Genomic DNA, 45,265 nt, shown 5'->3' with positions numbered 1-45,265 from the left:
AGGCCAATACATTCCCCCTCCCGCAGGCGGGAGGGGTTAGGGGTGGGCTGGCGCGACATCTGCGTCGTTTTGCAACCGCTAACCTGGAAGCTCGCTTCGCTCGCGCCCACCCCCTAGCCCCCTCCCGCCTGCGGGAGGGGGAATGAGGGGCTTCAGCCTCAATCCCGTTTCAATATGTGCATCGCCAGCACCGTCATGGCTTCGCTGGCGGTGGCGATCACCTGGTCGGCCTGGGGCGCCCAGAAGGGACTGTGCAGCGACGGCAGGCTGACCTCACCGGCCTTCGCCTTCGCCATCTGGTCTGCCGGCACGCCGCCGACCCAGAAGATGAAGCTTTCGATGCTCTTGTCGGCGCGGTAATAGCGGCCAAAATCCTCTCCCGCCATGGAGGGTCTGGTTTCGCTGACGGTGCCCTCGGGGAAATGGGCCTTCAGCACGTCCGCCATCCGGTTGGCGAAGGCGGGCGGATTGTAGGTGGAGGGCGTGAATTCGTCCTTTACGGAGATCACCGGCATCCTGTCGTCCGGCACGCCCGCCGCAATGGCTTCCCCGCGGGCGACGCGTTCTATGCCCCGGATCAGCTTTTCCCGGGTTTCATCGGAATAGCTGCGCACGGTGAGCAGCATCTTCGCGTCGTCGGGAATGACATTATGCTTGGCGCCGCCCATGAAGCTGCCGACGGTGACGACGGCCGGGTCGAACGGGTCCTGTTCCCGGCTGACCAGCGTTTGCAGCGAGGTCACGATCCGCGCGCCGATCACGATCGGGTCGCGCGTCGTCTGCGGATAGGCGCCATGGCCGCCCACGCCCCGCACCAAAAGGTCGACGCTGTCCACATTGGCGAGCGCGAAGCCCGGCGTATAGCCGATCTTCCCCGCCTCCAGATTGGCGGCGTCGTGGAAGGCGATGGCATGGGTCGGGCGCGGGAAGCGGGTGTAGAGCCCATCCTCCAGCATCAGCCGCGCGCCACGGCCCACTTCCTCGGCCGGCTGAAGGATCATCACCAGCGTGCCCTTCCATTCCTCCTTCATCGTGGAGAGGAGCCGCGCGGTTTCGATGAAGGCGGTCATGTGCGTGTCATGGCCGCAGGCGTGCATCACGCCGGTTTCGGCGCCGTCGGCGGTCTTGGCCTTCACCCTGGAGGCGAATTCCAGCCCCGTCTGCTCGGTCACGGGCAGTCCGTCCATGTCCGCGCGGATCAGCAGCACCGGGCCGGAGCCGTTCTTCAGTACCGCGACCACGCCCGTTCCACCGACCTTTTCGGTGACGGTGAATTTCATCGCCTTCAACCGCCGGGCGAGCTTGGCGGCGGTGGCGCTTTCCTGTTCGGACAGTTCGGGATTGGCATGCAGGTCGCGATAGAGGGTCATCAGCCCATCCATGTCCTTCGCGATGGTCGCTGCGATGGCATTGGCCGGCGTCGCGGGCGTCGCCCCATTCACAGGCGCGCCAGGGGACTGGGCATGGGCAATGGAGATAAGGCTGGCGGCGGCCATGACGGCCGTCAACGCATGACGCATCGATGGGTCTCCCTGATGGAAGAAGCAACCATAAGCGGATTTGCCGCGCCTTTTAAGGGGCTTCGGCATGTCCAGCCTGTTTCCCCCAAGCAAAAGCGCCCGCCGTTGCCGACGGGCGCTCCTGCCGATGCCATGGGAGGGATCAGAAGTGGAAGATCACGCCAGCCGTGGGCCGGAAGCTGTCGAAATCATAGGTTTCGGTCTGGAAGCGCAGGCGGATGCCGCTATTGCCCGTGACGCCGCCCAGACCGATGTCCTTCGGGCCGACCTCGACGCCCAGGCCGTACATCCAGTCCTTGCGGTCCGGCCAGCCGCCCTTGCCGTTGACCCACTGATAGCCGGCCGACGCGAAGATCATGCCGCTTTCACCGGCCCGCGCGCCGAAACGGCCCTTCACCCCATATTCCCAGTCAATGTCGCTGAAACCCTTGGTCGCATTGCCCTCGACGCCCACGAAGACGGGACCGAGCGGCACGTTGACGCCCGCGACGCCGCTGATGATCGCGCCGTTCATGATCGTCTCGCCGGGCACGCTGCCGAATTCGGTGCCACGGTCGAAGGTGTGATAGCCGCCCAATATGCCGACATAGGGTTCGACGCCGAAGGCCTGGGTGCCGTCGGGCGCCGTTTCCTCCTGCGCCGACGCGACGGAAGGCAGCGCCGCAACAAGTGCGGCCGCAACGAGATATTTCTTCATGAGGAGTCCCTTTTCCAATTTCGCCGCATGGCGTGTCGGAGGGGATAACCTGCGCTGGTCGCATCAGGTTTCCTCAATGAAAACAAATCCTTCCCGCTGTCCCCAATATGACACAATCCATGTTAAGGAATTGCGCGCAGACGACTGGGATGGATATGGCTATTGCGCGGTCCAGCCGCCGTCGATGCTCATATTGGCGCCGGTGATGTTCGCGGCGGCATCGCTGCACAGATAAAGCGCCATGGACGCCACCTGATCGACCGTGACGAACTGTTTGGTCGGCTGCCCCGCCAACAGGACGTCGTTCATCACCTGCTCCCGCGTCATGCCGCGCGCCTTCATCGTGTCGGGAATCTGGTTCTCCACCAGCGGCGTCCACACATAACCGGGCGAAATGCAGTTCGCCGTGATGCCGAAGGTCGCCAGCTCCAGCGCCAGCGTCTTGGTGAAACCCGCGAGGCCATGCTTGGCCGTCACATAGGCGCTCTTATAGGGAGAGGCCGTCAGCGAATGCGCCGAAGCCGTCTGGATGATCCGTCCCCATTTCTTCTCCTTCATGAAGGGAATGGCGAGACGGGACGTGTGGAAGGCGCTGTTGAGGTTGAGCGCGATGATGAGGTTCCATTTGTCGACCGGGAAATCCTCGACCGGCGCCACATGCTGCACCCCTGCATTGTTGATGAGGATGTCGACGCCGCCGAATGCGTCCGCCGCCTCCTTCATCATCGCCTCGATCTGCTCGGTTCTGGTGAGGTCATGGCCGCTATAGAGCGCCTTCGCCCCGCTCAACGCCTCCAGCCCGGCGCGTTCCTTCTCGATCGCGTCCGCATCTCCGAAGCCGTTGATGACGACATTCGCGCCTTCCCCGGCCAGCGCCTTGGCATAGGCAAGGCCGATGCCGGAGGTCGATCCGGTGATGAGGGCGGTCTTGCCGGACAGGAATTGGCTGCTCATGCCTGCTTCTCCTTGAGATGGTCGGGGGCGTCGAGGTCGAAGGTGGAGCTTTTCCCATTGACGATGTTGCGGGCGATGAGGTCGCCCTTGTGCATCACTTCCTCCACCGCGTCGCGGCCCTGCGCCCAGTGGTCGAGCATGGTGGAGCGGGAAAATTCGAAGTCGCGCGCTCCGCTTTCCCACGCGCGGCTGCGATAAATGAGGTGGACGATGTTGACCGAACCCACGTCCAGTAACTGGCGCAGCCGCTGCGCGTCCGCGTCCTCCTGCAATTCGGGCGGCAGTTTGTCGAGCAGGGCGCGGATCGCCTTATGCTCCTTGCGCAGCCGCAGATACTGGTCCGTCACCTGGCGGGTGCGGCTGGAATATTGAATGTCCTTGGTCCGGGAATAGACATCGGTCATCTGCCGGGGCATTGGCCCTTCGGCGGGGAACAGGTCGACCTGGAACACCAGCATATCCTCGCTCTGATGGTCCAGCACATGGGCGAGCGGGGTGTTGGACACGATGCCGCCGTCCCAATACCAGCGCCCGTCGATCTCGATGGGCGGCAGGCCCGGGGGCAGAGCGCCCGATGCCATGATGTGGCGCGCGTCGATCCGGGTGTTGCCGCCCCGGCCGCGCGTATCCCAATAGGCGAAATTGCCGCTTTCCACATCCACTGCGCCCACCGACAGCCGCACGGGCCCGTCATTCAGCAGGTCCCAGTCGATGCAGGCGTCCAGCGTGTCCTTCAGCGGCGCACTGTCGTAGAAGCTGATCGCGCCGGCCGTCCCTTCCGGCATCAGCGGCGCGGGCCAGAGGCGCGGGCGGAACATGCCCGGCACGCCGAAGGTCGCGACCGTGCCCGCCGCCATCAGATGGGCGGCCTCCCGGATATGGTCGATTTCCGGCAGGACGACATTGGGCATGCCGCCAGAGACGGTCAGCCAGAATTTCTTGAGCCGGCTGAGGCGCTTGTGCGGCGGATTGCCGGCGATGATGGCGGCGTTGACCGCGCCGATCGAAATGCCCGCGACCCAACTGACGTCGATTCCCAACTCGTCCAGCCGCTGATAGACGCCCGCCTGGAAGGAGCCGAGCGCTCCGCCGCCCTGCAGCAACAGGGCGACTTCGCGGGGGAGGGGAAGCGGCATATTGGCGCGCCTGCGCGGCTGGGATTCGGTGTCGGCCATGTCGCAGCGCAATATAGAATAGTCTTCCGGCATTCCAACTGAATGTCTCGTTACATTCTCTTCATGGGACGGTGCGCTCGCCGCAACCCGCATTGCATCGGGGACGTTTCCACCGGCGACGGAATGGAATAGGCAGGGCAAGGAAAGAGAGGGACGAGATGCGGCTCGACGACGAACGGGAAAGCACCAATTTCGAGATCCAGGAGGGTCGCGGCGGCTTCGGCGGCGGGATGGGCGGTGGTCTGGGCCTGCTGCTGCCGCTGATCGGCAGCCGTTTCGGCTGCGGCGGGATCGTCGTGGTGCTGATCATTCTGGCGGTCATGGGCGTCAATCCCCTGAGCCTGATGGGGGGTGGCGGCCAGATGCCGCAGGGGAGCGAGGTCAGCCGCGACACCTCCAAACTCAGCGATATACAGCATTGGTCCCTGAAGGTGCTGGGATCGACCGAGCGCGTCTGGGGGTCGCTCTTCCAGCAGGCCGGCCGGCAATATCAGCCGACGGTCCTTTACTTCTATTCCCAGAGCGGCGTGTCGGGCTGCGGCGCGGCGCAAAGCGCCATGGGCCCCTTTTATTGCCCCAATGACCGCAAAGTGTATCTCGACACCGACTTCTTCACCGAACTGCGCCAGCGCTTCGGCGCCCCTGGCGATTTCGCCCAAGCCTATGTGATCGCGCATGAAGTCGGCCATCATGTGCAGGATCTGGAGGGGACTTTGGGCGAGGTGAACCAGCGGCAGCGCGCTGTCAGCGAGGAACAGGGCAATGCGCTGCAGGTGCGGGTCGAATTGCAGGCGGACTGTTATGCGGGCGTCTGGGCCAAGCGCACCGGCCTCATGGAATCGGGCGATCTGGAGGAGGGGATGAAGGCGGCGCAAGCCATAGGCGACGATACGCTGCAAAAGGCGGCCGGCCGCCGTCCCGTGCCGGAAAGCTTCACCCACGGCACCAGCGAACAGCGGATGACCTGGCTGCGCAAGGGACTCGACAGCGGCGATCCCGCGCAATGCGACACCTTCAAGGAAATGTGAGGTCCGGCCCTATTCGGGCACCTCGTCGGACGGCTGCACGCCTTCGATCGGCGTCGGGTTCGGTACGGGCGCAGCGGGCAGCCCTGCGCCCGGGGCGAGGAAGGGTCTGCCGGCTTCGGGCATGGGCTGGCCCAAGTCCGCAGCGCCCGGATCTTGGGCGCCGGTGTCTTGGGGCGGCGTTGGGGACGGCGCGGCCTGGGCGGGCATCACCACGGGCGCTGAAGCCGGAACAGCTGAAGCCGGAACAATCGCCGCGGACGGCACGACATGACTGGATTGGGGCACGAAGCTTTCCACCGTCAGTACGATGATCGGAGCCGCGATTAGGGTCACGGCGGCAAAGGCCTTGTAGATCATGGGGCGCGTCCATTCATGATCACGTCATCATAGGCGCGGATCGTAAATAAAATGCTGTCGCCCCCTTTGGAGGTGGCTGGCCTGATTGCGGCGATCCCCCCGACGCCCCGCTCCTCCGCAGGAGCGCGGTGGGTCTGGCCGATCCGACGGAAACTAATGCCGGTCGAGTTTCTCCAGCAGGTCCAGCATGTCGTCCGGAACAGCGCCGCTACCCGCACGGAAGGTCGAACGCAACGCATTGCCGATGCCCTCATAGGGCTGCGGAACGCCGATATTCAGGACGCGGCGGATCGCGCCATCCTGAATCCGGGCCGACCGGCTGAGGGGTTTTCGTTGCATTTCCATGGTAAGATAACTGCCAAGCGGCGCAAAAGTTTCTGGTGTTCGTCGCAATGGCACGCAATATCGGCTCCATTATGGGAGATTCATGGTGACGGACCGTTTGGCGGTCGCGGCAAGGATCAGGGCGCATTCGCCTTTCCTGGCCCGGCAATTGGATCGCTTTCCGGATGTTGCCGATCTGGTGGAGAGCGGAGATTTCGAGGGGGCCTGGGCCGCCGCGCAGCAGGTGGCAGCGCCCGATGACGGCATTGCCCGGTCGCTGAGGCGCAGGCGTGGCGCGGTGGCCCTGGTGACCGCAGCCGCCGATCTGGCGGGCGTCTGGGGACTGGACCGGGTCACGCGCACCCTGTCGGACTTTGCCGACCAGGCGCTGGAGGAGGCGCTGGCCGCCGCCATGGCGGAGCGCTATCCGGACGCGGAGAAGCGGGGTTTCGTGGTGCTGGCGCTCGGCAAGCATGGCAGCCGGGAACTGAACTATTCGTCGGACATCGATCCGATCCTGCTCTACGACCCGAAGACGCTGCCCCATGGCGAGCGGGAAGACCCGGCGGACGCGGCCGTGCGCATTGGCCGGCGGGTCAGCGAACTATTGAATGCCCGGGACGGCGACGGCTATGTGTTCCGCGTCGACCTTCGCCTGCGCCCCTCTCCGGAGGCGACGCCCATCGCCCTGCCGGTGGAGGCGGCGATCGGCTATTATGAATCGACCGCGCTCGGCTGGGAGCAGGCGGCGTTCATCCGGGCCCGACCGGCGGCGGGCGACCTGCCGCTGGGCGATTATTTCATGCAGGCGATCCGCCCCTTCGTCTGGCGCCGCAGTCTGGATTTCGGGGCCATCGATGCGATCACGGACATCTCCCGCCGGATCCGCGACCATTATTCGCAGGGTCAGGCGTTCGGGCCGGGCTATGACCTCAAGCGCGGGCGCGGCGGCATAAGGGAAGTCGAATTCTTCGCGCAGGTGCACCAGCTCATCCATGGCGGGCGCGATCCTTCCCTGCGGTCGGGCAATACGCGTGAAGCCTTAGGTGCCTTGGCGGCCGCCGGCGTGTTCGAAGCGGAGGTCGCCGCCAGGCTGGACGAGGCCTATGTCCTCTTCCGCACCGTCGAGCACCGGTTGCAGATGGTGGAGGATCGCCAGACCCATGAATTGCCCAAGTCGGCCGAGGCGCTGGATAATGTCGCGCGCCTGCACGGGCTGGAGGATGGCGGAGCGCTGCTCGACCTGCTGCGCCCGCATGTGCAGTGGGTGGGCGGCAATTACGACCGGCTGACCCCAGCGACGCCTGATGAATCCCTGTCGCTGGACGAGGAGAGGCTGAAGGCGCAGCTTGCCGAACTGGGTTTTGCCGATCCGGAAACGCCGCTGGCGCGGATCGCGCGCTGGCGATCGGGCACGGTCCGCGCATTGCGCAGCGGCGCGTCGCGGGAGGCGCTGGAGCAATTGCTGCCGGGCCTGATGCGCACGCTGGCCGCGGCGCCCGATCCGGCGCGGGCGCTCAACCGGCTGGACGATCTGGTCGGCCGCCTGCCGAGCGCGATCAACTTCTTCAAGCTGCTGGCGGCGCGACCCGGCCTTGTGGAACTGCTGGCCGAACTGCTGAGCCATGCGCCGACGCTGGCCGACGCGCTGGGGCGGCGGGCGGAACTGCTCGACGGGCTGATCGACACCTCCGCCTTCGATCCGCCGCCCCCTGTGGAGATGCTGGCCGACCAGTTCGCCCGGCTGGAGGAGGGGGAGGATTATCAGGCGCTGCTCGACCGGGTGCGCCAACGGGTGAACGACCGCCGCTTCGCCCTGGGCGCGCAGATCATTCGCGGCGGCGATCCGCTGGAGGCGGGCCGGGGCTATTCCCGCGTGGCCGAAGCCGCCATCGAGGCGTTGGGCGCCGCCACCGTCGCGGAGTTCGAGCGCGCCCATGGAAAAGTGCCCGGCGGCGAGATGGTGATCCTGGCGCTGGGCCGGCTGGGCGGCGGAGTGCTGACCCATGCGTCCGACCTCGACCTCGTCTATCTCTTCACCGGCAGCTTCGAAACCGAATCCGACGGCGCGAAGCCGTTGGGCGCGACGCAATATTTCAACCGCCTTGGCCAGCGCATCACCAATGCCCTGTCGGTGCACACCGCGGCAGGCCCGTTATATGAGGTGGACACGCGCCTTCGCCCTTCCGGCGCGCAGGGGCTGCTGGCGGTCAGCCTGGACAGCTTCGCCCGCTATCAGCGGGAGGAGGCGTGGACCTGGGAGCATCTCGCGCTCACGCGCGCCCGCCCGGTCTTCGGCTCCGATGCCGCGCGCGCGGCGCTGGGCGCGATCCTGACGGAAACGCTTGAGCGGCAGCGCGATTTCGACGAACTGGCGCGCCACGCGGTGAAGATGCGGGGGGACATCGCGAGGCACAAACCGCCCGCGAGCGATCTGGACGTGAAGCTGGTGCCGGGCGGGCTGGTCGACCTGGAATTCCTGATCCACGTCACCCAGTTCCGCCACAATATGGCGTTCGACCCCGATCTGCGCGCCGCGCTGGAGCAGCTTGCGGCGGCCGGCCACCTGCCGGGCGAATTGATCCCAGCCCATGATCTCATCACCCGCTTTCTCGTCGTTTCCCGCCTCGTTTCGCCGAAATCGACCGAACCTCCGCAAGCCACCCGGCCTCTCGTCGCGCGGGCCTGCGGCGTCGAAAGCTGGGACGCGCTGCTTGAAAGCTACGGTAAGGCCCGGCAAAGGGTCGGTGACGCATGGGCGGCGCTGGCGGCGCCCTTCAAGGAGGAATGACGATGCTGGATGTGGGCGATGCCGTGCCTGAAGTGACGCTGAAGGATGCGGATGGGGTGGATTTCACCCTGGCGCGCTACAGGGGCAAGCCCCTGGTCGTCTATTTCTATCCCAAGGCGGACACGCCCGGCTGCACCAGCGAAGCCAAGGATTTCACCGCGCTAGCCGCCGATTTCGCGGCATTGGGCGTGCCGGTGGTCGGCATATCCAAGGACAAGCCCGCCAAGCTCAAGAAATTCGCCGAAAAATACGGGCTGACCGTCACGCTCGCCTCCGACGAGCCGGGCGAGATGTGCGAGGCTTTCGGCACCTGGGTCGAGAAGTCGCTTTACGGCCGCAAATATATGGGGATCGAGCGGGCGACCTTTTTGATCGGGGCTGACGGGAAGATCCTGCGCGTCTGGCCCAAGGTGAAGGTCAAGGGCCATGCCGCCGAGGTGCTGGAGGCCGGACAAGGCCTTTGACGCTTCCTGTTTCCATCGACAGCGTCGGCGCGGCCTGCGCCCATGTGCTGCTGACCCCCGATCCGTTGGCCAAGCTGATGGCGGCCCGGGCGGTCGCAAGGAACTGGCGGCTTGGGCGGCTGGCCCATCGCTTCGACGCCGCCATGCCGGATCGCCCGGCGCGCCCGGGAAAGCCCGAACTTTTGCCGCCCAACCAAATGCCCAAGCGCGGCAGGATCGGTTCGGAACGGGCGCGGATCGCGATGCTCCATGCGCTTGCCCATATCGAATTCGTGGCCATCGATCTCGCCTTCGACCTGATCGGGCGGTTCGGCGCGGAATTCCCGCCGGAATTCACCGGGGAATGGATGCGGGTGGGCGCCGACGAAGCCATGCATTTCGCGCTGCTTGACCGGCGTCTGCGGCAGTTGGGCAGCTTTTACGGCGCTTTGCCCGCGCATGACGGGCTATGGCAGGCCGCGAGCGAGACGGCGCACGATGCGCTCGCCCGCCTTGCCATCGTGCCGATGGTGCTGGAAGCGCGCGCCCTGGACATCACCCCTGCCACCATCGTCCGCTTCCGGGGAGCGGGCGATGAAATGTCGGCGCGCATGTTGCAGAGGATCATGACAGATGAGATTCGCCACGTCTCCGCCGGGACGACATGGTTCGGCCATGCGACGAAACGACTGGGCGTGAACCCCGCAAAACATTACCAAATCCTTGTGAAACGCCACTTTCGGGGTGCGTTGAAACCTCCGTTCAACGACTCGGCGCGCCGACAAGCCGGTTTAACGCGGGAATTTTACACGCCGCTTGCACAATAAGGCGGGACATGTCCTCTTTGTTCCAGCGGGTGGCGGCATCAGCCGCATTTTGGAAACGTGGGGATTAGGCCGAGAGGCGCAAAGCCTCCGGTCGAGAGTCGGGGTCGGCATGTTGGTTCTTCATTCTGATAATGCGCGCGCTGCGCGATGGTTCCGTTCTGCACTTAAAATCGCTGGAGCGATGGGTATGGCGGGAGCGCTCTGCGCCGCAGTCCCGGCTCAGGCCAAGGCAGATGAAGACGATCCCTATGGCGATGCGTCGGAAATCAACACCAGCACGCTCGGCCCGGCCGATGTCGGCTTCTCCAATCTCTTCTCCAGCCTTCAGCGGCTCGACGGGCAGGCCAAGTCGAGCAACTACATCCCCTCCGGGCGTCCGGTCGAGAAACTCTCCCTGACCTCCAATTTCGGTGTCCGCTCCGACCCGTTCAATGGCGGCGCCCGCATGCACAAGGGCATCGACATCCCCGGCCCGACCGGCACCAAGATCTACGCGACCGCCGACGGCATCGTCAGCCGCGCCGGCTGGGCCAGCGGTTACGGCAATCTGGTCCAGATTTCTCACGGTGGCGGCATGGAAACGCGCTACGGCCACATGTCGAAGCTGCTGGTCGCCGCCAACAGCTATGTCCATCGCGGCCAGTTGATCGGCCTGATGGGTTCGACCGGCCGTTCCACCGGCAGCCATCTGCATTATGAGGTGCGCGTCGACGGCCAGGCGATCAACCCGATCCCCTTCGTGGCCGGACCCGATTATCTGGTGGCGATGAACACCAAGCCGCCGATCGCCATGGGCGGCCCGACCAAGGCCCAGGAAAAGGCGGCGGACTGAGCCGAACTTTTTTCTCTTTCCAAGGCCCGGCACGCGAAAGCTTGTCGGGCCTTTTGCTTGATCCTATTTAAACGTCATGACCGACATCGATCTTACGCCCTCTGCCGCTGCCCGCGTGGCCGCCATTGCCGCCAAGCAGGGCAAGCCCGCCATCTTGCGTCTGGCAGTGGAGGGCGGGGGCTGTTCTGGCTTCCAATATCGCTTCGGTCTGGCCGAGGCGGTGGAGCCCGACGACATCATGGTCGAGCGCGACGGCGTGACGCTGGTGGTGGATGACGTCAGCATCGATCTGGTGCGCGGTTCGGCGGTCGATTTCGTGTCCGATCTGGGGGGCAAGGCCTTCAAGGTGACGAACCCCAACGCCACCGCCGGCTGCGGTTGCGGCACCAGCTTCTCGGTCTGATAGCGCTCTCTCCCCGTTCGGGCTGAGCTTGTCGAAGCCCTTCATTTCCTTAAAAGGGCACGCGCCGGTTTGATGCGATTCAGGCCGACCGAAAGAAAGACAGGCCCTTATGCGCATCGCCACCTTCAACATCAACGGAATCAAGGCGCGCCTGCCGCGCTTGCTGGAGTGGCTGGACGAGACCCGCCCCGACATCGCCTGCCTTCAGGAAATCAAGACCTCCGACGACACTTTCCCGGTCAAGGACATCGAAGATGTCGGCTATGGCGCGATATGGCACGGGCAGAAGGGGTTCAACGGCGTCGCCATCCTTGCGCGCGGCGAGACGCCGGTGGAGGTCCGCCGCGGCCTGGAAGGGGAGCCGGAGGACGAGCATAGCCGCTATCTGGAAGCCGATGTAAAGGGGCTGCGCGTCGCCAGCATCTACCTGCCCAACGGTAATCCGCAGCCGGGACCGAAATTCGATTACAAGCTGCGCTGGATGAAGCGTCTGCGCCTTCGCGCTGCGGAAATCTGGGCGGAGGAAGTGCCGGCGATCCTGGCGGGCGATTATAATGTCATTCCGCGTGACAGGGACGTCTATTCGGTCAAGGCGATGGCCGACGACGCGCTGATGCAGCCGGAAAGCCGCGCCGCCTATCGTCGCTTGCTGGGCGACGGCTGGACGGATGCCATCGCTTCCCGGCACCCGGCGGGCGGGATATGGACCTATTGGGATTATCAGATGAACGCTTGGCCACGCGACGCGGGGTTCCGGATCGATCATCTGCTGCTCAGTCCCGCCGCCGCCGACCGCCTGATCGAGGCGCAGGTCGACAGGGATTTTCGTGGGCGGGAAAAGGCCAGCGATCATGCCCCTGTCTGGGTGGAACTGACCGAATAATTTTACCCGGACGTTATTGACTCTATTTTACCCGGATAATAAATGTTGTGCCGAAGGAGATTTCGGCATGACGCGCACTTTGACCGCCTTTGCGGGCGACCTCTGGATTGCGACGGGTGATGAGGAAGAGCTGCGGGCAACGCTTCATGCCATGGGGACGGAGGCGCAGTCTCTGCTGCTGTTCGACGACAGCACCGGGCGGCAGGTGGATATCGATCTGGGCGGTCCAGTGCAGGAGATTTCCCGCGGCCGGGGGCGGCCCCGGCTGGGCGTTCAGGCGCGTGAAGTGACTCTGCTCCCCCGGCATTGGGACTGGCTGGCGGCGCAACCCGGCGGCGCGTCCGTGACGCTGCGGCGTTTGGTCGAGGCGGCGCGCAAGGACGCGGACACAAAGCCATCGCCTCGCGCGGCGATGGACGCGGCTTATCATTTCCTGACGGTGATGGCGGGCGACCGGCCCGGTTATGAGGACGCCATTCGCGCGCTTTATGCAAGGGACAAGGCGGGGTTCGACCTTGCTGCTGCCGACTGGCCCAGCGCCATCCGGGATCATGGCGCGGCCCTTGCCCAGGGAGCATTCGACCAGAGCGCGCCGCGTTGAATCGGACGCTGGGCGTGCGTTCTAACTTTGCGTTGTCGCATCCTTTTCAGCAGACATCGGTTCCCACATCCCCACACAGCCTGCCGGCCTCAGCTTCTCGCCTTTTCCGCTACCTGAATTCCCGGCAGGCCCGCCGGATCGGCCATGTCCTGCCCGATCCACGCGCCGCCCTGTTTGAAATAGCCGATATGGTGGCCCCGCTGGAAACTGGCGCCGTCCCATACCACCACCTGCACTTCTATCTCGTCATGGCGGTGAACGTGCAGCCAGTTGAAGCTTTGCGGCTCGGCATTGCGCAGGCGGGTGGAGGTCGCCGTTCCCGCCTGGATCACCAGCGCGCCGCCCGAATGCGCCACCATCTTCTCCGCCGCCTCCGCATAGGTGCGATGGAAATGGCCGGCCAGCGCGATATGGATGCCTGCTTCCGCCGCCGCGCGTACGGCATCCTCATGCCTTCCGACAGCTTCGCTCAACTCGCCGCCCTTGCCGATCGGCATGGCGAAGAGCGGGTGATGGGTGACGAGGATGCGCGTCTTCTCCGGCGCGACCCGCGCGAATCTTTCGCGAAGCATGTCCATCTGGTCATGGTTGATCCGCCCATCCTTGATCGTCAGCGATCGCGCGGTGTTGAGCCCCAGTATCGCGACCGCATCATCCTCGTAAAAAGGGCACAGATCATTGCTGATATAATGTTTGTAGCGGCGCAGCGGCGCCCCGAAGCGGCGCGCCAGATCGTAGAGTGGAATGTCATGATTGCCTGGTACCACCAGCAGCTTCATGCCCGCCGACCGCAGCCGGTTGAGCCAGGCGGCGGCCTGCCGGAACTGTTCGCGCCTCGCGCGCTGGGTGAAATCGCCGCTGATGACCACCAGGTCCGGCTGATGCTGTTGCAGCCAGGCCTCGGTGGCGGTGACGATGCGGGGATCATGGGCGCCGAAATGAATATCCGACAGATGAGCGATGCGGGCCATGAACCATGAACGGGCAAGGCCTTTTATGGTTTCGGACCTTGGAGCGCAGTTGCGTGTTGTCGAGGCATGGAAACGACATCCCCGCCCGTCAGGAACCTGCCGCATGAGGCGGCGCTGATCGTCAATGTGCATTCCCGCCGGGGAGAAGCCATGTTCAAGGATGCCAAGGCCAGGCTGGAGGAAGCGGGCCTGCGCCTGATCGCAGCCCATGCGGTGAAGGAGCCGGAGCGATTGCAGGAAACGGTGCGCAGGGCCATCGCGGACGGCGCGCCGATGGTGATCGTCGGCGGCGGCGATGGATCGCTGTCCGGCACTGTGGATGAGCTGGTGGGCAAGGACTGCGTCTTCGGCGTGCTGCCGCTGGGCACCGCGAACAGTTTTGCGCGGACGCTGGGCATTCCGCTCGATCTGGAAGGGGCGGTGGCGGTCATATCCGGCGGCCGGCGGCGGCGAATCGACCTGGGCATGATCGACCGGGACTATTTCGTGAATGCGGCCTCGCTGGGGTTGTCCCCCCGGATCGGGGAGACGGTGCCGCACAAGTTGAAGCGTTATCTGGGACGGATCGGCTATCTGCTCTGGGCGGTCAAATGCTCCATAGGCTTTCGCGCCTTCCGGTTGATGCTGGACGATGGGATCAGGCAGCGCAGCATGTGGGCGACGGAAGTTCGCATCCTCAACGGCCCCTATCATGGCGGGGTGGAACTGTCCGATCAGGCCGATGTGGACACCGGGGAGATCGTGATCCAGGCGGTAGTGGGGCGCAGCCACGCCCGGCTGGCCTGGGACTGGTACGCCAAATTCTTCAAGCTGCGCGACCGGGACGCGCAGACGGAGGAGTTTCGCGGCAAGGCGTTCCGGATCGAAACGGCGCCGCCGCAGAGCATTTCCATCGACGGCGAAGTGCTGGCGAAGACGCCGGCCATGGTGAAGATCGCGGCCGGCGTGGTGGATGTGGCGGTGCCTTAACCATTCTCCTTGGGCGGGCTTTCAGGCTGAATTCAGCATGGGCGCCAAAGCAGAAGCGTGCTTCTGCTTGCGTCCCTTCATCCCCTCCACGGGAAGCTATGGGATGCGGACAGCGCCTAAAGGGGTTTTTCATATACCTGATAGACCTTGTTCACCTTGCTCTCAATGGCGTCGGCAATGGCGTTCATGCCCTGATTGTCGTCCAGCACCCAGCCGATCTCGCCGCGCGTCGCGCCATAATGCGCGGTCGCGCTGCGGCGGATATATTCGATCATCATGAAGGCCAGCTGGCTCGCCATGCGGGAAGATTGCAACCGCTGCACCACGCCCATCAGCGGCACGCGCATGGTCCGCACCTTCGGCTTCCTCAGCCACCAGAGCAGTTTCGCCCAGCCGAAGGGAAAGAGCGAGCCGTTGAGCGGCGCTATCGCTTCGTTGAGATCGGGCAGCGTCATCATGAAGGCGACAGGCTCACCCTCCAGCTCCGCGATCATGATGAGGTCGTTGAACACAATGGGCTTCAACTGCTTGCCGAAATGGGCGACCTCCTCGTCGGTGATCGGCACAAAGCCCCAATTATTGCCCCAGGCGTCGTTCAGGATGCTGAGGATGATCGCCGCTTCGCTGTCAAATTTCGACTTGTCGACCTTGCGGATGCGGATGCGTTCGTTCTTCTCGCCCGACTGGACGATGCGCTGGATCAGCGGCGGGAATGGCCGGGTGATGTCCAGTTCATAGGTCTTGAGCTGCTTGACCGGCCGATAGCCCGCGTCCTCCACCATGGCGCGATATTCCGGCTTCGCATGGCCCATCATCACCGTCGGCCTGTGGTCGAAGCCTTCGATCAGCAGCCCCGGCTCCTCCCAGATCGACAGTGAGATCGGCCCCAGCACGCGGGTCATGCCCTTGGCCCGCAGCCACCCCTCCGCCGTCGCGATCAAGGCTGCGCCGGTTTCGGCATCCTCCGCCTCGAACAGACCGAAATTGCCGGTGCCCGGCCCCATGCCCTGCTCGGCGGGCTGGGCCAGCGCCAGATGATCGAGATGCGCCGACACCCGTCCCACGACCCTGTCGCCGCGGCGGGCCAGGAAATATTGCGCCTCGGCATGGCCGAAAAAGGGGTTCTTGCCCGGCGTGATCAGGCTGTAGACCTCATCCTTCAGCGGCGGCACCCAGTTGGGATCGCCGGCATAGAGCCGCCAGGGTAGATCGACGAAAGCCTTGCGGTCGGCCTTGGAAGTTACGGGGGTAATCACCAGTTCTTGATTGGCCACGGCGCAGGACGCTTTCGCTGGAGAGGTTTGGGCAGAGCAGTTCGGCGCTTGTTCCGGGAATGTCAATCGGGACATGAGCGGATGGGATCATCATGACCAAATCGTCATGTTGCTGCCCCAATTGCAGCGCATTTACCCTTTAGGAACCACGGCATGACTGTGCACGATCCCCTTATTGCAGCCGCGTCGCGGACGAAAAGCGCGATCCCCGACGATGCGGCGATGCTGCGCGCGGCGGCCGACCTGACCCGCGAACTGTCGACGGCCCGGCCCGCCATCTATTGGCCCGACATGCTGGCATCGGCTCTTGTCGGCTATGCCGCGCTGGCCGGGGCGATCCTGACCGGCGATGCCGCTCTCATGCTGGCGTTCGGCCTGGCGGCGATGCTGGCGCTTTATCGCGCGGCCAGTTTCATCCATGAGCTGACCCACATCCGCAAGGGCGCGTTGCCGGGTTTCCGCCTTGGCTGGAACCTGATCGTCGGCATCCCCCTGATGATCCCGTCATTCATGTATGAAGAGGTGCATACGCAGCATCATGCCCGCACCCGCTATGGCACGGCGAATGATCCGGAATATCTGCCGCTGGCGCTGATGAAGCCCTGGTCGCTGCCGCTGTTCATCCTGGTGGCGGCGCTGGCGCCGTTGGGTCTCATCCTGCGTTTCGCCGTGCTGACGCCGCTCAGCCTGATGGTCCCGCCGCTGCGGCGAAAGGTGGTGGCGGAATTTTCCGCGCTCTCGATCAACCCCGCCTATCGCCGCCGCGTGCCGGAGGGAGACTTTGCCCGCCAGTGGACGTGGCAGGAGGCGGGCGCGTGTCTTTTCGCGCTGGCGCTGGTCGGCAGCATCTTCGTCTTCGGATGGAAGCCGCTGCTCACCTATATGGCGGTGCATTCCGGCATGACCGTCATCAACCAGCTCCGCACGCTGGTCGCGCATCTGTGGGAAAATGAGGGCGAGGCGATGACCGTCACCGCGCAATATCTGGACTCGGTGAATGTGCCGCCGCCGTCGCCCTTGGCCGCGATCTGGGCGCCGGTGGGGTTGCGCTACCATGCGCTGCATCATCTGCTGCCGAGCGTGCCCTATCACGCGCTGGGGGAGGCCCATAAGCGGTTGGTGGCGACGCTGGCGAGCGATTCGCCCTATCACAAGGGCAACTATCCCGGCATGTGGCCGCTGGTGGGGAAGATCGCGCGCTCGACGATGGGGAAGCGTTAACTCCACCGCCCCCGCTGGTGCTCCCGAGAGGGCAGGAGCATGTCATCTCCGGAGGCGAGGATTATTCCTCCGTCCGGAACAGCACCGTCTCGCCCACCAGCAGGAACAGCAGAAACGGCGCCCAGGCCGCCAGAAAGGGCGGATAGGCCCCGAGGTTCCCCATGGCGAGCGAGAAATTGTCCGCCACGAAATAGGCGAAGCCGAGCGCCATCCCCATCACCGCGCGCACGAACAACTGTCCCGACCGAGCCAGCCCGAAAGCGGCCACCGACCCCAGAATCGGCATCAGCAGCGCCGACAAAGGTCCCGACAGCTTGTGCCACAGGCTGCCCTCCAGCTCCGCCGTCGGCCGCCCCGCATCATGCAGGTCGCTGATCGCCGCCTGCAACTGGCTGAAGGTCAGCGCATCCGGGTCGACCTTCGCCAAGGTGAACTGATCGGGCCGTATGTCGTGGCCAAAGCGCACCGTGCCGATCTGCCGCTCCGTCCCACGCGCGACGTCGAACTGCCGCGCGTCCTCCAGCACCCAGCTTCTGGCCGAAGCGTCATAATGGCCCCTGGGCGCCTGGACGATGGTGGTCAGCGTGTTGTTGATCCGGTTGAATATCTCCACCTTGCGGAGCTGGACCGCCGTGCCCCGTCCGGCGACGATGGCGGCCGTGACCAGATTGTTGCCGTCGCGCACCCATGGGCTGGTCTTGACCCCGCTGTCGGGGGGCAGGGGGCCATAGTCGACGGCCTGCCAGGCGGAAAGGCGGGCGGTGGACCGCGCCACGATCCGCTCGTTGAAGGCATAGCTGATGAGCGCCACGCCCAGCGCCGCGGCCAGCAGCGGCGCCAATATCTGGTGCGCCGACAGCCCCGCCGCCTTCATCGAGATGATCTCGCTGTTCTGGTTGAGGCTGGCGAGCATGATCAGCGTGCCGAGCAGCACCGAAAAGGGCAGGAAGCGGGCGACGATCTGCGGCGCCCGCAGCGCCACATAATGCCATAATTGCGCATCGCCATTGCCGGCATAGGCAAGGATGTCGCCTGATTCGCCCAGCAGGTCGAGGGTCTGGAGCACCGCGACCAGCATCGCCAGCACCGCGAAGGTCCGGGTCAGGAACAGCCGGGCCATGTACCAGCTAAGCTGGCGCGACGGAAAGAAGTTGAGCTGATGCATGGGTCAGGCGGCTCCTTCCGCCGGGGTTTCCGCCCTTGGCCGTCGCCGGACGAGGCCGATCAGCCGCAGGAACTGCTTGGCGATCTTGGCGAAGGCATATTCCAGCGCGGCGATCGGCTGGCCGCCGGGCCGGTGCGCGATCACATGGTACATCCACAGGATCAGGCCCGCGAACAGCAGGAACGGTCCCCATAGAGCGATGATCGGGTCGATCCTGCCCAGCGATCCCACGCCCTGCCCATATTCGTTGACCTTGTGATAGGTCACGATGAACACGATGGAGAGGAACACGCCGAGCGCCGATGTGGACCGTTTCGGCGGAATCGCGAAGGCGAGCGCGGCCAGCGGCAGCAGCAGCATCATCGCCACCTCCACCATGCGGAAATGGAAATTGGCGCGAATCTCGTTGCGCAGCTTGTCGGGCGTGCCGGGATCATGGCCGATCACCACCAGTTCGGGGATGGTCTTTTCCCGGTCGACGTCGCGGCCGCGGAACTTCTCGATCTGCGGCAGGTCGATGGGCAGGTCGTGGCTGGAGAAGGACAGGATTCGCGGCGACTTGTATTTGGGCGCGTCGTTCACCAGCACGCCATCGCGCAGGCGGAAGATGATGGTGTCGGGATCGTCGGTGGCGAGGAAACTGCCCTGCGCCGCCGTCACCGCCACGGTTTGGCCGTCCTTGCCGACGGCGCGCACGAAAATCCCTTGCAGGTTGCGGCCCTCGTCCAGGCTGCGTTCGATCCGCAGGGTCATGCGCTTGCCCAGATTGGTGAATTCGCCCACCTTGATCGACGCCCCCAGCGCGCCCGACCGCAATTCGAAGCGCAGCGCCTCATAGGCATGGCGGGACAGCGGCTGGACGAAGCCGACAATGCCGAAATTCAGCAGCGCCAGCGCGATCGCAAACAGATAGGGCACGCGCAGCAGCCGGCCATAGGACAGGCCGACGGCCCGCATCACGTCCAGTTCCGACGACAGGGCCAGCTTCCGGAAGGCGAGCAGGATGCCCAGCATCAGGCCGATGGGAATGCCCAGCGACAGATATTCGGGCATCATGTTCGCCAGCATCCGCCACACGACGCTGACCGGCCCGCCCTCCGCCGCGACGAAGTCGAACAGGCTCAGCATCTTGTCGAGCACCAGCAGCATGGCCGAGATCACCAGCGTCCCCAGCATGGGCAGGGCGATCAGGCGGGCGAGGTATCTGTCGGTGGCGGTCAGCATTTCTCTATGTGGTCGTCCCATCACCATGATTTGGCCGCAAACCCCCCCCATATGCGAGTCAGGTAAGTTGCGGGGCGAACAGGGGCTCGCCGTCCGGTGTCACTGGGCGGCTATAGCTTCACGGAGTTGGATGGTCATGTTCAAAGTTGCAGTGGGTCTGATGTCGGTAGGGGCATTGTTCGCCGCCGCCCCGGCCATCGCCCATGGTATGGAGATCGGCAACGACCTGGAACGCTGCTCCACGGACGCCAAGGGCCCGGCGGTTCTGGTCGACGTGCGCGGCTTCGCTGCCTCGACCGGCAAGGTGCGCGTGCAATCCTATCCCGCGACGAAGGCGGCCTGGCTCGCCAAGGGCGAATGGCTGGGCCGTATCGACGTTCCGGTGAAGGCCAGCAACGGCGCAATGCGTTTCTGCATGCCTGTGCCGCAACCCGGCAAATATGGCATCGCCGTGCGCCACGACCGCGACGGCAACGGCAAGACGGACATTTCGCGGGACGGCGGCGGATTTTCGAACAATCCGTCGATCAGCATCTTCAACCTGGGCAAGCCGGGGGTCGAAAAGGCCGCCTTCTATGCAGGGCCGGGCGTGACGAAGATCACCATCAACCTCAAATATATGTGATCCCCGACCATGGTCCGCGTCGCCCTTTTGTCCAACCCCAAATCCACGGGCAACCGGCAGACGCTTCCGCGCGTGCGCAGCTATTGCGCCAGCAATCCAGACATCTTCCATTATGAGGTGGAGCATGTCGACCAGATCGGCCGGGCGCTACAGACCATTGCCCGCGTCGATCCCGTCGTCATCGTCATCAACGGCGGGGACGGCACGGTGCAGGCGGCGTTGACGGAACTGTATCAGGGCGAGCATTTCAAAGGCCGCGTGCCGCCCATCGCGGTGCTGCCCAACGGCAAGACCAATCTGATTGCGCTGGACCTCGGCATCCATGGCGATCCGATCAAGGCGCTGGAGCGGATCGTCCAGATCGCCAAGGCGGGCGTCGACGACCATGTGGTGGCGCGCGAGCTGATCGCCCTGTCGGACGGGCAGGCGGAAAGCCGGCCGGTGCTGGGCATGTTCCTGGGCGGAGCGGGGCTGGCCGACTACATGCTCTATTGCCGCAACCAGATATATCCGCTGGGCCTGTCCAACGGCCTCAGCCATTTTCTGACCGTGATCGCGGTGCTGGTGTCGCTGATCTTCGGCATCCGCGCCCGATTCCTGCCGCAATCCAGCCGCCCGGTGCGGATTTCCCTGATCCGCGACGGGCAATTGGCGGGGCGTTTCGCCGTGCTGATCGTGACGACATTGGAACGATTGCTGCTTGGCGTGCAGCCGGGGGACAGCCGGCGCGGCAATATGAAGCTGATGGCGGTGGACCAGAGCCTGTCCGCCCTGCTGCGCCTGTTCTGGGCGAGCATCACCAGACGGGTCGGCAAATCGCAGATGCAGGGCATCCATCTGGAACAGGGCGATGTCATCCGCATCGAGGGCGACCATAGCAGCGTCATTCTGGACGGCGAACTGTTCGAGGCGTCGGAAGGCAAGCCCATCGTCCTGCGCTCGACAGAGCCGGTGCCTTTCTTGAGGTTGGCGGCCTAGAAGCGGCGTGAAGGCTGGTTGGCCGTCATGGCGCGTCGGGAAGGATTTCCCGCCGAAATTGAACGGCACGCCTCAAAGTTTTCCTTTTCTTCCCGAAAGCAGCGATTGCCAAACGCCTGTCGTCCGCCTATTGAGCGCACAGCATCAAGAGTTGGGACGACGCCCAACGCCAACCTGCCGATCCGGGCAAGGTGGCACTCCGTGAAGGAGGATGTGGCCGATCCGGCAACCAAGCGGACCCAAGCCACATCGTGAAGCGTCGCTCCGGAACAAGGAATGACGTGAAGTGCCGATCAAGATAGCCGACGACCTGCCCGCCCGCCGCACATTGGAGGCCGAGGGCGTGGTCGTCATGCGTGAAGCCGACGCCGTCCGGCAGGACATTCGCCCGCTTCGCATCGCGCTGCTCAACCTCATGCCCGACAAGATCAGCACGGAGACGCAGCTTGCCCGGCTGCTCGGCGCGACGCCGTTGCAGGTCGAACTGACGCTGGTGCGGATCAGCGACCATGTGTCGCGCAACACCTCCGCCGACCATATGGCATCCTTCTACCGCCCATGGAGCGACGTCCGGGACGAGCGGTTCGACGGCTTCATCATCACCGGAGCGCCCGTGGAGCAGCTCCCTTTCGAAGCGGTGAGCTATTGGGACGAACTGCGCGCCATATTCGACTGGACGCAGACCCATGTGCATCGCTCGCTCAGCATCTGCTGGGCGGCGCAGGCGGCGCTGCATCATTTCCATGGCGTGGAGAAACATGGGCTGGAGCGGAAGGCGTTCGGTGTGTTCCGCCATCATGTTCATGTGCCGTCATCGTCCTGGATGCGGGGTTTTTCGGACGATTTCCGCGTTCCCGTGTCGCGCTGGTCGGAGGTGCGGCGGGAGGATATTCCGGAGGGGCGGGGATTGCAGATATTGGCCGAGAGCGACGAATCGGGGCTTTGCCTGATCGGCGATCCGGGGCGCGGCTTCCTGCACATGTTCAACCATCTCGAATATGACACGATGACGCTGGCGGAGGAATATGCGCGCGATGGGGCAAGGCAGTTGCCCGCCCATTATTTCCCTGACGACGATCCCGCGCAGGCGCCGCAAAATCACTGGCGCAGCCACGCGCATCTGCTGTTCGGCAACTGGATCGACGAAATGTACCAGACCGTGCCCTTCGATCTGAATGCTGTCGGGCAGGCGCCGGTGTTGTCGGCGGCTTAAGGCGCTCTTCGGGCGAATGGAGCCCGGAGAGGGCGGACCGATACCGCGAGCAGGCTGAACGCTCCACATGCGAGAGCGCGCTGCGTTACATCGGGCGCGGGCCGCGCTTTCCAAGTTTCCGTAGGTTCAGGACAGGCTTTTCTGCACGCTACTCTAGCGGAGAACGCCCTTTGCAATCAGGTTTCGGGCATAGCGCCATTGGAAGAGGGCGATGATCAGGATTATGGCCGGAAAGATCGCGGCCGTGGGGCCCTTCACCGCCAGCAGGTCGGTGTGGATGAAGCTGTAGCCGAACTGCACGACCACGGCGAGGATCGAGAGCAGGAACAAGGGCGCGGCGGCGGCTTTGCGGAGCAGCAGCAGGGTCGCGCCAAGCGTGCCCGCGCCGACCGCGACTGCATAAGCGGTCCAGGCCCAGCCGGGCATGGAGGCGAAGATCCTGGCGCTATAGGAATCGGTCTTCGCTAGTTGGCCGAGGTCCGCGCCATATTGCATGATGAAGGCGGCTACCCCCATCAGGTTCCAGAGCAGCAACAGGATTCCGATGACTCGAAAGGATCGTGGCGCTGTCATGGCGGTTCCCCCTATATCGGCGGTCTCCCTGTCGGGACCGCCGGGATGGATCATAGCGGCTGACGGGATTTTGCGAAAGGAGATGCCGGATTTTGGCGGGTGAGTCCCTGGCGGCGCCGATCGTCGTGACGGCTTTGATGGGCGCGGCGGATTTCGCCTGGGCGGACGGTTTGCGCCGCGCGCATTTCCCGGCGGAACGCAATCTGGTGCCCGCGCATATCACGCTGTTCCATCATCTGCCGCCCTCCGCCCTGGCGGAAGTGGCGCTGCGGCTGAAGCGGCTCTGCGCGGGTCCGCCGCCGGGCGCGAGGCTGGCGGAGGTGATGCTGCTGGGGCGGGGGGTCGCCTATAGGGTGGAAAGTCCGGAGCTGATGGCGATGCGGGAGGAACTGGCGGAAGCCTTCGCAGGATTGTTGTCGTCGCAGGATCGGGGGCGGCCGCGCTTCCACGTCACGGTGCAGAACAAGGCCGAACCGGCCGAGGCAAAGGCGCTGGCCACCGAATTGCGGCGGGGCTTCCACCCAAGGCCGCTTGCCATCGTCGGCCTTGCTGCCTGGCATTATCGCGGCGGACCCTGGGAACTGGCGATGAAGGCCAGCTTTCGGGGCTGACCTTCATCCTTCCGGTCAGGCGAGGCCGACTTCCTTGAGCGGCACGTTGGCATCGGCAAGCTGCGCCTGGTCCAGCACCGCGCCCGAAATGACATGGGCGCGGCCTTGCACATAATCCTTGACCGCATTGACGCAGTCGAGCGCTATCAGCTTGCCGCCCTTCAGATACAGGACGGAGAAGCTGCGGGTCGCCGGATCGCCGCGCAGGATCGTCTGGTCGTGCCCGATCGACAGGCCCACGGTCTGAAGCTTCAGATCATATTGGTTCGACCAGAACCAGGGCACGGCGTGATAGGGTTCTTCCTTGCCCATGATGTGGCTGACCGCCGTCTTCGCCTGATCATTGGCGTTCTGAACCGATTCGAGCCGGATTTGCGCGCCGCGTGCAAAGCCGTTGGCATGGGCGGCGCAATCGCCCACCGCATAGATGTCGGGCAGGCTGGTGCGGCAATATTCGTCCACGTCCACGCCATTCCCCCCGACCGCGCCCGCCGCGATCAGCGGGCCCGTTTCGGGGACGATGCCGATGCCGACGATCACCATGTCGGTTTCGATCCGCTCGCCATCCTCCATCAGCACGGCGGTCGCCCGAGGACCATCCTCTCCGTCGGTGACTTCGATGCAGTCCATCCGCGCCCCGGTGCGCAGGTCGACGCCATGGGCGCGATGCTCCGCCTCGTAGAAGCGCGACAATTCCTCTCCCGCCACGCGCGCCAGCACGCGGTCCAGTGCTTCGAGCAGCACCACCTTCTTGCCGAACTTGCTGAGCACGGCCGCCGCTTCCAGCCCGATATAGCCGCCGCCGATCACGGTCACATGATCGATCCGGTCGAGCTTCGCCATCATCGCGTCGACATCGTCGCGGCGGCGCACGGCATGGACATTGGGCGCGTCGGCCCCGTTGCAGGTCAGCATGCGCGGGGAGCCGCCGGTGCACCAGATCAGCTTGCCATAGCCGATTTCGCGGTCGCCCGCCGTCACGAACTTGCCCGCCGGATCGACCGCCTTCACGCGCAGGCCGAGCAGCATGTCGATCTTGCGTTCTTCCCAGAAGCTGGCCGGGCGGATCAGGATGCGGTCGAAGCTCTTGTCGCCGGCGAAATATTCCTTGGAGAGGGGCGGACGCTCATAGGGCGGGTCCTTTTCATCGCCTATCATCGCGATGGACCCTTCGAAGCCGAGCTGGCGCAGCGAAATGCCCGCCTGCGCCCCGGCATGCCCGGCACCTACGATCAGAACGTCATAATAGCTCATCGACGCGCTATCCCCTCATTTTCCTGTTGCCGCGTGCTTGGCGCGCTTTCGCGGGGCTGGCAAGCGGATTGTCGTTCGATGCCGCCCCGATATGGGGGTGGCCGGGCGCGGTCCCGGCCACCCGTCATCCTATTCGATCGCGCCGCCGATCATGCGGGCGAGGCGGGCGGAAAAGGCGCGCGGGTCGGCCGGCAATTCGCCATCCGCGATCCGCGCCTCGTCAAGCAGCAGCCATGCGGCGTCCGCGCGCAGATCGCTGCCGTCGGGCAGCGTGCCGAGTTTGACGATGAGGTCATGGCGGGGATTGATCTCCAGCACCGGCCTGGCCGCATTGTCGATCCGTCCGGCCCCCGCCAGCAGCTTTTCAAGCTGGCGGTCCATCGCATTGTCCGGCGCGACCAGGCAGACGGCGCTTTCCGTCAGCCGTTCCGATGCGCGGACGTCGGAGACCGCCTCGCCCAGCACATCCCTGGCATAGGCGATGAAGCCGTCCACCTCCGCCGATGCCTCTGCAGCGGGCGTCTCGCCTTCTCCCAGCGGGATCAGGCTGAGGTCGGCCAGGCCCTGCGTCACGGACTTGAACGGCTTGCCCTGATAATCGACGCCGGCCGTGACCCAGAAGCTGTCGACCTGGTCGGTGAGCAGCAGCACTTCGATCCCGCGGGCGCGGAAGCCTTCGAGCTGGGGAGAGGAGGCGAGCCGGTCGAGATCGGCGCCGGTGGCATAGTAGATCGCCGTCTGATTGTCCTTGATCGCCTCGACATAGTCCTTGAGCGAGCGCCAGCCTTCCCCCGACGCCGTGCTTTTGAAACGGGCGAGGCCGAGCAGCGCCTCCCGCCGGGCGAAATCCTCGTACAGCCCTTCCTTCAGCACCGCGCCGAAATTGTCCCAGAATTTGAGATAGGCTTCACCATCCTTCTGGGCCAGCTTGTCCAGTTCGGAAAGGATGCGGTTCGCGACGCCCTTCTGGACCGCGGCGAGGACCGGGCTTTCCTGGATCATCTCGCGCGAGACGTTGAGCGGCAGGTCGTTGCTGTCGACCAGCCCGCGCACGAAGCGCAGGTAGCGCGGCAATATCTGCGCCTCGTCGGTGATGAAGACCCGGCGGACATAGAGCTTCATCCGCCCGGCGCGGTCCGGATCGAACAGGTCGAAGGGGCGCATGGAGGGGAGAAAGGCGAGAACCGAATATTCGTGCAGCCCCTCGGCGCGATAATGGAGCGTCAGCGCAGGCTCATCGAACTGTCCGGCGGTGCTGCGGTAGAAGTCGGTATATTCCTCCGCCGTGATGTCGGACCTGGGGCGGGTCCAGAGCGCCGCGCCGTCCGCGATCTGCTTTTCCTCCGCATCCGGCTTTTCCTTGAGGAAGATGGGGACGGGGACGTGGCCCGACTGCGCGGTGACGATGCGCTGGGTGGTGAATGGCTCGGTATAGCTGGCGGCGTCTTCCTTCAGATGGAGGACGATGCGGGTGCCGCGAGCGGGCGCGCCAGCGATGTCGACAAGCTGGATGGTGTAGCTGCCAAGGCCGTCCGACGCCCAATGCGCGGCGACATCGGCCCCGGCGCGGCGGGAAAAGACATCCACCCTGTCCGCGACCATGAAGGCGGAATAGAAGCCGACGCCGAACTGCCCGATCAGTTGCGCGCCTTCCCCTTCCTTGGCGCCTTCCCTGACCGCCGCGACGCGCTCCATGAAGGCGCGCGTGCCGGATCGGGCGATGGTGCCTAGCGCTTCGGCCAGCTCCACCTCGCTCATGCCGATGCCATTATCCTCGACGATGAGCTGCCGCGCTTCGGGATCGAGCGTGACGGTGATGCGCGGCTGGCCGTCGTCCCCGGCAAGCGCGGGATCGCTCAGCAGTTCGTAGCGCAGCTTTTCGCAGGCGTCGGCCGCGTTCGAGATCAGCTCGCGCAGGAAGACGTCCTTGTCCGAATAGACCGAGTGCACCATCATGTGCAGCAGGCGGGCGACGTCGGCCTCGAAGGAACGGGTTTCGGGTGCGGTGCCGGTCGTGGTGGTCATGGCAGTATCGAAATCTCTCCCCAGTGGAATCCGAACCGCCAGATGGCGGGACAGGGGACAGCTTTCAAGGCCTGCCGCCCTGCCTTCCCCTAAATGAGGGGAAAGCAGGATCGGGGAAATGGATCAGTGGCGTTGCAATTGCAGGGCCTTGGCCTGGTACCGCACGGCCAGTTCGGCATGGACGGCGATCATCACGCCCTTGTCGCCGCGCTGCTTGGCTTCGCTCGCCTTGCGGATTTCTTCCCTGGCCCGGGCTTCGAAATAGGACGCATCATCATGGCGGGACACGGGCTCTCTCCTTGTCATTGCCAGGCGATCATAGCTGGAGCGGGCGGGGCCGCCCATCACTCAGGTTAGTCGGAATCGGCGTTTCGAAGCTGGCATGCGCCGGGGACAGCCGCTGTCGGAAGCAGGCCTGCCGAAGGGGGGAGTCTTCGGCCGGCGGTCCGCAGCCGTCAGGCCGGCACGAGTTGGATGACGCGCGGCTTGGCCGGCGGAAGGCCGCCATTCCCCGCCTCCTTCAACAATTCTTCCTTGCGCGCCAGCATCGCGTCGCGGAGCCGGATCAGGTCCACATCGGTTTTCCGGCATTGGGCGAACATGCCCTCGCCACGCATTTCCTCCTCATGCACATGGTGCTTGATCTCTTCGGACAGCACCTTGACCTTGGCGTCAAAGAAATCGTCGGAAGGATCGCCTTCCTCTATGTCGTTGACGAGCAGCTTGGCTCCGTCATGCTCGACATAGGCCTCGTCCAGCGTATCGTCCTCTATCTTGCCGCGGAAGGCGGGGTAGAAGATTTCCTCCTCGATCAGCGTGTGGATCTTGAGTTCCAGGCAGATCTGCCGCGCCAGCGTCTTCTTGCGCGCGGGCGATCCGGCCTTTTCGAACTGTTCGAACAGATCCTCCACCTTGCGGTGGTCGGCTTTCAGAAGGGCGATCGCGTCGGTGAACTGCTGATTGGCCATGGTCTTCCTCCTCCGTGGGCGTTGCTTCCGGTGGAAGTCGCCAGCCATGCGTCGGTTCCAAGCGAACCGTTCGCAAGAGCGGAATCTGCCCGCCCGGATCGCGAAAAGGGTCAGTCGGAACGTCTGCCGGCCAGTGATCCGCTGTCTTCCTCCGGCCGGCTTTTTGCGCCGGCGTTCTCCCGCCCGGCGCGGCTGTCCTCTTCCTCGCCCCGCCGCGTCATGGTGCGCGGGTCATAATTGGATGGGATGGCGCCGCCGCTCAGCGGATCGCGATCCGGCTCCCGGTCCAACGTGTCGCTGGGCCGGCGGGCTGCGCCTTCGGGCTGGTTCTCCGTAGAGATGTTCGGATCGCGCGTATGTTCGGTGGGCAGGGAACGCGTCTTTCGGGGCTCGTCCATGATGCTCTCCTTTTCAGGCCAGTTTCCTCAGGCCAGTTTCAGCCCCTCCTGGTTCATCCGCCGGGTCAGGCGGCTCACGGCTTGCGGATCGAGCGCCTGTTTCAGCCGGGGGAAAAGCTCATCCTCCTCCTTGCGCATATGGTCCTGTATGTCGGCGCGGAACGCCGCCAGCTTGCTCCGGAACCCCGCGTCATCCTGTATGAGATCGCTCAGGTCGTAGAGATATTGCTTCACATAGCCATGGTCGCCGTTCAGCGCGTCGGCCTCTTCCTTAAGGCCCGCCGCGCGCATGGCGGGATAGACGGCGTTCTCCTCCTCCAGCGCATGCTTGCCGAGCGCATGCTTGAGCTGCATCAACAGCATCCTGCGCTTGCCGCCCGGCTGTGTCTCGCCCAGCTTGTCGAACAGGACGAGCGTCATGGCATGTTCCGCCGCCAGCGCCCGGTCCCAATCGCCGGCAAGCGCTGTCGGAGCCTGAACCGCCAGCTTTCGTCCGACCATGCCGAGCAGCGCCAGGCTGGCGCCGATGCCGGCCCCGATCAATGTCCCGCCGCTTCTGAAATGCGCCTGCTTCATGATCTTCTCCTCCGGGTTCCTGCCCGTGACAACGAGGGGCCGTCAGCCCCTGTTCCCCGGCTTGCGGCAGGACTTACCCATGTTAGCAAACCGGCGTTTTGCCGCTTTTCGGCTGGGTCGGGCGGAACGGCGGAGCGGATGAACTGGTTGCTGTCTGACCTTTCAAGGAGGGTCAGCATGAGTGATGACGCACCGCTCACCACAGCGAAACAGGATGATGCGGCGGCGCAGGCCGCCGACAGCCTGGTGGAAGCGAAGGGCGACGATCTGATCGGCAAGACGGTGACGATCGACCGGCCGCGGGAGGAGCTATATGCCTTCTGGCGCGACGTCGGCAATCTTCCGCTGTTTCTGGAAAATGTCGTCGCTGTCGAACCTCTGGACGATCGCCGTTCCCGCTGGGTGGTGAAGGCGCCCGCCGGAAGCACCGTCGAATGGGTATCCGCCATTACGGAGGATCGCCCGGGCGAAACCATCGCCTGGGCTTCCGAGGAGGGCGCGGACGTGCCCAATAGCGGCCGCGTGGATTTTCGCGACGCGCCGGGCGGCCGGGGATGCTGGGTGACGGCGACGATCCTCTATGATCCGCCCGGCGGCTTCATCGGCAAGGCCATCGCCAAGATGTTCCAGCGCGAACCGGCCATACAGGCGCGCCGCGACCTGCGGCGCTTCAAGCAACTGATGGAAACCGGCGAGATCGCGACCAGCGCGCGCAACCGCCGTGAATATGAAGAGGAAGGCACCTGATGCGCGCGCTCACATGGCATGGCAAGCATGACGTCCGGGTCGAAACCGTGGACGATCCCGAAATCGTCAATCCCCGCGACGCGATCATCCGCATCACTTCCACCGCGATCTGCGGATCGGACCTGCATCTCTATGACGGCTATATCCCGACGATGAAGGCGGGGGACATATTGGGCCACGAATTCATGGGCGAAGTGGTGGAGACAGGGCCGGGTTCGACGCTGAAGAAGGGGCAGCGGGTGGTCGTGCCCTTCACCATATCCTGTGGAAGCTGCTTCCATTGCGGCAAGCATCAATATTCGGCCTGCGACAACGGCCTGCCCGCCGACAATCAGGACATCGCCCAGGCGATCTACGGACAGCCCATGGCGGGCCTGTTCGGATACAGCCACATGACGGGCGGCTATGCGGGGGGACAGGCGGAATATGTTCGCGTCCCCTTTTCCGATGTCGGTCCCATCGTCGTCCCGGATGGGGTGGACGACGACAAGGTCCTGTTCCTGTCCGACATCCTGCCGACCGGCTGGATGGCCGCCGAAAATGCGCAGATCGAGCCGGGTGACACCGTCGCCGTCTGGGGCTGCGGCCCCGTCGGCCTGTTCGCGGTGCAGTCCGCCTTCCTCATGGGGGCGGAGCGGGTGATCGCCATCGACCATTTCCCCCACCGGCTGGAACTCGCCCGCCGCTTCGGCGCGGAGACGATCAATTATGAGGAAAGCAAGACCTATGAAGCGCTGATGGAGATGACCGGCGGCATCGGCCCCGACGCCTGCATCGATGCCGTCGGGCTGGAGGCGCATGGCTTCTTCGCGGACAATGTCTGGGACCAGATCAAGGTGGCGACCTTCATGGGAACCGACCGCGCCCATTCGATCCGGCAGGCGATCCTCGCCTGCCGCAAGGGCGGGCGGGTTTCCATGCCGGCGGTCTATGGCGGCTTCGTCGACAAATTTCCGCTGGGCGCCTTCATGGAGAAGGGGCTGACGCTGAAGACCGGCCAGACCCATGTGCAGCATTATATGCCCGGCCTGCTGAACGCGATCATGGAGGACAAGATCGATACGACCTTCCTGATCAGCCACCGCCTGCCGCTGGAGCAGGCGGCGGAGGGCTATCGCATGTTCCACGACAGGCAGAACGAAGTGACCAAGATCGTCCTGAAGCCGGGCATGCAGCCCGCCCGGGACGCCTGAAAGGAGAAGCATATGGCTTCGCAGAAATTCGCGATCGTGACCGGTGCGTCGACCGGCATCGGCTTCGAACTTGCGCATCTCGCCGCGCAGGACGGCTATGATCTGCTGGTGGTGGCCGACGAACCGCTGATCCATGCGGCGGCGGACGACTTTCGGCGTCACGGCGTCGACGTGCAGGCGGTGGAGTCCGACCTTTCCACCATGGAAGGGGTGGACCGCCTGATCACCTGTACCGGCGGGCGGCGGGTCGACCTGCTTTGCGCCAATGCGGGGCGGGGTTTGGGCCATGCCTTTCTGGAGCAGGATGCGGCCGACTGGCGCCGGGTGATCGACACCAACATCACGGGCACCGTTTACCTGCTCCAGCAGATATTGCGGCCGATGGTCGCCCGGAATGCGGGCAAGGTGCTGGTCACCGGATCGATCGCCGGCTTCATGCCCGGCTCCTTCCAGGCGGTCTATAATGGCACAAAGGCCTTCATCGACAGTTTCGCCGATGCGGTCCGGAACGAGATCAAGGATGCCGATGGCGTCACCATCACCAACCTGATGCCCGGCCCGACGGAGACCGAGTTCTTCGACCGCGCCGAGATGCTGGACACCAAGGTCGGCGCGGACGAGAAGGACGATCCGGCCAAGGTCGCCAGGGACGGCTGGGACGCGCTGATGGACGGGAAGGCGCATATCGTGTCCGGCTGGAAGAACAAGCTGCAGGCCGCCGCCGCGCATGTCACGCCGGCGGGCGTACTGGCGGAGCGGCATCGCAAGATGGCCGAGCCGGGCACTGCCGAAAAAGTGGAGGCGAGCGATGGATCGGAATGACCGCGATCATGCGCCCGAAAAGGCGCGGACGCCCAAAGGACCGCTGGGCGACGCCCTGCCCGGGCGCGAAGAGGAAGACCCCCGGACGACCGGTGGGCAGGATCAGGAACGGGTAGAGGATCGTCCGGTGGTCGGGCAGGTGAAGCCGGAGGATTATCCGGAAAAGGACAGGCGCGATTCCACGCCCTGATCGTGCATCAGGGCAGGGCAGCCGCCATTGGCTGCTCCATCAAGACCGCTGTTTCCTCATGCGCCCGATAGATGGCGGCGTAACGTCCGCCGCTTTCCAGCAGCGAGCGGTGCGATCCGATTTCCCGGACCCCGCCATTTTCGATGACGGCGATGCGGTGGGCAGACCGGATGGTTTCCAGGCGATGGGCTATGACGATGGAGGTTCGCCCCTCGCACAGCACCCGCAAGGCCCGCTGGATGCGCCTTTCGGTGCTGACGTCGATGGCGGAGGTCGCCTCATCCAGGATCAGCACTGATGGATCGGCGAGATAGGCGCGTACAAGGCAAACCAGTTGCCGCTGTCCCTGACTGAGCTGGCTGCCGAGCGGACCGACATGGGTCGCATAGCCGTGGGGCAAAGCATCGAGCACTTCGTCCGCGCCTATGCGCTTCGATGCCGCGATCAGCTCTTCGTCGCTGGCCTCGGGCCTCGCGAGACGGAGATTTTCCAGCACCGTTCCGCCGAAAAGGACATTGTCCTGAAGTACGACGCCGATATGGCGGCGCAGGCTGCGTTCGGAAACGGCGCGAATATCCTGCCCGTCCAGGAGGATCGACCCTTCGTCCACATCGTAGAAACGGGTCAGTAACTGGACCAGCGTGCTTTTGCCATGGCCGGTCGGACCGACGATCGCCAATAGCTCGCCCGCTTCTATATCGAGGCTGAGGTCGCGAATGACCGGCTGGCCGGGACGATAGCCGAAACGGACATTGCGGAACTCGATCCGGCCCTCCACCGCGTCGAGGACGGCGGCATCGGTCCGGTCCACGATGTCGGGTTGCGTATCGAGCAGCAGGAAGACGCGCTGGGCGCAGGCGGTGCCGTTGGCGAAACGTTCGAAAAGGTCGCTGAATTCCTGCAGGGGCGCAAGGAAGAGGAAAACGTAGAACAGGCTTTGGGTCAGTTCGCCCAGTGTGAGCGTGCCGAGCGCGATGCCGCGTCCGCCAACGACCAGCGTCAGCGCCAGGCCCGCCGTAGTGAGCAGGCCCGTAAAGGGCGCGAACCATCCCGAGCGGACGGAGCCGTAGATCAGGGAGGAATTGAAGTCCTCCAGCAGCCTTTGATATTTGGCCAGATTTTCCTGCTCGCGGCCCGATTGCTTGATCAGACGGACGGCAGCCACGGTCTCGACCAGATGGGCGGTGAAGCGGCTGCGGTTTTCGGCCACCTTGGCCCAACTGCGCTGCGCCACGCGCTTGAAGAGGAAGGTGGCGGCGATCAGGACAGGCACCACCGCCACCAGCCCCGCGAGCAGCACCGGCGCGATCAGCCACAGCAGGAAGCCGGACAGGCACAGCCGCAACAGGGCGGAGAGGAATTCCGGCGGCCCCTGGATCAGCAGCGGTTCCAGCGTGTCGACGTCGCGGTCTGCGCGGGCGATGATGCGGCCCGCCTTGGTGCGGTCGAAATAGCCGACGCTGAGCGTCTGGACATGGGCGAAGACGCGGGTGCGCAGGTCGTTGAGCAGGCGGATCGCCGCGATCCCGGCGCAATATTGCGACAGGCCGCCCAGCGCGAAACGCACGGCCCAGCTTGCCGCCAGCCCGGCGCAGGCCCAGGCGATCAGCGGGGTATCGACGCCGCCTCCGGCCTTGGTCTCGGCATGGCGCAGCCCCTGGTCGATGACGAGGCCGATCAGCAGCGGCCGGGCGAAGATCGCCAGCACCTGCACCATCTCTATCCCGATGACGGCCGCGATGGGCCGCCAGATCGGCGCGAGCAGCGGGATCAGCCGTTCGACCACGCTCTGGTTCAGGCTGCGCTGGGAGAATTTCTCCTCCAGCTCGATGTCGGACAGGGCGCTGTCGCCTCTGAATGCGTTCATCTGTCTTACAGTCCCATCAGGTCGCGATAGGCGGCGCTGTCCTGCGACAATTGCTCATGCGTGCCCTCTGCGATGATCCGGCCGCCGCTCAGCACCGCCACCCGGTCGGCGGCGAGCGCGGTCGACAGGCGGCTGGCGACGATCAGCAGAGTGACCGGGCGCTCGGCGCGGAGCTTGCGGATATTGTCGATGGCCCGCCTTTCGGTCTGGGCGTCGAGGGCGCTGGTGGCGTCGTCCAGGACCAATATGTCCGCGTCCGCCAACAATGCGCGGGCCAAGCACACACGCTGGCGCTGGCCGCCCGAAAGGGTCGCGCCCCGGTCGCCCACCCGCGTTTCCAGCCCGTCCTCAAGGCGGGCCAGCAATTCGCCCGCCGCCGCCTTGTCCAGCGCCGCGCGCAGTTCGTCATCGGTCGCGTCGGGCGCGCAGAGGCGCAGATTGGCGGCCAGCGTGTCGGAAAAGAGGAAGCTTTCCTGCGGCAGCACATGGACGCGGCGGCGCAACGCATGCAGGTCGCTCGTCCGCACGTCCCGCCAGCCGGTTTCCGCCGACCCCAGTTCGACGCGGCCCTCGTCCACCTCCACCAGCCGGGGGAGCAGGGCGGTGAGGATGCTCTTGCCCGATCCTGTCGCGCCGACCAGCGCCACCACCTCGCCCGGCCGCACGGCAAGGCTGAGGTCGCGCAGCACGGTCGCCCCATCGCCCAAGGGCGAGGCGGCGACATGCGAGAGGCGGAAACCGATCGGGCCTTCGGGCAGCGGCGCACTGCCCGAATTGATGACCGGCTCCGCGTCCAGCACTTCCCAGATGCGCGCCGCCGAAGCGCGGGCGTCCGCGATCACCTGCAGCAGGCGGCCGATGCTCTCGATCCGCAGGACCAGCGTGTTGACGACCAGCATCGCCGCCACCAGCGCGCCCAGGCCAAGCGCGCCATGCGCCACCATCCAGGCGCCCAGGCCCAGCACCCAGGCATGGGACAGGGCGATGATCGTCTGGGGCAGGGGAATGCGGCGGCAGGCGTGGCGGATCGCCGCCCGCGCCTCCACCCGGAACAGGTCGACATGGCGGCGGAAGCGCTCGGCCCGCGCTTCGCCCAGCGAAAAGGCCTTGATGACGCGGACGCCGTTGACGCCTTCCGACAGGTCCTGCGTCACCGCGTCATAGGCATCCCCGATCCGCCGGTCGAGCGCCACCAGCGTGTCGGCTTCCGACCAGAGCAGGCCGATGCCGATCGCCAGCAGGACCAGCGGACCCAGAGCGAGCCAGGGCGAATAGAGCGCCAGCAGGCCAAGCGAGATGGCGACGATCAGCCCGGTTTCGAATATCTGCCGCCAGAAATTGATCAGCGCGTCGCGCACCTTGTCCGCGTCGCGGGTCATGCGCGTCACCATCTCGCCCACGCCATGGCGCCAGTGATAGGCAAGGTCGAGGCGCTGTATCTGCGTCAATATCCGCCCGCGCAGGATGGTCAGCAGCCGCTGGCCGATGGAGAGGGAGAGGAGGCCCGCGCCATATTGCACCGCCGCCCGCGCCAGCGAGAGGCCGATCAGCAGCGCGACCCAGAACCAGGCGCGGTCATAATGCAGCACCCCGTCCGGACCGGCAGCGACCAGCCTGCCATGCTGCGCTTCCTGCACGGCATGGCCGACCATCACCTGCTGACCGACCAGCGCGACGTTGACGGCGGCCAGCAGCACCGCGGTCAGCGCAAACCGGCCCGGCATCTCGCCATAGATGGCAAGGCAGCGCAGCAACGGGCTGCGTTGCGGAAATCCTCTCTCCCCCATGGTTCCGTTCAGCTTGCGAGCGCGAGCGACTGCGCTGCTTCCAGCGGACGGGCGTCGATCCAGTCGCGCACGTCGAAGCTTTGCGGAATGAAGTTCCAGCGGTGCAGGAAGTTGGTGAAGTCCTGGATTGCCGTGACCGACTGTTCGGCAAGGTCGGTCTTCAGCTTCGTCTGCGCGTCCTCGCCATAGGCGATGCTGACCCAATATTCGCTGCTGTTGGTTTCGCGGGCGAGATAACGGCGGACGTCGGACGGGTGGGACTGCGCCCAACGCTCGGCGCGCAGCACCTGCTCGACGATGGTGACGGCGGCGTCGAAATGATGGTCGATCAGATGCCCGTCCACCGCCAGCGTGCGCGGCGTGCCGTTGTTGGAGCGCACCAGCGGATCGGGATGGATGCCGGTATCGATCACCGTCTTGAGCCCGAATTGATGCGCGATCTGGGCGCCGCTCGCGCCCTTCAGGAAGATCGCGTCGACCTCGCCGCGCAGCAGGGCGATGAGTTCGAGATTATTGGCTCGCGCCCGGCTGGTGCTGCGCCCGTTCCAGGCAAGCGTGCCGCCGACCGTCTGCGCCTGCCCGTCGCTATAATGAGTCTCGATGTCCTGATCGACGATCTCGACGTCAGAGACTTCCAGTCCCTCCAGCCGCAGCGCATTTTCAAGGCCGCGAATGGCCTGGGCGCGGGTAAAGTCGATCTCGACATTCTTCCAGTTGGGCAGGCCGAAGCGGCGGCCCTTCAGGTCGCGCACCGTCTCTATGCCGGACTCCGGGCTGGCCAGGATCAACTGCGTCTCGTCCGCCCAGGACAGGCCGATGACTCGCGTGTCGCGGCCCCGCGCCTTCGCGCTGATCGCCGGGATATTGCCGCCATGGCGCACGCTGTTCTGGACGGTGTGCGAGAAATGCGACTCCCGCTTGGAAAAGTCGCTGGATTCGAGCAGCGAGGACAGGCTGGTGCCCTGTGCGCGGAAGGCTTCCTCCAGCCAGCCCTGCTGGATGGCGATGCCAAGGCCGGTCGGCACCGGGCAGCGCGTATACCAGAGCGTGTCGAGTGTGTTGCTCATTCGGCAATCCTTTCGATGTTGGTAGGATATGCTCCTGCGCCGGCAGGAGCAGGACAGTCCTAGGCGGCGGACTCCAGAACGGCTTCGGCGGGAGCGTGCCGCTCATTCGGATTCTCCGGACGCAGCAGGTTCAGATGCTCGCGCAGCGTCGTGCCCTCATAGTCAGTCCGGAACAGCCCGCGCCGCTGGAGTTCCGGCACCACAAGGTCCACGAAATCCTCCAGCGAACTCGGCAGCAGCGGCGGGATCAGGTTGAAGCCGTCGGCGGCATCGTGCTCGAACCAGTCCTGTATCTGGTCGGCAATGTCGACCGGCGTGCCCAGCACCACCCGATGCCCGCGCACCGCGTTGAAGCGCAGGAAAAGCTGGCGGATGGTGAGATTCTCGCGCCGTGCCAGCGCGGTGAGCTGCCGCCAGCGGCCCTTGCCGTTCTCCGGCTCCGGCAGGTCGGGTAGCGGCCCGTCGAGCGGATAGGCACTGACATCATGCCCCATCAAATTGAGGTCGCCGGAAAAATCGACCTTCTCCTCCAGCGCGCCGAACTTGTCCTGCGCCTCCTGAAGACTGGAGCCGATGGTGAAGGACAGGCCTGGCATCACCTTCAGCGTATCGGGATCGCGCCCGTAACCGGCGACCCGCGTCTTCACATCCTTGTAGAAGGCCTGCGCATCCTCGATGAACTGGGCGGCGGCATAGATCATCTCGGCATGGCGGGCGGCGAAATCGCGGCCGACCTCCGAATTGCCGGCCTGCGCGAAGACCGGATAGCCCTGGATCGGGCGCGGCATGTCGAGCACGCTGTCGATGCCATAATAAGGCCCGCGATAATGGACCGGGTGCACGGCGTCGGCATTGAGGTAGATGCCGCTGTCCTTGTCCGCGCCCTCGAAGGCGTCGTCTTCCCAACTGTCCCACAGCGCCTTGGCCAGCTCCACGAAGTCATGGGCGCGGGCATAGCGTTCGGCATGGCTGGCGGGCTGGTCGATGCCGAAGCTTTTCGCCGCGCCGTCCGCCAGCGAGGACACGATGTTCCAGCCGATCCGCCCGCCGCTGATATGGTCGAGCGAGGCGAAGCGCCGCGCCAGCGCATAGGGCTGTTCGAAATTGGTGTTCACCGTCGCGACCAGCCCGATATGGCTGGTGATGCTGGCCAGCGCCGCCGTTGCGGTCAGCGGTTCGAAATCGAGGAAAGCGTGCCGCCGGGCGATCCCCTTGGTGCTGTCGCCGCTCTGCCCCACGAAATCCGCGAAGAAGGCGGCGTCCAGCTTGCCGCGCTCGGCGGTGCGGACGAGGCCGGCCCAATAGCGGAAATCGGGCTTGCCGGTGTCGGCGGTGCCCGGTTGGCGCCAGGCGCCGGGATGATGGCCGTGGCGGGTCAGGAAAACGGCGAGCGCAAGCTGGCGCTTCTTCTGGGACATGGGATCGCTCCGGAAAGCGACGCCGCTGCTGGAGCATGGCGCGGTTGACCGGAACCAGCCCCGCCTCCGTTCGGGCTGCACTTGTCGAAGCCCCTTACTTCTTCAGGAGAAGGAGGGCCCTTCGACAGGCTCCGGGCGAACGGGAGGGGTGCTGGTCCGATTAACCGCGCAAATGCGTCAGCAACGGCGCCGGACTTCAAACATCATTCGGCGGCTTGCGCGGTTTCAGGCAGATGGATCGTGCCGTCATCATCGACGCGGGCGTCGGGCGGCACCAGCTTGCCCATCTTCCACTGCTGCTCCAGCACGCCGGGGCCGAAGGGCTTTGACCCGCCGAGCGCCTGCCCCAATATCTGGAACTGCGCGCCTTCCTCCAGCAGCACGATGGTGTTGGTGAGGTCGCGGAGGCTCTTCCAGCTCCAGATGGTCGCGCCGCCATTGGCCTCCACGATGCCGGGGACTTCGCGATCCTGCTCGATCGCCTCCAGGATGAAGTCGGGCTCAGGCTGGCGGCGATTGATATAGACCGGAAGCTGCGCGGTGAAGCGGAAGCGGCGGTTGGGTACATAGAGCAGCGGCAGTTCCGAATGCGCCTGCGAATAGGCGCCCAGATGCGGCGTGTGGACGTGGCTGATCGCCTGGAAGTCCGGATATTTCTTGAAGATCTTGAGGTAGCGCGCCGCCCCGCCCGGCGCATTGCCCCAATGGAGTGTGCCGTCGAAGCCGATGACGCTGGTGACGGCCTGATCGGGATCGTCTTCCCACAGACCGGCATAGTTCAGCGTGATGATCTTGTCTTCGCCGGGGATGCGGACCGCGAAGAACAGGGTGCCGCTGGCCGAGATGGTATGGGTCTCGCGCAGGACGCGGAAGGCGCGGCGGGCGTCCTTCTCCGTCTGCAGCACGAAGCCGATCGTTTCCCTTGAAAGTCCGTTGGTGTCAGACATGCTTATTTCCTTTCAGGCTGGAATGGCGACAGGTTGGGGACGCTGGGCGTTGAGGGCGCGGGCGGCCTCCAGCGGCCGGGGATCGACCCAATCGGACAGGGCGAAATCCGCATCGAGGAAGCCGTGGGTGAACAGGAACTTCTTCTGAAGGTCGAACAGGGTGAGCCGTTCGTCGTCCAATGTCGGGTGCAGCCCTTCGTGCAGCCGGGCATAGGCCTGGTCGACGGCCTGCGCGCTGCCCTCCGTTTCATATTCGAGGATGTCGCGCAGCCGGTCGGGCTGCTCCGCGACCCAATCGGCTGCGCGCAGGGTGACGGCCAGGAAGCGGACCAGCAGGTCGAAATGATCGTCGATCAGGCTCTGATGGACCGTGATCGGACGGGGCGTGCCGTTGTTCACGCGAAAGCGCGGGTCGGGCAGGGCGTCGAGATCGATGGCGACGACCAGACCGTTCTCCCGCGCCTGATCCAGCGCGGCGGCGCCCTTCACATAGATGGCGTCGACCTTGCCCTCGACCAGCGCCTCGATCGGCCAGAGCCGCCCGACGCCGCTCCGCTGGCCCGACTCGCGTGGTTGCAGGTCGCGCCCGCTGCCGCCGATATTGCGCAGCCGGTCGGGCGTCTCGATCAGGTCGACATCGTCGAAGCTCAGCCCCGCCGACGCCAGGGCGCCCTTATAGCCCGCGAGCGACATGCCGCGCGCGATGCTGGTGCCGCGCACATGGCTGGGGATGTCGTTGTGGCTCCAGCCGGGCAGGGCCAGCCGCTTGCCCTTGAGATCGGCGGCGGAGCGGATGCCGGAATCCGGCCGCGCCAGGATGAGCTGGCTCTCCTCGATCCAGGTGAGGCCGATCAGCTTCGTCGGCTCGCCCTGGGCGCGGGCGGCGATGGCCAGCATGTTGCCGCCCTCGCGGATCAGCGTGGGCAGGCGGTGGTCATAATGATGGCGGCCGAGTTCCGATCCCGACTCCTGCAAGGTGCGCAGCGCAATGCCGTCGCCCTCGAAGCTCTCGGTCAGCCAGCACAGCTTGTAGGCAATGCCCGTGGCAGTCGGAACGGGGCAGCGGGTGAACCAGATCTCATCGGGCTGCTTGGCCTTTATGGGGGCGCTGTCGGATAGGGTCGGCACGGCTGGCAAGTCTCCGGTTGTTGCCCGGGGAAAATCGCAAGACGTGTGCCAATCGGTAAAATGGCGGAATTATGGGGGATTTCGGAAAGGGAAGCGGGCATGGGTGCGGCATATTGAACAGTCCCCTTGCTGCATTTTCACCGCCGTCAATGCTTCGGCTTCAGCGCCTCCGCCAGGGAAACGGTCGCGCTGCCCCGTCGCGCGGGCTGCGCCTGGCTGGGATCGGCCTTCCATCCGCTAAGATAGATGACGGCCATCTGCTCCGCCGTCCGCTCATCGATGTCGGCCGCCGCCGCGAAATGCTCCGTGGCCCCGATCAGAACGTCCCGCCGCAACGCGGGCGGCCGCGAAGCCAGCACATTGCCGGCCCCCATGCCCCGCAAGTCGCGCATCAGCCGCAATATATCGCCGTAGCGCACCGTCAGCACTTCGCCGTCCGCGACCGGCATGGTAAAGCCTGCCCGCGCCAGCAGATCACCCGCCGAGCGAACGTCGACCTGCGGATGGATATGCTGCCCCGCCCGGTCCCCTTCGCCCGTCATCAGCGCGGCGCGGAGTAGCGGCAGCGAGCCTGCGCCCGCGAAAGCAGCCAGCATCAGCCCGTCGGGGCGCAATATCCGCCGCATCAGGATCAGCGCGCCGGGCAGGTCGTTGACGCTGTCCAGCGTGCCGCAGGCGATCACCAGGTCGAAACTTTCATCGGCAAAGGGCAGGGCGTCTTCATCGGCCTGCACGCCGCCCTGCGCCTTCGCCGCCGCAAAGCCGGGGTCGGCGCAGACGACGCTCTTGCCCAGCGCCTCCAGCGCGGCCCTCGCGCTGCCATCGGGGCAGCCGATCACCAGCACTTCCTTCAGCTCGCGCTGCACGTCGCCCAGCCGGTCCAGCAGTTCGTCCAGCATCATGCGATAGAGGAAGTCATGCTCGGCAAAGCGCGCCATCATCCGGTCGCGCCTTTTGGCGCGCAGGGCTCGGTCGAAGATGTCGGGATTGGTCATCGGGGCCTTGTGCATGGGCGAAGGAGCGGGAACAAGGGAGATGATGTCCCTTGCCCTGCTTCACAAGAGCGTCCCGCTCCTCAAAACGGCGCTCGGCCCGCTGGTCGATTATGCCCTGCCGCCACGCTGCCCCGGCTGCGGCGAGATCGTGGCTGCGGATGATGCCTTCTGCCTCGCCTGCTGGAGCGGGATGCGGTTCCTGGGCGCGCCCTGCTGCGCCCGTTGCGGGCTTCCTTTCGACTATGACCGCGGGGATGGCGCGGAATGCGGAGCCTGTCTGGCCGATCCGCCGCCCTATGACAGCGCGCGGGCGGTGCTGGCCTATGGCGATGTCGCCCGCACCGTGGCGCTGCGGCTGAAATATGGACGGCGCATCGGTCTTGCGCGGCTGATTGCGAGGCAGATGGCGCGGCAGGTTCCGGCGGCGCGCGATGCCGTCATCGTGCCGGTGCCGCTGCACCGCTGGCGCTTGTGGTGGCGGGGCTTCAACCAGTCGGCGCTGATCGCCCGCCATCTGGCGCGGCTGACCGGCTTGCCGGTCGACAATCATGCGCTGCTCCGCACCCGCCGGACCCGGCCCCTGCGCGGCATGAGTCCGAAGACGCGCGCGAAGGCGGTTCGCGGCGCCTTCGCCCTGGCCCCGGGTCATATGCTCAAGGGACGCGCCGTTCTGCTGATCGACGACGTGCAGACCAGCGGCGCAACGGCGGCCGCCTGCGCCCGGGCGCTGAAACGCGGCGGCGCGGCAAGCGTTCATCTGCTGTGCTGGGCGCGGGTGCTGCCGGACGGCACCGATTGACAAACAGCCGCCGAACCACAATTTCGACGATCAAGGAGTAAGACATGGCGAAGGTCGAAATCTATACCAAGGCCTGGTGCGGCTATTGCGCCCGGGCGAAGGCGCTGCTGAACGGAAAGGGCGTGGCGTTCGAGGAATATGACATCACCATGGGCGGGCCCAGGCAGCAGGAAATGCTGGACCGCGCCAATGGCGGGACGACCGTGCCCCAGATTTTCATCGACGGCCGGCATATCGGCGGCAGCGACGACATGGCGATGCTTGAGCGGCAGGGCAAGCTCGACGCCCTGCTGGGGGCTTAGGCCGGATGCGCGCCGCCATCTTCCAGATGACCAGCGGGATCGATCCCGCCGCCAATGCCACCGCCATCGCGGACATGGCTGCGCGTGCCAAGGGGGAGGGGGCGGATATTCTCTTCACACCCGAAATGGCGGGCTATCTGGACCGCGACCGGCAAAGGGCGGCGGCGACCCTGCATTCGGAGGCGGACGACCCTGTCCTCGCCGCGGTGCGCAATGCGGCGGCGAAGCAGGGGCTGTGGGTGCATCTGGGCTCGACCCCGCTGAAGGATGAGCGGAGCGACGGGCGCTGGGCCAATCGCAGCTTCATGATCGACGATGGCGGCGCGATTCGGGCCCGCTACGACAAGATCCATCTGTTCGACGTCGATCTGGCGACGGGCGAAAGCTGGCGCGAATCGTCGGTCTATGGGCCGGGCGAGCGGGTCGTGGCGGTCGACACGCCCTGGGCCCGCATGGGATTGTCGGTCTGTTACGACATGCGCTTTCCCGATCTCTACCGGGCGCTCACCAACGCAGGCGCGACGGTGCTGCTGATGCCGGCTGCCTTCACCGTGCCGACAGGGAAGGCGCACTGGCACATATTGCTGCGGGCGCGCGCCATAGAGGCGGGATGCTTCGTCATCGCCGCCGCGCAGACGGGCCATCATGCGGATGGCCGCGACACCTATGGGCATAGCCTGATCGTCGACCCATGGGGGGACATGGTGCTCGACATGGGCGAGCAGGCGGGCCTTGCTCTTGCGGAGATCGACCTGTCGCGCATAGAGGACGTGCGCGGGCGGGTGCCCGCGCTCGCCAACCGGCGATCCCTGCCCATGGATGTGACGCTATCGTGATCGTTTTCGACCTCAAATGCGAATCCCAAGGCCATGTGTTCGAGGCGTGGTTCGGTTCCAGCGCCGATTATGAGGACCAGAAGGCGCGTGGGCTGCTCGCCTGCCCGCTTTGCGGCGACGGGCATGTCGGCAAGGCGGTGATGGCTCCCGCCGTCGCTGCCAAGGGGAACAGCCGGCCGGAAACCATGCCGCAGATCGCTTCTTCGGGCGATGCTTCGATCACCATGGGTGCGGGCGAGGAAGCGAAAATGCGCGAACTGGTGCTTGCGCTGGCGAAGGCGCAGCAGAAGGCGCTGGAGGATTCGACCTGGGTCGGGCGCGACTTCGCGGAAAAGGCGCGCGCCATGCATTATGGCGAGCAGGATCGCACCAGCATCCATGGCGAAGTGGCCCTGAGCGAGGCCCGGGCCTTGATCGCGGAGGGCGTGGAGGTTGCGCCGCTGCCTTTTCCGGTCATTCCCCCCGACGCGAAGAATTGACCGCGCCGCTCTCTCGCAATAGAGCCGTCACCGGGCACCCGTAGCTCAGCAGGATAGAGCATCAGATTCCTAATCTGAGGGCCGTGGGTTCGAATCCCGCCGGGTGCACCACGCATTCTCGTATTACGAGGCCTTTTAGGCAATGCCTGTGCCGGGCCTCGAAAATGGCGCAGTTCCGCGCCATTCTGTCGAGGTGCCGCAGAACCGAGTGCCGCAGAGACGTGCTTTTGGGCCTCAGAGCCACAAAAAAGACCCCGCGTCTCACGGGGCCTCTCCGGGTGGCACGCGGTTTTGTCAAGGCTCACTGGAAGCCGAGCGCCTCTCGCTGCGCTTTCCAGTCCAGCGGAATGGCAGCATGCTTCATGAGTCGCCGGGACGTGAGTGTCGCCGGTTGCCGGCCCTCGAGAATGGCGGTGATGATGTCCGGCGCGAGGAAAGCCAGTCGCGCGACCCGCTCGGCTGTGCGATCGTTCGTCGCGGAAGTTTGCGTGAAGAGCTGCTGCCGAGCCACTTCCGCTTTTCGGATCAGAGCGATCAGCTCCAGATCGACGTTGGGCTTCTGCTCTTCGCCTGATCGCAGCACCAGCTTGAGATTGCGCCCATGCCGATCCGGCGCGGTTTCGATGTGGAGCGGCAGGCGGTGGCCGTCGTCTTCCACGATTGGCGCCGTGCCATCCAGCAACGCAACAAGACGGCGGCGGCTGATCGAGGCGTCGATCCTGTCGGTGTGGACCATAATAGCAAGATCGAGAGCTTGCAGCGTTCTACGAACCTCGCTCTTCCGTTTGCCGCGCATCGCTGATCCAAGTGCCTGGCCGGCATCGATCCGGCGCCTGGTCGTTTGGGCGTCGACCTGTTGCAGCACCATGATGGTTTGCGGATCGGCCAGGAGTGCAGCGGCTGCATCGACCGCGGTTTGCTCCAGCTCGGTAGCTGGCAACCGCAGGGCAGGGGCCCTGATCGCTGCCTCGTTCGTGGCGGATGCGATGCTGGACACATAATAACGATAGCGGCGCTTCTGCTTCACGGCATGGCTGGGCGACATTGGCCGATCGACATGGTCTCGAATCATGCCAGTCAGCAGGCTGCTATGTTCGCTGTTGCCGCCTGCGCGACGGGTGCCGATCGCTCCTGCGCGTTTCGCCTGCACCGCATCCCACAGCGCCTGATTGATGATCGGCGGATGCTGGCCGTCATAGACCTGGTCGCGATGCCGGATCTTGCCGATGTAAATGGGATTGGCGATAAGATGATGGAGCGGTCCACGCACGAATGACTGGCCGCCGCGAACGGACCCGTCGCGCATGGTCTGCCGCTTGGTGACGATGCCCTCCGTCTTCAACTCCTCCATCAGCGCCATGACCGAAGGCACCGCCAGATAGCGGCGGAAGATATGCTCGACAGTCTTTGCCTCCTGTGGATTGGGCACGAGCTTGCGATCGACGACATCATAGCCGAGCGGCACCGGGCCGCCCATCCAGATCCCCCGGGCTTTGGACTGGGCGATCTTCTCGCGGATGCGCTCGGCGATCACCTCGCGCTCGAACTGTGCGAAGCTCAGCAGAACATTGAGCGTCAGTCGCCCCATGCTTGTCGTCGTGTTGAACTGCTGCGTGACCGATACGAAGGAGGCGCCGGCCGCATCGAACACATCAACGATACGGGCAAAGTCGTTGAGGCTGCGGGTCAACCGGTCAACTTTATAGACGATGACGATGTCGACCTATAGCGCGACGATCTGGGTGAGAGGTCAGCGACTATCAGGATGAGAACAGATTGTCGCGGCGGGTTCATGGTGCCGGGTTAGA

47 protein-coding genes, 1 tRNA gene and 1 riboswitch are annotated in these 45,265 nt (G+C 65.1%); of the genes, 23 read left to right on the top strand and 25 right to left on the bottom strand.

Translation table 11 applies throughout. The features are described 5' to 3' along the window. Positions 1-158: 158 nt before the first annotated feature. The 4 genes from K7W03_RS14785 to K7W03_RS14770 form a co-directional block, all read right to left on the bottom strand. The gene (locus K7W03_RS14785; protein WP_222886672.1) at positions 159-1,520 is read right to left on the bottom strand and encodes an amidohydrolase; all 1,362 of its coding nucleotides are present in this window, start codon (positions 1,518-1,520) and stop codon (positions 159-161) included. Between the two features lie 142 nt (positions 1,521-1,662). Next, positions 1,663-2,217, bottom strand: coding sequence for a hypothetical protein (locus K7W03_RS14780; RefSeq protein ID WP_025549728.1), 555 nt, complete (start codon positions 2,215-2,217; stop codon positions 1,663-1,665). Positions 2,218-2,376: 159 nt separating this feature from the next. Next, positions 2,377-3,171 carry a 3-hydroxybutyrate dehydrogenase gene (locus K7W03_RS14775; protein WP_025549729.1) on the bottom strand — a complete coding sequence of 265 codons (795 nt, stop codon included), beginning with the start codon at positions 3,169-3,171 and terminating at the stop codon, positions 2,377-2,379. After that, a complete protein-coding gene (locus tag K7W03_RS14770) occupies positions 3,168-4,346 on the bottom strand; it encodes a patatin-like phospholipase family protein (protein ID WP_044662741.1) in 1,179 nt (392 codons plus the stop codon). Before K7W03_RS14770 ends, K7W03_RS14775 begins: the two co-directional genes overlap by 4 nt. A 158-nt stretch (positions 4,347-4,504) precedes the next feature. On the opposite strand from K7W03_RS14770, the gene K7W03_RS14765 reads away from it, so the two are divergent. Continuing rightward, on the top strand, positions 4,505-5,374 hold the full coding sequence (locus K7W03_RS14765) for a neutral zinc metallopeptidase (protein ID WP_222886671.1): 870 nt from the start codon (positions 4,505-4,507) through the stop codon (positions 5,372-5,374). 9 nt (positions 5,375-5,383) lie between these two features. Here K7W03_RS14765 and K7W03_RS14760 read toward each other — a convergent pair whose 3' ends face one another. Further along, a complete protein-coding gene (locus K7W03_RS14760; protein ID WP_222886670.1) occupies positions 5,384-5,731 on the bottom strand; it encodes a hypothetical protein in 348 nt (115 codons plus the stop codon). Between the two features lie 153 nt (positions 5,732-5,884). Continuing rightward, positions 5,885-6,076 carry a hypothetical protein gene (locus tag K7W03_RS14755; RefSeq protein ID WP_025549732.1) on the bottom strand — a complete coding sequence of 64 codons (192 nt, stop codon included), beginning with the start codon at positions 6,074-6,076 and terminating at the stop codon, positions 5,885-5,887. An 82-nt stretch (positions 6,077-6,158) separates the two neighbouring features. Here K7W03_RS14755 and K7W03_RS14750 point away from each other — a divergent pair, with 82 nt between their 5' ends. The 7 genes from K7W03_RS14750 to K7W03_RS14720 all read left to right on the top strand — a co-directional run bounded on the left by K7W03_RS14750 (position 6,159) and on the right by K7W03_RS14720 (position 12,835). Beyond that, entirely contained in the window at positions 6,159-8,846 is a 2,688-nt protein-coding gene (locus K7W03_RS14750) for a bifunctional [glutamine synthetase] adenylyltransferase/[glutamine synthetase]-adenylyl-L-tyrosine phosphorylase (protein ID WP_222886669.1), read from the top strand. A gap of 2 nt (positions 8,847-8,848) precedes the next feature. Further along, positions 8,849-9,310, top strand: a complete 462-nt coding sequence (gene bcp / locus K7W03_RS14745) for a thioredoxin-dependent thiol peroxidase (protein WP_222886674.1) — start codon at positions 8,849-8,851, stop codon at positions 9,308-9,310. Continuing rightward, on the top strand, positions 9,307-10,116 hold the full coding sequence (locus K7W03_RS14740) for a ferritin-like domain-containing protein (protein WP_222886668.1): 810 nt from the start codon (positions 9,307-9,309) through the stop codon (positions 10,114-10,116). The genes bcp and K7W03_RS14740 overlap by 4 nt, the downstream gene beginning before the upstream one ends. Positions 10,117-10,225: 109 nt before the next feature. Next, positions 10,226-10,948, top strand: a complete 723-nt coding sequence (locus tag K7W03_RS14735) for a peptidoglycan DD-metalloendopeptidase family protein (RefSeq protein ID WP_025549735.1) — start codon at positions 10,226-10,228, stop codon at positions 10,946-10,948. A 76-nt stretch (positions 10,949-11,024) separates the two neighbouring features. Beyond that, positions 11,025-11,351: an iron-sulfur cluster insertion protein ErpA gene (gene erpA / locus K7W03_RS14730; RefSeq protein ID WP_025549736.1), complete on the top strand. Its 327-nt coding sequence runs from the start codon at positions 11,025-11,027 to the stop codon at positions 11,349-11,351. Between the two features lie 109 nt (positions 11,352-11,460). Then, a complete protein-coding gene (gene xth, locus K7W03_RS14725; RefSeq protein WP_222886667.1) occupies positions 11,461-12,234 on the top strand; it encodes an exodeoxyribonuclease III in 774 nt (257 codons plus the stop codon). Between the two features lie 67 nt (positions 12,235-12,301). Continuing rightward, positions 12,302-12,835, top strand: a complete 534-nt coding sequence (locus tag K7W03_RS14720; RefSeq protein ID WP_222886666.1) for a DUF2239 family protein — start codon at positions 12,302-12,304, stop codon at positions 12,833-12,835. A gap of 89 nt (positions 12,836-12,924) precedes the next feature. On the opposite strand, the gene K7W03_RS14715 is transcribed toward K7W03_RS14720, so the two are convergent. Then, positions 12,925-13,806 (bottom strand): metallophosphoesterase family protein, encoded by an 882-nt coding sequence (locus tag K7W03_RS14715; RefSeq protein WP_222886665.1) that lies wholly within the window; start codon positions 13,804-13,806, stop codon positions 12,925-12,927. A gap of 66 nt (positions 13,807-13,872) precedes the next feature. On the opposite strand from K7W03_RS14715, the gene K7W03_RS14710 reads away from it, so the two are divergent. Then, complete coding sequence (locus K7W03_RS14710) at positions 13,873-14,775, top strand: diacylglycerol/lipid kinase family protein (RefSeq protein WP_222886664.1); 903 nt, start codon at positions 13,873-13,875, stop codon at positions 14,773-14,775. 116 nt (positions 14,776-14,891) lie between these two features. Here the strand turns inward: K7W03_RS14710 and K7W03_RS14705 are convergent, their stop codons facing one another. After that, positions 14,892-16,049: a hypothetical protein gene (locus K7W03_RS14705; RefSeq protein WP_044660032.1), complete on the bottom strand. Its 1,158-nt coding sequence runs from the start codon at positions 16,047-16,049 to the stop codon at positions 14,892-14,894. A gap of 153 nt (positions 16,050-16,202) precedes the next feature. Between K7W03_RS14705 and K7W03_RS14700 the strand changes: the two genes are divergently transcribed. Further along, entirely contained in the window at positions 16,203-17,270 is a 1,068-nt protein-coding gene (locus tag K7W03_RS14700) for a fatty acid desaturase family protein (RefSeq protein WP_222886663.1), read from the top strand. 61 nt (positions 17,271-17,331) lie between these two features. Here K7W03_RS14700 and lptG read toward each other — a convergent pair whose 3' ends face one another. Continuing rightward, the gene (lptG, locus tag K7W03_RS14695) at positions 17,332-18,435 is read right to left on the bottom strand and encodes an LPS export ABC transporter permease LptG (RefSeq protein ID WP_140042364.1); all 1,104 of its coding nucleotides are present in this window, start codon (positions 18,433-18,435) and stop codon (positions 17,332-17,334) included. Between the two features lie 3 nt (positions 18,436-18,438). Further along, complete coding sequence (gene lptF, locus K7W03_RS14690) at positions 18,439-19,659, bottom strand: LPS export ABC transporter permease LptF (protein ID WP_044660030.1); 1,221 nt, start codon at positions 19,657-19,659, stop codon at positions 18,439-18,441. Between the two features lie 130 nt (positions 19,660-19,789). On the opposite strand from lptF, the gene K7W03_RS14685 reads away from it, so the two are divergent. The 3 genes from K7W03_RS14685 to K7W03_RS14675 all read left to right on the top strand — a co-directional run bounded on the left by K7W03_RS14685 (position 19,790) and on the right by K7W03_RS14675 (position 22,475). Next, positions 19,790-20,284: a DUF2141 domain-containing protein gene (locus K7W03_RS14685; protein WP_025549743.1), complete on the top strand. Its 495-nt coding sequence runs from the start codon at positions 19,790-19,792 to the stop codon at positions 20,282-20,284. Positions 20,285-20,293: 9 nt separating this feature from the next. After that, on the top strand, positions 20,294-21,262 hold the full coding sequence (locus K7W03_RS14680) for a diacylglycerol/lipid kinase family protein (RefSeq protein WP_025549744.1): 969 nt from the start codon (positions 20,294-20,296) through the stop codon (positions 21,260-21,262). 136 nt (positions 21,263-21,398) lie between these two features. Beyond that, positions 21,399-21,505: riboswitch (SAM-I-IV-variant riboswitch) on the top strand. A gap of 43 nt (positions 21,506-21,548) precedes the next feature. Further along, a complete protein-coding gene (locus tag K7W03_RS14675) occupies positions 21,549-22,475 on the top strand; it encodes a homoserine O-succinyltransferase (protein ID WP_222886662.1) in 927 nt (308 codons plus the stop codon). Positions 22,476-22,628: 153 nt separating this feature from the next. On the opposite strand, the gene K7W03_RS14670 is transcribed toward K7W03_RS14675, so the two are convergent. After that, complete coding sequence (locus K7W03_RS14670) at positions 22,629-23,048, bottom strand: sugar transporter (protein ID WP_222886661.1); 420 nt, start codon at positions 23,046-23,048, stop codon at positions 22,629-22,631. A gap of 107 nt (positions 23,049-23,155) precedes the next feature. On the opposite strand from K7W03_RS14670, the gene K7W03_RS14665 reads away from it, so the two are divergent. After that, complete coding sequence (locus tag K7W03_RS14665; protein WP_222886673.1) at positions 23,156-23,659, top strand: 2'-5' RNA ligase family protein; 504 nt, start codon at positions 23,156-23,158, stop codon at positions 23,657-23,659. Between the two features lie 15 nt (positions 23,660-23,674). Here the strand turns inward: K7W03_RS14665 and K7W03_RS14660 are convergent, their stop codons facing one another. The 6 genes from K7W03_RS14660 to K7W03_RS14635 all read right to left on the bottom strand — a co-directional run bounded on the left by K7W03_RS14660 (position 23,675) and on the right by K7W03_RS14635 (position 28,880). Next, entirely contained in the window at positions 23,675-24,913 is a 1,239-nt protein-coding gene (locus K7W03_RS14660) for an NAD(P)/FAD-dependent oxidoreductase (protein WP_140042359.1), read from the bottom strand. Positions 24,914-25,042: 129 nt separating this feature from the next. Continuing rightward, complete coding sequence (gene htpG, locus K7W03_RS14655; RefSeq protein ID WP_222886660.1) at positions 25,043-26,938, bottom strand: molecular chaperone HtpG; 1,896 nt, start codon at positions 26,936-26,938, stop codon at positions 25,043-25,045. A 123-nt stretch (positions 26,939-27,061) separates the two neighbouring features. After that, the gene (locus K7W03_RS14650) at positions 27,062-27,226 is read right to left on the bottom strand and encodes a hypothetical protein (protein ID WP_165363302.1); all 165 of its coding nucleotides are present in this window, start codon (positions 27,224-27,226) and stop codon (positions 27,062-27,064) included. A 167-nt stretch (positions 27,227-27,393) separates the two neighbouring features. Beyond that, positions 27,394-27,906 (bottom strand): hemerythrin domain-containing protein, encoded by a 513-nt coding sequence (locus K7W03_RS14645; protein WP_025547760.1) that lies wholly within the window; start codon positions 27,904-27,906, stop codon positions 27,394-27,396. 110 nt (positions 27,907-28,016) lie between these two features. After that, positions 28,017-28,304, bottom strand: a complete 288-nt coding sequence (locus tag K7W03_RS14640; protein WP_222886659.1) for a hypothetical protein — start codon at positions 28,302-28,304, stop codon at positions 28,017-28,019. A gap of 27 nt (positions 28,305-28,331) precedes the next feature. After that, on the bottom strand, positions 28,332-28,880 hold the full coding sequence (locus K7W03_RS14635; RefSeq protein WP_222886658.1) for a hemerythrin domain-containing protein: 549 nt from the start codon (positions 28,878-28,880) through the stop codon (positions 28,332-28,334). 177 nt (positions 28,881-29,057) lie between these two features. On the opposite strand from K7W03_RS14635, the gene K7W03_RS14630 reads away from it, so the two are divergent. The 4 genes from K7W03_RS14630 to K7W03_RS14615 are packed head-to-tail and all read left to right on the top strand — an operon-like array spanning position 29,058 to position 31,832. Further along, on the top strand, positions 29,058-29,627 hold the full coding sequence (locus tag K7W03_RS14630; protein WP_025547755.1) for an SRPBCC family protein: 570 nt from the start codon (positions 29,058-29,060) through the stop codon (positions 29,625-29,627). Then, positions 29,627-30,820, top strand: a complete 1,194-nt coding sequence (locus K7W03_RS14625; RefSeq protein WP_025547753.1) for a zinc-dependent alcohol dehydrogenase — start codon at positions 29,627-29,629, stop codon at positions 30,818-30,820. Before K7W03_RS14630 ends, K7W03_RS14625 begins: the two co-directional genes overlap by 1 nt. Positions 30,821-30,832: 12 nt before the next feature. Then, on the top strand, positions 30,833-31,642 hold the full coding sequence (locus tag K7W03_RS14620) for an SDR family NAD(P)-dependent oxidoreductase (protein WP_222886657.1): 810 nt from the start codon (positions 30,833-30,835) through the stop codon (positions 31,640-31,642). Further along, complete coding sequence (locus K7W03_RS14615) at positions 31,629-31,832, top strand: hypothetical protein (RefSeq protein ID WP_025547750.1); 204 nt, start codon at positions 31,629-31,631, stop codon at positions 31,830-31,832. The genes K7W03_RS14620 and K7W03_RS14615 overlap by 14 nt, the downstream gene beginning before the upstream one ends. A 7-nt stretch (positions 31,833-31,839) precedes the next feature. Here K7W03_RS14615 and K7W03_RS14610 read toward each other — a convergent pair whose 3' ends face one another. From K7W03_RS14610 to K7W03_RS14580, 7 genes are all read right to left on the bottom strand, one after another. After that, positions 31,840-33,699 (bottom strand): ABC transporter ATP-binding protein, encoded by a 1,860-nt coding sequence (locus K7W03_RS14610; RefSeq protein WP_222886656.1) that lies wholly within the window; start codon positions 33,697-33,699, stop codon positions 31,840-31,842. Positions 33,700-33,704: 5 nt separating this feature from the next. Beyond that, the gene (locus K7W03_RS14605) at positions 33,705-35,486 is read right to left on the bottom strand and encodes an ABC transporter ATP-binding protein (protein WP_222886655.1); all 1,782 of its coding nucleotides are present in this window, start codon (positions 35,484-35,486) and stop codon (positions 33,705-33,707) included. Between the two features lie 8 nt (positions 35,487-35,494). Further along, positions 35,495-36,553 carry an ABC transporter substrate-binding protein gene (locus K7W03_RS14600; protein ID WP_025547746.1) on the bottom strand — a complete coding sequence of 353 codons (1,059 nt, stop codon included), beginning with the start codon at positions 36,551-36,553 and terminating at the stop codon, positions 35,495-35,497. A gap of 59 nt (positions 36,554-36,612) precedes the next feature. Further along, the gene (locus tag K7W03_RS14595) at positions 36,613-37,971 is read right to left on the bottom strand and encodes an LLM class flavin-dependent oxidoreductase (protein WP_222886654.1); all 1,359 of its coding nucleotides are present in this window, start codon (positions 37,969-37,971) and stop codon (positions 36,613-36,615) included. 203 nt (positions 37,972-38,174) lie between these two features. Further along, positions 38,175-38,918 carry a class II aldolase/adducin family protein gene (locus tag K7W03_RS14590; RefSeq protein ID WP_222886653.1) on the bottom strand — a complete coding sequence of 248 codons (744 nt, stop codon included), beginning with the start codon at positions 38,916-38,918 and terminating at the stop codon, positions 38,175-38,177. A gap of 12 nt (positions 38,919-38,930) precedes the next feature. Next, positions 38,931-40,046: an ABC transporter substrate-binding protein gene (locus K7W03_RS14585; RefSeq protein WP_222886652.1), complete on the bottom strand. Its 1,116-nt coding sequence runs from the start codon at positions 40,044-40,046 to the stop codon at positions 38,931-38,933. Positions 40,047-40,192: 146 nt separating this feature from the next. Beyond that, on the bottom strand, positions 40,193-41,041 hold the full coding sequence (locus K7W03_RS14580; protein WP_222886651.1) for a class I SAM-dependent methyltransferase: 849 nt from the start codon (positions 41,039-41,041) through the stop codon (positions 40,193-40,195). A gap of 40 nt (positions 41,042-41,081) precedes the next feature. Between K7W03_RS14580 and K7W03_RS14575 the strand changes: the two genes are divergently transcribed. The 5 genes from K7W03_RS14575 (at position 41,082) to K7W03_RS14555 (ending at position 43,568) form a co-directional block, all read left to right on the top strand. After that, a complete protein-coding gene (locus K7W03_RS14575) occupies positions 41,082-41,840 on the top strand; it encodes a ComF family protein (RefSeq protein WP_222886650.1) in 759 nt (252 codons plus the stop codon). 44 nt (positions 41,841-41,884) lie between these two features. Further along, positions 41,885-42,142: a glutaredoxin 3 gene (gene grxC, locus K7W03_RS14570; RefSeq protein ID WP_025547737.1), complete on the top strand. Its 258-nt coding sequence runs from the start codon at positions 41,885-41,887 to the stop codon at positions 42,140-42,142. 5 nt (positions 42,143-42,147) lie between these two features. Further along, positions 42,148-42,978 carry a carbon-nitrogen hydrolase family protein gene (locus K7W03_RS14565; RefSeq protein WP_025547735.1) on the top strand — a complete coding sequence of 277 codons (831 nt, stop codon included), beginning with the start codon at positions 42,148-42,150 and terminating at the stop codon, positions 42,976-42,978. Next, complete coding sequence (locus tag K7W03_RS14560; RefSeq protein WP_222886649.1) at positions 42,975-43,457, top strand: DUF1178 family protein; 483 nt, start codon at positions 42,975-42,977, stop codon at positions 43,455-43,457. The genes K7W03_RS14565 and K7W03_RS14560 overlap by 4 nt, the downstream gene beginning before the upstream one ends. Before the next feature lie 34 nt (positions 43,458-43,491). Beyond that, positions 43,492-43,568, top strand: a tRNA-Arg gene (locus tag K7W03_RS14555). A 190-nt stretch (positions 43,569-43,758) separates the two neighbouring features. Here the strand turns inward: K7W03_RS14555 and K7W03_RS14550 are convergent. Beyond that, a complete protein-coding gene (locus tag K7W03_RS14550; RefSeq protein ID WP_319024318.1) occupies positions 43,759-45,168 on the bottom strand; it encodes a recombinase family protein in 1,410 nt (469 codons plus the stop codon). Between the last annotated feature and the right edge of the window lie 97 nt (positions 45,169-45,265).

It is taken from the genome of Sphingobium sp. PNB (assembly GCF_019873065.1).
Classification (GTDB): Bacteria; Pseudomonadota; Alphaproteobacteria; order Sphingomonadales; family Sphingomonadaceae; genus Sphingobium; species Sphingobium fuliginis.
This window is presented reverse-complemented; position numbering and strand designations above follow the sequence as displayed.

Bases quoted from the DNA above. Each gene is read 5' to 3' on its own strand.
- K7W03_RS14635 (WP_222886658.1), bottom strand. From the start codon at position 28,880: ATGAAGCAGGCGCATTTCAGAAGCGGCGGGACATTGATCGGGGCCGGC.
- K7W03_RS14600 (WP_025547746.1), bottom strand. From the start codon at position 36,553: ATGAGCAACACACTCGACACGCTCTGGTATACGCGCTGCCCGGTGCCG.
- K7W03_RS14700 (WP_222886663.1), top strand. From the start codon at position 16,203: ATGACTGTGCACGATCCCCTTATTGCAGCCGCGTCGCGGACGAAAAGC.
- K7W03_RS14680 (WP_025549744.1), top strand. From the start codon at position 20,294: ATGGTCCGCGTCGCCCTTTTGTCCAACCCCAAATCCACGGGCAACCGG.
- K7W03_RS14615 (WP_025547750.1), top strand. From the start codon at position 31,629: ATGGATCGGAATGACCGCGATCATGCGCCCGAAAAGGCGCGGACGCCC.
- K7W03_RS14595 (WP_222886654.1), bottom strand. From the start codon at position 37,971: ATGTCCCAGAAGAAGCGCCAGCTTGCGCTCGCCGTTTTCCTGACCCGC.
- K7W03_RS14625 (WP_025547753.1), top strand. From the start codon at position 29,627: ATGCGCGCGCTCACATGGCATGGCAAGCATGACGTCCGGGTCGAAACC.
- xth (WP_222886667.1), top strand. From the start codon at position 11,461: ATGCGCATCGCCACCTTCAACATCAACGGAATCAAGGCGCGCCTGCCG.
- K7W03_RS14715 (WP_222886665.1), bottom strand. From the start codon at position 13,806: ATGGCCCGCATCGCTCATCTGTCGGATATTCATTTCGGCGCCCATGAT.
- K7W03_RS14610 (WP_222886656.1), bottom strand. From the start codon at position 33,699: ATGAACGCATTCAGAGGCGACAGCGCCCTGTCCGACATCGAGCTGGAG.
- K7W03_RS14710 (WP_222886664.1), top strand. From the start codon at position 13,873: ATGGAAACGACATCCCCGCCCGTCAGGAACCTGCCGCATGAGGCGGCG.
- K7W03_RS14755 (WP_025549732.1), bottom strand. From the start codon at position 6,076: ATGGAAATGCAACGAAAACCCCTCAGCCGGTCGGCCCGGATTCAGGAT.
- K7W03_RS14785 (WP_222886672.1), bottom strand. From the start codon at position 1,520: ATGCGTCATGCGTTGACGGCCGTCATGGCCGCCGCCAGCCTTATCTCC.
- K7W03_RS14565 (WP_025547735.1), top strand. From the start codon at position 42,148: ATGCGCGCCGCCATCTTCCAGATGACCAGCGGGATCGATCCCGCCGCC.
- K7W03_RS14580 (WP_222886651.1), bottom strand. From the start codon at position 41,041: ATGACCAATCCCGACATCTTCGACCGAGCCCTGCGCGCCAAAAGGCGC.
- grxC (WP_025547737.1), top strand. From the start codon at position 41,885: ATGGCGAAGGTCGAAATCTATACCAAGGCCTGGTGCGGCTATTGCGCC.
- K7W03_RS14630 (WP_025547755.1), top strand. From the start codon at position 29,058: ATGAGTGATGACGCACCGCTCACCACAGCGAAACAGGATGATGCGGCG.
- lptF (WP_044660030.1), bottom strand. From the start codon at position 19,659: ATGCTGACCGCCACCGACAGATACCTCGCCCGCCTGATCGCCCTGCCC.
- K7W03_RS14620 (WP_222886657.1), top strand. From the start codon at position 30,833: ATGGCTTCGCAGAAATTCGCGATCGTGACCGGTGCGTCGACCGGCATC.
- K7W03_RS14605 (WP_222886655.1), bottom strand. From the start codon at position 35,486: ATGGGGGAGAGAGGATTTCCGCAACGCAGCCCGTTGCTGCGCTGCCTT.
- lptG (WP_140042364.1), bottom strand. From the start codon at position 18,435: ATGCATCAGCTCAACTTCTTTCCGTCGCGCCAGCTTAGCTGGTACATG.
- K7W03_RS14765 (WP_222886671.1), top strand. From the start codon at position 4,505: ATGCGGCTCGACGACGAACGGGAAAGCACCAATTTCGAGATCCAGGAG.
- K7W03_RS14685 (WP_025549743.1), top strand. From the start codon at position 19,790: ATGGTCATGTTCAAAGTTGCAGTGGGTCTGATGTCGGTAGGGGCATTG.
- K7W03_RS14640 (WP_222886659.1), bottom strand. From the start codon at position 28,304: ATGGACGAGCCCCGAAAGACGCGTTCCCTGCCCACCGAACATACGCGC.
- bcp (WP_222886674.1), top strand. From the start codon at position 8,849: ATGCTGGATGTGGGCGATGCCGTGCCTGAAGTGACGCTGAAGGATGCG.
- K7W03_RS14670 (WP_222886661.1), bottom strand. From the start codon at position 23,048: ATGACAGCGCCACGATCCTTTCGAGTCATCGGAATCCTGTTGCTGCTC.
- K7W03_RS14775 (WP_025549729.1), bottom strand. From the start codon at position 3,171: ATGAGCAGCCAATTCCTGTCCGGCAAGACCGCCCTCATCACCGGATCG.
- K7W03_RS14770 (WP_044662741.1), bottom strand. From the start codon at position 4,346: ATGGCCGACACCGAATCCCAGCCGCGCAGGCGCGCCAATATGCCGCTT.
- K7W03_RS14575 (WP_222886650.1), top strand. From the start codon at position 41,082: ATGATGTCCCTTGCCCTGCTTCACAAGAGCGTCCCGCTCCTCAAAACG.
- K7W03_RS14660 (WP_140042359.1), bottom strand. From the start codon at position 24,913: ATGAGCTATTATGACGTTCTGATCGTAGGTGCCGGGCATGCCGGGGCG.
- htpG (WP_222886660.1), bottom strand. From the start codon at position 26,938: ATGACCACCACGACCGGCACCGCACCCGAAACCCGTTCCTTCGAGGCC.
- erpA (WP_025549736.1), top strand. From the start codon at position 11,025: ATGACCGACATCGATCTTACGCCCTCTGCCGCTGCCCGCGTGGCCGCC.
- K7W03_RS14590 (WP_222886653.1), bottom strand. From the start codon at position 38,918: ATGTCTGACACCAACGGACTTTCAAGGGAAACGATCGGCTTCGTGCTG.
- K7W03_RS14780 (WP_025549728.1), bottom strand. From the start codon at position 2,217: ATGAAGAAATATCTCGTTGCGGCCGCACTTGTTGCGGCGCTGCCTTCC.
- K7W03_RS14735 (WP_025549735.1), top strand. From the start codon at position 10,226: ATGTTGGTTCTTCATTCTGATAATGCGCGCGCTGCGCGATGGTTCCGT.
- K7W03_RS14720 (WP_222886666.1), top strand. From the start codon at position 12,302: ATGACGCGCACTTTGACCGCCTTTGCGGGCGACCTCTGGATTGCGACG.
- K7W03_RS14645 (WP_025547760.1), bottom strand. From the start codon at position 27,906: ATGGCCAATCAGCAGTTCACCGACGCGATCGCCCTTCTGAAAGCCGAC.
- K7W03_RS14760 (WP_222886670.1), bottom strand. From the start codon at position 5,731: ATGATCTACAAGGCCTTTGCCGCCGTGACCCTAATCGCGGCTCCGATC.
- K7W03_RS14750 (WP_222886669.1), top strand. From the start codon at position 6,159: ATGGTGACGGACCGTTTGGCGGTCGCGGCAAGGATCAGGGCGCATTCG.